This window comes from Lysobacter antibioticus (genome assembly GCF_001442535.1).
Lineage (GTDB): Bacteria > Pseudomonadota > Gammaproteobacteria > Xanthomonadales > Xanthomonadaceae > Lysobacter > Lysobacter antibioticus.
This window is the reverse complement of the sequence record NZ_CP013141.1, coordinates 4519954-4577105: the sequence shown is the minus strand read 5'-3', so window position 1 is coordinate 4577105 and position 57152 is coordinate 4519954. Positions and strand designations below refer to the sequence as shown.

The 57152-nt window shown below is 67.4% G+C and carries 47 protein-coding genes, 1 other RNA gene and 1 pseudogene; 26 read left to right on the top strand and 23 right to left on the bottom strand.

Going from position 1 to position 57152, the window contains the following annotated elements:
• The first annotated feature begins 224 nt into the window (after positions 1-224).
• Together GLA29479_RS25435 and GLA29479_RS18640 are read left to right on the top strand one after the other, a co-directional pair.
• Entirely contained in the window at positions 225-794 is a 570-nt protein-coding gene (locus GLA29479_RS25435; RefSeq protein WP_169795583.1) for a hypothetical protein, read from the top strand.
• 235 nt (positions 795-1029) lie between these two features.
• Positions 1030-2862 carry an ABC transporter ATP-binding protein gene (locus GLA29479_RS18640; protein WP_144436790.1) on the top strand — a complete coding sequence of 611 codons (1833 nt, stop codon included), beginning with the start codon at positions 1030-1032 and terminating at the stop codon, positions 2860-2862.
• A gap of 226 nt (positions 2863-3088) precedes the next feature.
• Here the strand turns inward: GLA29479_RS18640 and GLA29479_RS18635 are convergent, their stop codons facing one another.
• The 8 genes from GLA29479_RS18635 to GLA29479_RS18605 all read right to left on the bottom strand — a co-directional run bounded on the left by GLA29479_RS18635 (position 3089) and on the right by GLA29479_RS18605 (position 12445).
• Positions 3089-4591 carry a DNA polymerase Y family protein gene (locus GLA29479_RS18635; protein ID WP_057919082.1) on the bottom strand — a complete coding sequence of 501 codons (1503 nt, stop codon included), beginning with the start codon at positions 4589-4591 and terminating at the stop codon, positions 3089-3091.
• A 137-nt stretch (positions 4592-4728) separates the two neighbouring features.
• Complete coding sequence (gene rpiA / locus GLA29479_RS18630; protein WP_057972478.1) at positions 4729-5391, bottom strand: ribose-5-phosphate isomerase RpiA; 663 nt, start codon at positions 5389-5391, stop codon at positions 4729-4731.
• 140 nt (positions 5392-5531) lie between these two features.
• Positions 5532-6002 (bottom strand): EVE domain-containing protein, encoded by a 471-nt coding sequence (locus tag GLA29479_RS18625; protein WP_031373968.1) that lies wholly within the window; start codon positions 6000-6002, stop codon positions 5532-5534.
• Positions 6003-6016: 14 nt separating this feature from the next.
• Positions 6017-6610: a 5-formyltetrahydrofolate cyclo-ligase gene (locus tag GLA29479_RS18620; protein ID WP_057972477.1), complete on the bottom strand. Its 594-nt coding sequence runs from the start codon at positions 6608-6610 to the stop codon at positions 6017-6019.
• Between the two features lie 98 nt (positions 6611-6708).
• A non-coding RNA gene (gene ssrS, locus GLA29479_RS23880) (6S RNA) lies at positions 6709-6895 on the bottom strand.
• Positions 6896-7104: 209 nt separating this feature from the next.
• Positions 7105-7410, bottom strand: coding sequence for a cell division protein ZapA (locus GLA29479_RS18615; RefSeq protein WP_031373970.1), 306 nt, complete (start codon positions 7408-7410; stop codon positions 7105-7107).
• A gap of 10 nt (positions 7411-7420) precedes the next feature.
• The gene (locus GLA29479_RS18610; protein WP_031373971.1) at positions 7421-7642 is read right to left on the bottom strand and encodes a TIGR02449 family protein; all 222 of its coding nucleotides are present in this window, start codon (positions 7640-7642) and stop codon (positions 7421-7423) included.
• 222 nt (positions 7643-7864) lie between these two features.
• Positions 7865-12445 carry an EAL domain-containing protein gene (locus GLA29479_RS18605; RefSeq protein WP_169795694.1) on the bottom strand — a complete coding sequence of 1527 codons (4581 nt, stop codon included), beginning with the start codon at positions 12443-12445 and terminating at the stop codon, positions 7865-7867.
• Positions 12446-12615: 170 nt separating this feature from the next.
• On the opposite strand from GLA29479_RS18605, the gene GLA29479_RS18600 reads away from it, so the two are divergent.
• Together GLA29479_RS18600 and GLA29479_RS18595 are read left to right on the top strand one after the other, a co-directional pair.
• The gene (locus GLA29479_RS18600) at positions 12616-13164 is read left to right on the top strand and encodes a UPF0149 family protein (protein ID WP_237051685.1); all 549 of its coding nucleotides are present in this window, start codon (positions 12616-12618) and stop codon (positions 13162-13164) included.
• Position 13165: 1 nt separating this feature from the next.
• On the top strand, positions 13166-14488 hold the full coding sequence (locus GLA29479_RS18595) for an aminopeptidase P N-terminal domain-containing protein (RefSeq protein ID WP_057972475.1): 1323 nt from the start codon (positions 13166-13168) through the stop codon (positions 14486-14488).
• A 288-nt stretch (positions 14489-14776) separates the two neighbouring features.
• On the opposite strand, the gene GLA29479_RS18590 is transcribed toward GLA29479_RS18595, so the two are convergent.
• Positions 14777-15673, bottom strand: a complete 897-nt coding sequence (locus tag GLA29479_RS18590; protein ID WP_057972474.1) for a LysR family transcriptional regulator — start codon at positions 15671-15673, stop codon at positions 14777-14779.
• A 98-nt stretch (positions 15674-15771) separates the two neighbouring features.
• Here GLA29479_RS18590 and GLA29479_RS18585 point away from each other — a divergent pair, with 98 nt between their 5' ends.
• Positions 15772-16371, top strand: coding sequence for a short chain dehydrogenase (locus GLA29479_RS18585; protein WP_057972473.1), 600 nt, complete (start codon positions 15772-15774; stop codon positions 16369-16371).
• Positions 16372-17243: 872 nt separating this feature from the next.
• On the opposite strand, the gene GLA29479_RS18580 is transcribed toward GLA29479_RS18585, so the two are convergent.
• The 8 genes from GLA29479_RS18580 to GLA29479_RS18545 all read right to left on the bottom strand — a co-directional run bounded on the left by GLA29479_RS18580 (position 17244) and on the right by GLA29479_RS18545 (position 24803).
• Positions 17244-17564 carry a low molecular weight protein tyrosine phosphatase family protein gene (locus GLA29479_RS18580; protein ID WP_057919074.1) on the bottom strand — a complete coding sequence of 107 codons (321 nt, stop codon included), beginning with the start codon at positions 17562-17564 and terminating at the stop codon, positions 17244-17246.
• 7 nt (positions 17565-17571) lie between these two features.
• Positions 17572-18942 (bottom strand): Xaa-Pro dipeptidase, encoded by a 1371-nt coding sequence (gene pepQ / locus GLA29479_RS18575; RefSeq protein ID WP_057972472.1) that lies wholly within the window; start codon positions 18940-18942, stop codon positions 17572-17574.
• Positions 18943-19101: 159 nt separating this feature from the next.
• Positions 19102-19452 carry a PilZ domain-containing protein gene (locus GLA29479_RS18570; RefSeq protein WP_057919072.1) on the bottom strand — a complete coding sequence of 117 codons (351 nt, stop codon included), beginning with the start codon at positions 19450-19452 and terminating at the stop codon, positions 19102-19104.
• 10 nt (positions 19453-19462) lie between these two features.
• Positions 19463-21754 carry a DUF1631 family protein gene (locus GLA29479_RS18565; RefSeq protein ID WP_057972471.1) on the bottom strand — a complete coding sequence of 764 codons (2292 nt, stop codon included), beginning with the start codon at positions 21752-21754 and terminating at the stop codon, positions 19463-19465.
• Between the two features lie 253 nt (positions 21755-22007).
• A complete protein-coding gene (hemW, locus tag GLA29479_RS18560; protein ID WP_082638801.1) occupies positions 22008-23183 on the bottom strand; it encodes a radical SAM family heme chaperone HemW in 1176 nt (391 codons plus the stop codon).
• Between the two features lie 53 nt (positions 23184-23236).
• Complete coding sequence (locus tag GLA29479_RS18555) at positions 23237-23821, bottom strand: hypothetical protein (RefSeq protein WP_144436608.1); 585 nt, start codon at positions 23819-23821, stop codon at positions 23237-23239.
• Positions 23818-24414, bottom strand: a complete 597-nt coding sequence (rdgB, locus tag GLA29479_RS18550) for an RdgB/HAM1 family non-canonical purine NTP pyrophosphatase (protein ID WP_057972469.1) — start codon at positions 24412-24414, stop codon at positions 23818-23820. The genes GLA29479_RS18555 and rdgB overlap by 4 nt, the downstream gene beginning before the upstream one ends.
• On the bottom strand, positions 24411-24803 hold the full coding sequence (locus GLA29479_RS18545; RefSeq protein ID WP_057919068.1) for a VOC family protein: 393 nt from the start codon (positions 24801-24803) through the stop codon (positions 24411-24413). Before GLA29479_RS18545 ends, rdgB begins: the two co-directional genes overlap by 4 nt.
• 102 nt (positions 24804-24905) lie before the next feature.
• On the opposite strand from GLA29479_RS18545, the gene GLA29479_RS24780 reads away from it, so the two are divergent.
• On the top strand, positions 24906-25184 hold the full coding sequence (locus GLA29479_RS24780) for a hypothetical protein (protein ID WP_144436607.1): 279 nt from the start codon (positions 24906-24908) through the stop codon (positions 25182-25184).
• A gap of 318 nt (positions 25185-25502) precedes the next feature.
• Here the strand turns inward: GLA29479_RS24780 and rph are convergent, their stop codons facing one another.
• A complete protein-coding gene (rph, locus tag GLA29479_RS18540; RefSeq protein ID WP_057919066.1) occupies positions 25503-26267 on the bottom strand; it encodes a ribonuclease PH in 765 nt (254 codons plus the stop codon).
• A 69-nt stretch (positions 26268-26336) separates the two neighbouring features.
• Here rph and GLA29479_RS18535 point away from each other — a divergent pair, with 69 nt between their 5' ends.
• From GLA29479_RS18535 to GLA29479_RS18515, 5 genes are all read left to right on the top strand, one after another.
• Positions 26337-27197 (top strand): YicC/YloC family endoribonuclease, encoded by an 861-nt coding sequence (locus tag GLA29479_RS18535; protein ID WP_057919065.1) that lies wholly within the window; start codon positions 26337-26339, stop codon positions 27195-27197.
• 105 nt (positions 27198-27302) lie between these two features.
• Positions 27303-27923, top strand: a complete 621-nt coding sequence (gmk, locus tag GLA29479_RS18530) for a guanylate kinase (RefSeq protein WP_057919064.1) — start codon at positions 27303-27305, stop codon at positions 27921-27923.
• Positions 27924-28220: 297 nt separating this feature from the next.
• On the top strand, positions 28221-28520 hold the full coding sequence (gene rpoZ, locus GLA29479_RS18525; protein ID WP_031372646.1) for a DNA-directed RNA polymerase subunit omega: 300 nt from the start codon (positions 28221-28223) through the stop codon (positions 28518-28520).
• A 344-nt stretch (positions 28521-28864) separates the two neighbouring features.
• Entirely contained in the window at positions 28865-31045 is a 2181-nt protein-coding gene (locus GLA29479_RS18520; protein WP_057972468.1) for a RelA/SpoT family protein, read from the top strand.
• 153 nt (positions 31046-31198) lie between these two features.
• Positions 31199-31582, top strand: coding sequence for a RidA family protein (locus tag GLA29479_RS18515; protein WP_031372644.1), 384 nt, complete (start codon positions 31199-31201; stop codon positions 31580-31582).
• Positions 31583-31768: 186 nt separating this feature from the next.
• Here the strand turns inward: GLA29479_RS18515 and GLA29479_RS18510 are convergent, their stop codons facing one another.
• Positions 31769-32830 carry an AraC family transcriptional regulator gene (locus tag GLA29479_RS18510; RefSeq protein ID WP_057919062.1) on the bottom strand — a complete coding sequence of 354 codons (1062 nt, stop codon included), beginning with the start codon at positions 32828-32830 and terminating at the stop codon, positions 31769-31771.
• 167 nt (positions 32831-32997) lie between these two features.
• Here GLA29479_RS18510 and GLA29479_RS18505 point away from each other — a divergent pair, with 167 nt between their 5' ends.
• The 8 genes from GLA29479_RS18505 to GLA29479_RS18470 all read left to right on the top strand — a co-directional run bounded on the left by GLA29479_RS18505 (position 32998) and on the right by GLA29479_RS18470 (position 44216).
• A complete protein-coding gene (locus tag GLA29479_RS18505; protein ID WP_057919061.1) occupies positions 32998-34227 on the top strand; it encodes a parallel beta-helix domain-containing protein in 1230 nt (409 codons plus the stop codon).
• Positions 34228-34230: 3 nt separating this feature from the next.
• Entirely contained in the window at positions 34231-35373 is a 1143-nt protein-coding gene (locus GLA29479_RS18500; RefSeq protein ID WP_057972467.1) for an SO2930 family diheme c-type cytochrome, read from the top strand.
• A gap of 83 nt (positions 35374-35456) precedes the next feature.
• Positions 35457-37880, top strand: coding sequence for a TonB-dependent receptor (locus GLA29479_RS18495; protein ID WP_057972466.1), 2424 nt, complete (start codon positions 35457-35459; stop codon positions 37878-37880).
• Between the two features lie 180 nt (positions 37881-38060).
• Positions 38061-40178, top strand: coding sequence for an ATP-dependent DNA helicase RecG (gene recG / locus GLA29479_RS18490; RefSeq protein ID WP_057972465.1), 2118 nt, complete (start codon positions 38061-38063; stop codon positions 40176-40178).
• 96 nt (positions 40179-40274) lie between these two features.
• Positions 40275-40901 carry a DUF4166 domain-containing protein gene (locus tag GLA29479_RS18485; protein WP_144436605.1) on the top strand — a complete coding sequence of 209 codons (627 nt, stop codon included), beginning with the start codon at positions 40275-40277 and terminating at the stop codon, positions 40899-40901.
• A complete protein-coding gene (locus GLA29479_RS18480; protein WP_057972463.1) occupies positions 40898-41848 on the top strand; it encodes a nucleoside hydrolase in 951 nt (316 codons plus the stop codon). Before GLA29479_RS18485 ends, GLA29479_RS18480 begins: the two co-directional genes overlap by 4 nt.
• 392 nt (positions 41849-42240) lie before the next feature.
• Complete coding sequence (locus tag GLA29479_RS18475) at positions 42241-42483, top strand: type B 50S ribosomal protein L31 (RefSeq protein WP_031372636.1); 243 nt, start codon at positions 42241-42243, stop codon at positions 42481-42483.
• Between the two features lie 425 nt (positions 42484-42908).
• The gene (locus GLA29479_RS18470; RefSeq protein WP_031372635.1) at positions 42909-44216 is read left to right on the top strand and encodes a citrate synthase; all 1308 of its coding nucleotides are present in this window, start codon (positions 42909-42911) and stop codon (positions 44214-44216) included.
• Positions 44217-44321: 105 nt separating this feature from the next.
• Here GLA29479_RS18470 and GLA29479_RS18465 read toward each other — a convergent pair whose 3' ends face one another.
• From GLA29479_RS18465 to GLA29479_RS18450, 4 genes are all read right to left on the bottom strand, one after another.
• A complete protein-coding gene (locus GLA29479_RS18465; protein ID WP_144436604.1) occupies positions 44322-44696 on the bottom strand; it encodes a hypothetical protein in 375 nt (124 codons plus the stop codon).
• A gap of 342 nt (positions 44697-45038) precedes the next feature.
• Positions 45039-45995 carry a hypothetical protein gene (locus GLA29479_RS18460; RefSeq protein WP_144436603.1) on the bottom strand — a complete coding sequence of 319 codons (957 nt, stop codon included), beginning with the start codon at positions 45993-45995 and terminating at the stop codon, positions 45039-45041.
• 183 nt (positions 45996-46178) lie between these two features.
• On the bottom strand, positions 46179-46832 hold the full coding sequence (locus tag GLA29479_RS18455; protein WP_057919053.1) for a hypothetical protein: 654 nt from the start codon (positions 46830-46832) through the stop codon (positions 46179-46181).
• Positions 46833-47135: 303 nt separating this feature from the next.
• Positions 47136-49718 carry a penicillin-binding protein 1A gene (locus GLA29479_RS18450; RefSeq protein WP_057972460.1) on the bottom strand — a complete coding sequence of 861 codons (2583 nt, stop codon included), beginning with the start codon at positions 49716-49718 and terminating at the stop codon, positions 47136-47138.
• A 403-nt stretch (positions 49719-50121) separates the two neighbouring features.
• On the opposite strand from GLA29479_RS18450, the gene GLA29479_RS18445 reads away from it, so the two are divergent.
• The 7 genes and pseudogenes from GLA29479_RS18445 to GLA29479_RS18415 all read left to right on the top strand — a co-directional run.
• Positions 50122-51180, top strand: coding sequence for a pilus assembly protein PilM (locus GLA29479_RS18445; RefSeq protein WP_057919051.1), 1059 nt, complete (start codon positions 50122-50124; stop codon positions 51178-51180).
• Entirely contained in the window at positions 51180-51977 is a 798-nt protein-coding gene (locus tag GLA29479_RS18440; protein ID WP_057972459.1) for a PilN domain-containing protein, read from the top strand. The genes GLA29479_RS18445 and GLA29479_RS18440 overlap by 1 nt, the downstream gene beginning before the upstream one ends.
• 14 nt (positions 51978-51991) lie before the next feature.
• Positions 51992-52675 carry a type IV pilus inner membrane component PilO gene (locus GLA29479_RS18435; RefSeq protein WP_425478952.1) on the top strand — a complete coding sequence of 228 codons (684 nt, stop codon included), beginning with the start codon at positions 51992-51994 and terminating at the stop codon, positions 52673-52675.
• A 58-nt stretch (positions 52676-52733) separates the two neighbouring features.
• Positions 52734-53228, top strand: coding sequence for a pilus assembly protein PilP (locus tag GLA29479_RS18430; RefSeq protein WP_425478951.1), 495 nt, complete (start codon positions 52734-52736; stop codon positions 53226-53228).
• 15 nt (positions 53229-53243) lie between these two features.
• Positions 53244-55331, top strand: a complete 2088-nt coding sequence (locus GLA29479_RS18425) for a type IV pilus secretin PilQ (RefSeq protein ID WP_425478950.1) — start codon at positions 53244-53246, stop codon at positions 55329-55331.
• A gap of 378 nt (positions 55332-55709) precedes the next feature.
• Entirely contained in the window at positions 55710-56738 is a 1029-nt protein-coding gene (locus tag GLA29479_RS18420) for an AAA family ATPase (RefSeq protein ID WP_082638800.1), read from the top strand.
• 67 nt (positions 56739-56805) lie between these two features.
• Positions 56806-57150, top strand: a pseudogene (locus GLA29479_RS18415) (DUF58 domain-containing protein); the annotation flags it as partial.
• Between the last annotated feature and the right edge of the window lie 2 nt (positions 57151-57152).

Genomic DNA, 57152 nt, shown 5'->3' with positions numbered 1-57152 from the left:
GGGTGCGCCGAAACCACAATGCCGACTGCATCCATCGAAGCGGCGAGCCCTCGCCAGGGTAGGAGCGGCGCGAGCCGCGACCACGCTGTCGCGGTCTTGCCGCGCATCGATCAGCAAGATCAGATCCAGATCAAACGCCTAAAGCTTCCGCCACTAAAGCGGCGGGTTACTTTCTTTTGTCATAAGCAACAAAAGAAAGGTAACCAAAGAAAAAATGCTTCTCTTTGAATCACCAGCCCGCACGAGCGGTGCTTCCGCAGGGCTTTTTCATACGGGACATCCCTGTCCCGATGAAAAACGGCGCGCATCCCTGCGCGCCGCCCTCCGGGTCTCCAGGTGTTCTCGCGAGGTCGCTACTGCGCCAAGCTCATTACGGCAACGGCAACGGCAACGGCAACGGCAACGGCAACGGCAACGGCAACGGCAACGGCAACGGCAACGGCAACGGCAACGGCAACGGCTACGCTCGGTTTGCCGACATGGGCGGCTTTGGGTTCGGCTTCGGAGAAGCGATGTCCGGGAAACCAGGGCAGCACCATTGGCGTGGGCACGTCCGCGGCGCCTGGGCTCCTGTCTATGCAACTTCTTATGACCGCCGAAGACTTGATGGTCAGCAACTGCGGCCAGGCTTACACCGACTTTGGGCGGATGTCCGGGGCCATATAAGCACGTTAGACTTCTTTCGGGTCACCCATCAGCGATTCGCGCGTCGGTCCACACGTGCCCGGCGACGCCCCGGGATCGCAAGGAGAAGCACGATGAAGTTCACAATTACCGGCAAGGTCCGCCGCTAAGTCGGCGCTTGCGGTACCGGGCGATGCCCGGGCCGCCTCCGGCTGAACGACCGTCGTTCCGGGCCTTTATGGCCCTGGATCGCTCGCGCTCGTCCGCCGCCTAACTCCCGTCATCCGATCCGGCGCCATCCGCGCCGCTCGTCCTCGCATCGCTGTTTCCGCGCCTGTTTCGGCTCGGGGAACGCGACACGCACGGGAGTCTTTCCAAGTTCAAACAAGGCTCAACGCCATGATTATTTTTCGTTGGTTCGAATCGTTGATCGACCCGTTCCGGCCGGCGCCGGAGACCATGCCGCCGAGCACCGTCACGGGGTTCTACCGGCATTTCATAAGACAGGCCTGGCCGGTGTTCGCGGTCCTGACCGTCGTTGGTTTCCTGGTCGCGATCGTCGAGGTCGCGATGTTCGACTACCTCGGCCGTGTCATCGACCTGGTCAACACCACATCGAGTAAGGAACTGTTCGCGCAGCATGGCGGCGAGTTGGCGTGGATGGCCGTGGTGATGCTGTTGGCGCGGCCGCTGTTCCTCGGCTTGCACGATTTGCTGCTCAATCAGACGGTGCATCCGAGCATGACCAACCTGGTGCGGTGGCAGACCCACCGCTACATGCTCAAGCAAAGTCTTAGTTTCTTCCAGAACGATTTCGCCGGCCGCGTCGCGAACCGGATCATGCAGACCGGTCCGTCCCTGCGCGAGTCCACGACCCAGGCCTTCGATGCGATCTGGTACGTGATCGTGTATTCGGCGTCGGCGATCTATCTGTTCGCGCAGGCGGACGTTTGGCTGGTGTTGCCGTTGGCGGTGTGGATCGTGGCCTACATCGGTCTGCTGCGTTACTTCGTGCCTCGGGTGAAGCTGCGTTCGTGGCGGGCGTCGGACGCGCGTTCCAAATTGATGGGGCGCATCGTCGACGGCTACTCCAACATCGCCACGCTCAAGCTGTTCGCGCACTCGCGGCGCGAAGAGGAGTACGTTGCCGAAGCGATGATCGAGCAGACCCAACGCTCGCGCGACATGACTCGTATGACCACGTTGATGGGCGTGAGCATCACTACGCTCAACGGTCTGTTGATCGTCGGCACCACGGGTCTGGCTCTGTGGCTTTGGCACCAGGGTTCGATCACGGTCGGCGCTATCGCCTTGGCGACCGGGTTGGTGATCCGTATCCACAATATGTCGGGCTGGATCATGTGGACGATCAACGGCATCTTCGAGGACATCGGCACGGTGCAGGACGGCATCGAGACGATCTCGCGCCCGCTGACGGTGGTCGATCGCCACGATGCCAGAGCTCTGCAAGTCAGCGACGGCAGCGTGCGGTTCGAGAACGTGCACTTCCACTACGGACAGAACAGCGGTTTGATCGCCGACCTGGACCTGATGGTAAAACCCGGCGAGAAGATCGGCCTGGTGGGGCCGTCGGGTGCGGGCAAGTCGACGCTGATGAATATCCTGTTGCGTCTGTACGACCTCGAAGGCGGTCGTATCCTGATCGACGGCCAGGACATCGCCGGCGTGACCCAGGAAAGCCTGCGTTCGCAGATCGGCGTGGTCACCCAGGACACCTCCCTGCTGCATCGTTCGATACGCGACAACCTGCTATACGGCCGTCCCGATGCGAGCGAAGCGGAGATGGCCGAGGCGGCGCGTCAGGCACGTGCCGACGAGTTCATCCCGCGCCTGGTCGATGGCGAGGGGCGGGTCGGTTACGAGGCCCTGGTCGGCGAACGCGGCGTCAAGCTGTCGGGCGGCCAACGGCAACGGATCGCGATCGCGCGCGTGTTGCTCAAGAACGCGCCGATCCTGATCCTCGATGAGGCGACTTCGGCGTTGGATTCCGAGGCCGAAGCGGCGATCCAGGACAGCCTGGAGACCTTGATGACGGGCAAGACGGTGATCGCGATCGCCCACCGCCTGTCGACGATCGCGCGCATGGATCGACTGGTGGTGATGGATAAGGGCCGCATCATCGAGACGGGTACGCATGAGGAACTGATCGCCCGCGATGGTTTGTATGCGCGCCTGTGGAAGCGGCAGACCGGTGGGTTCGTCGCGGTAGAGGCATAAGTTCGGAACGGGGGCTTCGACGCCCTCACCCCAACCCCTCTCCCGCCAGCGGGAGAGGGGCTTGAGTTTCGCCGTCGTACAGCGAGCGGTGAACGATGGCGATGCTCGGGCTGGTTCCTGGCATATCGCGAAGAGCGGTGGCATCGAAGCGGCGTGGCTCCCACTGCAGGAGCGACGTGAGTCGCGGCACTCGAACCGAAATTCGCAGCGCACAGCCGTCGAGGCGTCAGAACAGCGAGCCGGTGGTGCCGCGGCCGTCGTCGTCGCTTTTGTCGCGTTGTTTGCGGCCCCAGCCGCCGACGCCGGAAGAACGATGCATCGGCGACGGCCCCGGCGGCGGCAATGGCTTGCCGGGGTGCTCGCGCGCTTCGCGATGGGCGTGCTCGGCCATGACGTTGAACTCGCGCAGGCGCCGCAACCACAGTTCGTTCATGCTCGGGTCCGGCACCAGTGCCGTGGCGCCGAGGTCGGCTTCGGCGGATTCTTCCGGGATGTGGCTGAAGGGGATGCGCATCGGCGCGGCGCCTTGCGCGAGTGCGTCCTGCATCGCGCCGAAATACAGGCGGTTATTGCCGTAGCGTTGATTGACTTGGTCGAGCACGCGGGTCAGTGCCTGTTTGCGCCCGCGTTCGACGAACAGCGAGCCGCTGTCGGCGGCGTTGGGCTGCAGGTCGATCAAGGACACCGCGACCGATAGCGGCGGGAAGCGTTTGACGTTCCAACGTCCGCTGGCGGCGCCGCGCATCAGCGGTTGCAGCGCGTCGGCCATGAGTTGCAGCAGTGTGGGGGTGTCGTCGAGCGCGGCGAACGACATATTGCGGCTGAAGCGTTCTTCCTTGCCGGCGAAGCGCACGTGCAGGCTCATCCCGCGCGCCTGGCAACGCTCGCCGCGCATCCGCATCGCCGCCTTGGCGAGCAGTTTGAACAGCACCGAGCGCATGCTGTCGGCGCTGCGCATCTGCGGGTCGAGCACGTGCGAATGACCGACCGAACCGACTGCCTTGCGCTGCCGCGAAGTCGGTTCGATGCCGCGCAACTGCGCCCAGAAGCGCTCGCCTTCGACCCCGCCCCAGACCGCGCGTAAATGTTCGCGCGGCGCCGCGGTCAGTTGTTCGACGCTGTCGATGCCGGCGTTGCGCAGGCGCTGCAGCATCGACGGGCCGACGCCGCACAGGTCCTGCAATTCCAGGCCATGCAGTGCCTGCGGCAGATCGCCGAGTTCTAGCACGGTGAGGCCATCGACCTTCTGCATGTCGGAGGCGGTCTTGGCCAGGAAGGTATTGGGGGCGATGCCGATCGAGCAACGGATCGCCGGAGCGAGCCCGCGATCGATCAAGGTCTGCTTGATCCGGTGGGCGATGGCGATGGCGTTGTCGCGCTGGCGTTCGCGGCCGATCAGGCGGCAAGCGACTTCGTCGATCGACAGCGGTTCGCCGTCGATCGGAATGCAATCCTGGATCGCCGCGATCAAACGGTGATGCAGATCGACGTAGCGCGCCGGACGCGCTTCGACGATGGCGATATCCGGGCAGCGCGCCAGTGCTTCGTGCACCGGCGTGCCGGTCTTGATGCCGTGGACCTTGGCCTCGCGGCTGGCGGCGATGCAGCAGGTGGTCGCCGCCAGCACCGGCACTACGCCGACCGGGCGTCCGCGCAATTCCTCGCGGTCGAATTGCTCGACCGAGGCGAAGTAGGAATTGAAGTCGACGAACAGGCAGCGCAGGGTCATGGCGGCGGGCCGGCATGGAGTTCGGTATCGCGCCGCGCAACCGGCCGCCCTGGATGCCTCGGGCGGGCGGTGCGGACGACCTGCCGATTTTGGCGGCAGGCCGTCTCGTCTGTTGAGAGACGTTCTAAATCAGTGATTTACAGAACGATCGGCGGCTCGCCGCCGACGATGACGATGTCGGCCGGGCGGCGTGCGAACAGACCAACGCTGACCACGCCGGGGATCTGGTTGATCGCCGATTCCATCGCCACCGGGTCGATGATCGCCAGGCCGTGGATGTCGAGGATGAGGTTGCCGTTGTCGGTGACCACGCCGGCGCCGTTGGCGTCCTGGCGCCACACCGGCTGGCCGCGGGTCATCGCCAGGATCTCGCGCGCGACCAGGCTGCGCGCCATCGGCACGACCTCGACCGGCAGCGGGAACTTGCCGAGCACATCGACGCGCTTGGCCGGATCGACGATGCAGACGAACTTCGCGCTGGCCTCGGCGATGATCTTCTCGCGCGTGAGCGCCGCGCCGCCGCCCTTGATCAGGCGCTTGTGCGGATCGCATTCGTCGGCGCCGTCGACGTACAGCGACAGCGGGCCGGTGGCGTTGAGGTCGAGCACTTCGATGCCGAGCGCCTGCAGGCGTGCGGTGCTCTGTTCGGAGCTCGACACCGCGCCCTTGATGCGCTCCTTGTGCCGGCCCAGGGCCTCGATGAAATAGGCGACGGTGGAACCGGTGCCTACGCCGACGATCATGCCGTCTTCGATGTAGTCGATGGCTTTTTCGCCGGCCAGGCGCTTTGCTTCGGACATGTGGGGCTCGGGAATCGAACAGCGGGAATGGAGAATCGGGAATCGGGAATCGGGAATCGGTAAAGCAAGCAGTGCGGGGAACCCGGGAGGAGCGAGGAACGCTTCTGCGATTCCCCATTCTCCATTCCCGATTCCCGGCCTCATTCCATCGACAACAACACCTTCCACTGCGCCGCCGTCACCGGCAGCACCGAGAGGCGATTGCCGCGGCGGGTCAGGGCGAAGTCCTCGCCGAGGTCGTCGGCGCGGGCCTTGATCTCGTCAAGCGGGATCACCCGCTCGAACTTGCGCTCGAAGGCGACGTCTACCAACAGCCAGCGCGGGTCTTCGCGCGAGCTCTTGCCGTCGTAGTAGTCGGACTTGGCGTCGAACTGGGTCGGGTCCGGATAGGCTTCGCTGGCGATCGTGGCGAGGCCGGCGATGCCGGGCACGGCGGTGTTGGAGTGATAGAACAACACGCCATCGCCGACCTTCATGCCGTCGCGCATGAAATTGCGGGCCTGATAGTTGCGCACGCCGTTCCAGGGTTCGGTACGGACGCGTTGCAGATCGTCGATGGAAAACGTGTCCGGTTCGGACTTCATCAGCCAGTAGCGGCGGCGTGCGGTCATGCGGTGCTCAACGGTCAGACGAACAGGGGGGAACGGCAGTCCAGAGTCTGGACTTCCGTACAGACCGCATCGAGCGCTACGTCCCAATCGGCGTTGTCGAGCGCATCGACGCGTTGCAGTTCGAACGCGGCGCCGGCCAGCCACGGCGGGGCCGGGCTGCGTTGGCGGAACGCGAAGCTGCGATCGTACCAGCCGCCTCCCATGCCGAGCCGGTGGCCGCGCGGGTCGAAGCCGACCAGCGGCAGTACCACCAGGCTCATTTGTTCAGGCTCGAGCAGCGAGCTGGGGCTGACGTCCGGCTCGGGGATGCCGAAGCGGTTGCCGACCAGGGCGTCGCCCGGGCGCCAGGGGGCGAAGCGCAGGCGCTGGTCTTCGTGCAGCACCGGCAGGCAGTACACGCAGCCGGGCGGCAGGCGCAGTTGCCAGACGTGCAGGGCGATCTCGCCATCCATGGCCCAATAACCGGCGACATAGCCGGTGGCGGGCGCGAACGGCAGCGCCAGCAGACGTGCGGCCAGGGATTCGGCGGCGGCGATGCGCGCGGGGGCGGCGAGATTGCGGCGTTGCGCGCGCAGTTCGCGGCGCAGCGTCGTACGGTCAACCGTCATTCGGCGCGGGGTCCTGGGGGAAAACGGAAGCGCGGGCGCTCCGGACAAGGCAACGGGCGCGAATCACTTTCGTGACGTCGCGCCCGTTCCGGGATGAGTAGTCCTCCGCCGATGTCGATGCGTGCGAAACGACCTTGAACCCGGGGTTCAAGTGGGAACGCTTGGAGATCTTCGGGCTTCCCGCTGCGAGGCGGACTTGCACTCCGGATTCCCGTTGCGCCCCCGTGGTCGTAATTAAGGGACAAGGCGAATGTTTGCGCACGCCGTCGAGCACAGCAGAGGACGTGCGCGGAGTATAGCGCGCGTATCGACCGCAGCGGCCCCGCTCGTCGGCGACGCTGCGTTGCGGTTCATACGCTTGATCGATCCGCCAATGCGGATGAACGGGGCCCGATGAAACAAGCGTGATGCGGCAAAACCCGATGCGAGGACGCTCGAAGTCACAAAAACCGCTTGCGGCAAGGCCTTTTCGGGGAAGAGCGAGCTGCCCGGGGTCAGCGGATCGCGGCGTCGAACAGGCTGTCGAGCTTGCGATGCAGTTCGTCGAGAGTGCGCGAGATTTCGCGGTCGCGGTGGTCGCCGTCGCCGCGCAGTTGCTGCAGTTCGTGGGCGAAGTTGAGCGCGGCGAGCACGGCGACGCGGTCGAGCGCGGCCATGCGGTTGCTGCCGCGGATCTCGCGCATCTTGCTGTCGAGCATACGCGCGGCGGCAAGCAGGTCGTCGCGTTCGGACGGTTCGCAGCCGACGGTGTATTCGCGGTCGAGCAGGCGGATGCTGACGGCTTCGCTGGTCGTGCTCATCGGGTCGGATTCACGTGTGCTGCTCCAGCGACTTCAGTCGCGCGATCATGGCCTCGACGCGGGTGCGGGCCTGCTCGTTCTTGGCCAACAGCGCCGAGCGCTCGCCGACCAGTTGTTCCTGCTGTTGACGCAGGCTGCGGTTCTCTTCGCTGAGACGACGCACGCGATCGCCGAGTTCGTCGACGCGGGTCAGCAGCGACTGCAATTCGGTGATGAGTTCGGTGCGATCCATCCCGGCACGATGGCAGGCCGGGGCGGGGGCGGTCAAGGCGCTGTCGGGAATCGGCAATCGGGAGTCGGGAATCGGTCAGCCGTCGGGTCGATGGCGGCTTTGGGGCGGCGTGAGGGCGCGCCGGGGGCGGCGGCATCGCGGGGCGCGATGCGACGCGGTCGCGGCCTGCGCCGCGACTCCCCCAATGGCCAGGAAGCCCGCCCGATTCCCGATTCCCGGCCGTCAGCGCGCCGCGCGCACGCTCAGCGGGGGCTGCCATTGCTGGATGAAGGCCAGGCAGTCGTCGGCTTCGAGCGGCCGGGCCAACCAATAGCCCTGGATCTCGTCGCAACCGTGGGCCAGCAGGAATTCCATCTGCTCTTCCAGCTCCACGCCCTCGGCGACCACGTTCAGGCCCAGCGAGTGGGCCATGGTGATCACCGTGCTGGTGATCGCCTCGTCGTCGGGGTCGCGGGTCAGGTCGCCGATGAATTCCTTGTCGATCTTCAGGGTGTTGATCGGCAGGCGCTTGAGGTAAGCGAGCGAGGAATAGCCGGTGCCGAAGTCGTCGACCGCCAGGGCCACGCCGAGTTCGCGCAAGGCCTGCATGGTGTTGGAGGTGTGCGCGGCGTTGGCCATGATCACGCTTTCGGTCAGTTCCAGCTCCAGGCGCCACGGCGGGATGCCGCTTTCGCTGAGGGCGCGCGCGACCATCTTCGGCAGATCGCCGCGCAACAGTTGGATCGCCGAAACGTTGACCGAGATCGACAACTGGTCGAGCCCCTGCTGGCGCCACTGGCGCAGGCGGCTGCAGGCCTCGCGCATCGCCCATTCGCCGATTTCCAGGATCAGGCCGCTTTCCTCGGCCAACGGGATGAACTGCGAAGGCGGGATGTTGCCGTACTCGGCGCTGTTCCAGCGCAGCAGCGCCTCGACCCCGGTGATGCGCGCTTCCGGCAGCGACAGGCGCGGCTGGAACACCAGACGCAGCTCGTTGCGGTCCAGCACCTTGCGCAGCGCCGCCGAGATCGTCGCGCGTTGGCGGATCTCGATGTCCATCGCCTCGGTGTAGCGCATGAAGGTGCGCCGGCCGGCCGCCTTGGCCTGGTACATCGCGGTGTCGGCGTGCTTGAGCAGGTCGGTCGGGACCTGGGCGTGATCGGGGTAGAGGCTGATGCCGATCGACGGCGAGATGGCGACGTCGTGGCGTTCGTCGAAATCCAGCGGCGCCTCGAAGGCCTTGATCAGGCGCCGGGCGACGTCCTCGGCCTGTTCCGGCGTCTCCAGGTTTTCGAGCACCACGGTGAATTCGTCGCCGCCCAGGCGGGCGACGGTGTGCTCGGCGCCGACGGTTTCCTGCAGGCGCACCGCGGCGGCGCGCAGGATGCGGTCGCCGGCGGCATGGCCGAGCGAGTCGTTGATGTCCTTGAAGCGGTCCAGGTCGAGGAACAACAGGGCGATGCGGTGGCCGTGGCGGCGCGCCCGCACGATCGCCCGCGACAGCCGCTCCGACAACAGGGTGCGGTTGGGCAGGCTGGTCAGGGTGTCGTAGTTGGCCAGGTAGCGCAGTTCCTGCTCGGCGCGCTTCTGGTCGGTGATGTCGGTCAGCACGGCGACGTAGTGGCCGCGCTGGCCGCTGCTGTCGAGCACGATGCTGGCCTGCAGCCAGCACAGGAATTCGTTGCCGTCCTTGCGCTGTTGCCAGATCTCGCCGGACCAGCGGCCGCTGCGCTGCAGCTCATCGCGCATGTCGCTGTAGAACTCGGGGTCGTGCTGGCGGCTGTCGAGCAGACCGGTGGTCTGGCCGATGACTTCGTTCTCGGGATAGCCGGTCATGCGCGAGAACGCGGGGTTGATCGAGACGAACACGAAGTCGCGGTCGAACACCGCGACCGCCTCGGCCATCGAGCGCAGCACCTCGCTGGAAATGCGCCGTTCGCGTTCGGCGCTGCGCACCGCGGTGACGTCGCGGCCGGTGCCGGCGACCCGCACCGGCTGGCCTTCGGCGTCGCGTTCGACGACCCGGCCGCGGGCGCGCACCCAGCCCCACTCGCCCTTCGGCGTGCGCATGCGGTGTTCGGACAGGAACAGCGCGGCGTCGCCCTTGAGGTGCTTGCGCAGCAGCTCGGTGACGCGGCTCAGGTCGTCGGGATGGATTTCGTGGTCGTCGGCGATGTCGGCCTGCACGCCGATCTCCGGCGACTGCGGGTTGTGGTCGTCCACGCGCATGCGGTGCAGCTCGCGCCGCTTCAGGTCGTAGTCCCAGAACTGTTCGCCGGACGCCCACAGCGCGAGCTTGAGACGTTCTTCGCGTTCGCGGATCTGGGCGAAGTAACCGCGTTCGCGCTGGCGGGCGACGTGCCAGCGCCAGCCGAAGCTCAGGGCCAGGCCGAGCGCGGCCAACGCCGCCAGGGCGATCGCCAGCGGATGCCGCCACAAAGGCGGCTCAACGTTGACCGGGATGCGCAGTTCCTGGGTGTTCCAGACCCCGTCGCGGTTGGTCGATTGGGCGCGGAACACGTAGCGGCCGGGCGGCAGGCGGGTGTAGGTGATGTCCTGTCGCGGGCCGTTGTCGATCCAGTCGCGGTCGAAACCGTCCATGCGGTAGCGATAGCGGATGCCGCTGTTCGGGCCGAAGTCGAGCGCGCCGATGCGCAGCCGCAGGATGCCGGCATCGTTGGGAATCTCCAGCCGGGTCGACTGCCACAGCGTGCTCGAACCGGCGCTGGTGTCGGAACCGATCCAAGCCCCGAGCAGGCGTACCGGCGGGGTGTAGCGCGAGTCGGCGATACGCGCCGGGTCGAACACATTGAGGCCGCGCACGCCGCCGAAGGCGATGCGGCCGTCGGCGAGGATGTCGACCGCGCCGGCGTTGAATTCCAGATCCTGCAGCCCGTCGGCCAGACCGTAGCGGCGGACCAGCGAGGCGCCGCTGTCGAAACGCAGGATGCCGGCGTCGGTGCCGAGCCAGAGGCGGCCGGCGGGACGTTCGGCGATCGAGAACACCACCGGCACCGGATGGTCGCCAAGCACTTCGGCCAGCGGATGGTCGAAGCGGATGCGGCCGTCGCTGTGTTCGACCACCCGGCTCAGGCCGGCCTGGGTGCCGACCCAGATCGAGCCGTCGGCCGACTGGTGCACGGCGCGGACGAAATTGCCCGGCAGGCTGTCGGCCTCGTCGGTGGCATGGCGGTAGTGGCGCAGGTAGCCGGTGGCCGGGTCGAGCAGGTCCAGGCCGTCGCCGGTGCCGAACCAGATCCGGCCCTTGGTGTCTTCGAGCACGGCGTTGACGCGCGGATGGCTCAGGCCCTTGGAATCGCCCTCGCGATAGGCGTAGCGGACCAGGGCACCGGTTTCGGGCAGGTAGTGCAGGGCGCCGATGTCGTCGCTGCCGAGCCAGAGGCTGCCGTCGCGGGCGAACGCCAGCGAGCGCAGGGCGACGTCGCGGTAGCCGCGCAGGTCGATGCTCTCGACCCGGCGGGTGGCCGGGTCCAGGCGCAGCAGGCCCTGGCCGGTCGCCAGCCAGAGCCGGGTCGGCGGCAGCGAGGCCGGTGGATTCGGGTTGTCGGCCTCGGGGCAGGGCTCGCGGGCGATCGCGGCGATGCGGCGCGCACCGGCGTTGGCCGGCAGCAGTGCGGTCATGTCCTGGAAGCGGTCGGCGCCCAGGTCGTAGCGGCGCAGGTGGCCGTTGTCGGTGCCGATCCAGATCGCGCCGAGGTCGTCCTGGGCCAGGCTGCGAATGCTGGCGTCGGAAGCGCCGGCGCCGGTGCGGTCCTCGTCGAGGTCGAGGACGTAGCTGAAGCGGGTGCCGCGCGGGTCGGCGACGGCGACGCCGCGGTACTGGCCGCCGGCCCAGAGCAGGCCGCCGTGATCGATCATCAACGCTTCGATGGTGTCCTCGGGCAGGGTGGCCTCGACACCGGGCTCGGCGTGCACGCGCTGGGAATGGCCGGTTTCGGGGTCGTGGCGGTACAGGCCGTTGCCGAAGCCGGAGATCCAGATCCGCTGATCCGGCGCTTCGATCAGGGCGCGCGCATCGCGCAGCGTCGCCAGGGCCTCGTCCTCGACCTTGACCAGGATGCCGGTGTGGCCGTCGAGCCGGTACAGGCCGTCGACGCCGCCGGCCCAGAGCCGGCCGCGCCGGTCGATCAACACGCTGCGCAGCACCTGGGCGGCGCCGATGCGTTCGATCTTGCCGCTCGGCAGGATCCGGTACAAGCCGGCCGCGCTGGCGAACCAGGCGGTGCCGTCGCGGGCCAGGGCGAGTTCCTGCCAAGGCGATTGCCGGCTCAGTTCGCCGGGCAGGGCCAGCAGCAGCTCGCGTGCGCCGCTGCGCGGGTCCATGCGCTCGAGGCCGGCCAGGGTGCCGATCAGCAGCGAATCGCGCCACGGCAGCAGCGAGACGATCTGGCGTCCGGCCTGCGAATCGGGCGGTTCATAGCGGTGGATCGCGCCGCTGGCCAGGTCGAGCCGGGCCAGGTATTCGGAATGAGTGCCGATCCAGATCGCGCGCTGGCCGTCGAGGGCGAGGGCGGTGACGTAGCTGTCGGGCAGGCTGGCCGGATCGCGCGGGTCGTGCCGATAGGGCACGTAGCGCTGGCCGTCGTAGCGGTGCAGGCCGCCCTGGGTGCCGACCCAGATGAAGCCGTGCGCGTCCTGGGTGAAGGCGGTGACCGAGTTCTGGCTGAGGCCGAGCTCGCTGCCCAGGCGCGAGAAGTAGAAATCGCGCGTGGCCGCATCGGCACGCTGGGTCAGCGCCGCCATGCACAGGAGCAAGGCGATCAGACCGGCAGTCAGCAGGGCGACAGGGGAAGAGGAACGCACGGACACCGTGGCGTGAAGCGCAACAGCCCGCAGTTTAGGCAGGCGCCCGTTGCGGCAACAAGCACTACGGACTCGAATCGCCAGACAGGACAGGATCCTGCGGGTTTCTTCACGCCGCCTGCATTCGCCCGGCATTGCTAAACTGCGGCAACCCTCACGACTTGATGCCTGTGGCCGCGACCGAACTGCCCCTGTTGTCCGATGTCGATGCCGAGAGCCGCGCGCTCTCGCTCGGCGCTTCCGCTTCCGAACTGCACGGCGCGTTGTGCGGCTGGCTCGCCGGCGGCGGCGCCTCGGTGCGCGACTGGCCGGCGCGCGTGCTGGCCGACCAGACCGTCGCGACGCCGGCCGAGAACGGCGCGCTCGATCGCCTGCGCAGCGCCAGCGCCTCGCAACTCGGCGATCGCAGCTTCGGCTTCGATCTGCTGCTGCCCGATACCGAAGCGCCCTTGTCCGAGCGCAGCGGCGCCTTGTTCGATTGGTGCCGGGGTTTCCTCGGCGGTTTCGGCCTCGCCGCCGGCGAGGCCTCCTCGCTGTCGGAGGAAAGCCGCGAAGCGCTCGGCGACTTGGCCCGTCTGGCCGCTGCCTCGCCGCAGGACGACGGCGACGAGGACGACGAAGAAGCCTTGACCGAGATCGAGGAGTTCGTGCGCATCGTCGCGCTGTTGTTGCATGGCGACGTGGCGATGGCGGCGCAGCATCGGCATCGGTTGAACTGATATGAACGCCGCGTTGTCGATGCCGGCCAAGGCCTATGTCCGCCGGCGCAAGCAGTTGATGACGATGGCCGGCGACGACGCGATCGTGATCGTGCCGTCGGCCAACGAGCATATCCGCAGCCGCGATACCCACTACCCGTTCCGCCAGGACTCCGACCTCAGTTACCTGACCGGTTTCCCGGAACCCGAGTCGGTGCTGGTGCTGGTGCCGGGCCGGCGCCATGGCGAGACCTTGCTATTCTGCCGCGAGCGCGATCGCGAGCGCGAAGCCTGGGACGGCCCGCGCTACGGCCCGGAAGGCGCGGTCGAAGCCTTCGGTCTCGACGACGCCTATCCGATCACCGACCTCGACGACATCCTGCCGGGTCTGCTCGAAGGGCGCTCGCGTGTGTACTACCACTTCGGCCGCGATGCCGAGTTCGACCTCAAGCTGATCGGCTGGCTCAACCGCGTGCGCGCGATGGTGCGCCAGGGCGCACAGCCGCCGCACGAATTTCTCGAACTGGGCCATCTGCTCGACGAGTTGCGTCTGTTCAAGGACCGCGACGAAGTGCGCTTCATGCAGCGCGCCGCCGACATCAGCGTGCTGGCCCACGAAGCGGCGATGCGCGCGGCGCGGCCCGGCGTGCGCGAGTACGAGCTGCAGGCCGAAATCGAGTGCGTGTTCCGCCGCCACGACGCCGAGCCCGCCTATGGCAGCATCGTCGGCGCCGGCAGCAACGCCTGCGTGCTGCACTATCGCGCCAACAGCGCGGCCTCGTCCGACGGCGACCTGGTCTTGATCGACGCCGGCGCCGAGTACCGCGGTTACGCCGCCGACATCACCCGCACGTTTCCGGTCAACGGCCGCTTCACTGCGCCGCAACGCGCGCTGCACGACCTGGTCGGAGCCGCCCAGGCCGCGGCCCTGGCGCTGGCCCGCCCCGGCGTGGCCTACGAGGCCGGCCACCTGGCCGCGGTCGAAACCCTGACCGAGGGCCTGCTGCAACTCGGCCTGCTCAAGGGCAAGCTGGAAAAGAACCTGGCCGAAGGCCACTACAAGCGCTTCTATCGGCACAAGACCGGGCACTGGCTGGGCATGGACGTGCACGACGTCGGCGAGTACCGCCTCGACGGCGAGTCGCGTCTGCTCGAACCGGGCATGGTGTTCACCATCGAGCCCGGGCTGTACGTGTCGCCCGACGACAGCAGCGTCGATCCGAAATGGCGCGGCATCGGCATCCGTACCGAAGACGACGTGCTGATCAACAAGGACGGCCATCAGGTGCTGACCGACCGGCTTGCGCGCAGCGCCGACGAGATCGAGGCCTTGATGGCGCGGTGAGCGCCGTCGCCACGAATCTATCCGTGCAGGAGCGACGTGAGTCGCGACAAGGGACGCGCAGAGATGACGTGGCCACCGTCGTTCGTCGAAGCGGCTTGCTCGCCAGGGTAGGAGCGGCGCGAGCCGCGACCGCCATGTCTCAATGTCGCGTCGTCTTCGGGTGTGCCCCTGTAGGAGCGACGTGAGTCGCGACCGCGACCTCGCATTATCGCGCAGATTCTGGCCGCAGCCTGGCCATGGTCGGAACCGCAGCCGAACGCGCCGGACGTGTGGTCGGCGCGCTGAGCGTTATGCAGCAGGGCCCATGCGCTCCAGCACCAGCTCGACGAAACGGCTGAGCTTCGGCAAGGGCTGGCGGTCGCGCGGGTACAACAGATGCACCGGGCGCGGCGGCGGCAGTTGCTCGGCGAACAGCGGCAGCAGCCGGCCGGCGGCGAGGTCGTCGGACAGCAGCACCTCGGGCTGCAGCAAGATGCCGCAGCCGGCCACCGCCGCGCGCCGCAAGGCCTCGCCGTTGTTGGAGGCGAAGCGCCCGCGCAGGCGCAGCGGTTCGGCGGCGATGTGCTCGAAACGCCAGCCAGCGTCGTGATTCCACAGCAGATGATTGAGGCAGCTGTGGTCGACCAGCTCGCGCGGGTCGCTCGGTGTGCCGTGTTCGCGCAAATACTCCGGCGAAGCGCAGACGATCATCCGGTACGGCCGCAAGGGGCGCGCCACCAGATGGTCCGAATCCGGCAAGGGGCCGATCCGGATCGCGACGTCGAAGGCCTCGGCGATCAGGTCGGACATGCGGTCGCTGAGCACCAGTTCGACCGCGACCTCGGGATGGCGCTGCAGGAATTCGGTGACCACCGTGGCGACCGCATTGCCGCCGAGCGTGACCGGCGCGGTGATGCGCAAGCGCCCGCTTGGCTGGCCGTCGTGACGCAGACGTTCGGCGACCGACTCGGCGTGGCGGACCTGGTCGAGGATGCGCCGGCAGTCCTCGAGAAAGCTCTCGCCGACCTCGGTCAGACGCTGCTTGCGCGTATCGCGCTGCAGCAGGCGTGCGCCGAGATGCGCTTCCAACTGGTGAATATGTTTGCCGACCATCACCGCCGACAGGTTCTGAGCCTGGGCCGCGGCGGCGAAACTGCCGGTGTCGGCGACCGCGACGAACACGGCCATGCTGCGCAGCTTGTCCAAGGGCTAACCCGCGGTTAGGGGAGCCCGAAATCCTAGCGCATTCACCGTCGATGCCGCGGCGAGCAGACTGGCCGCCTGTCTTTCATCACGGAGTTCCCATGAAAATCCTCATCGTCGGCGCCAGCGGCACCCTCGGCCGTGCCGTGGCCGAACGCCTTGCCCCGCGGCACGAGATTCTCGCCGCCGGCCGCAGCAGCGCCGACTACCCGGTCGACATCACCGACGATGCCAGCGTCGAGGCCTTGTTCCGCCGCACCGGCAAGCTCGACGCCATCGTCTCCACCGCCGGCGTGCTGCACTTCGGCCCGCTCGAGACGATGCGCCCGGCCGACTTCGCGTTGGGCCTCAACGACAAACTGCTGGGACAGGTGCGCCTGGCCCTGCTGGGCCAGCATCACCTCAACGACGGCGGCTCGATCACCCTGACCACCGGCATCGTCGCCGAAGAACCGATCCGCTCCGGAGCCAACGCCAGCGCGGTCAACAACGCGATCGAGGGTTTCGTGCGTGGCGCCGCATTGGAGTTGCAGCGCGACCTGCGCATCAATGCGGTCAGCCCGAACGTATTGACGGAGTCGTGGGAGGCCTACGGCGCGTTCTTCCCCGGCTTCGAACCGGTCAATGCGACGCGCGCGGCGTTGGCGTATCAGCGCAGTGTCGAAGGGATTCAGAGTGGGCGGGTGTTCAAAGTGTGGTGATTTGATTGGGCGTTCGTGCAAGTTGCAAGTTTGACGAGGCATCTTGCAGTTGCAGTTGCAGTTCGCCGTTGCTGTTGCCGTAAAGATTCTGCTGTTGCTGTTGCTGTGCGTAGCTTGGCACTCGCGAAGGCAATCGAAGACCCGAAGGGCGGCCTGCATGGATGCAGGCCGTTTTTCATCGGGACAGGGATGTCCCGTATGAAAAATCCCCGTGTCGGCATCGATCGTGCGGGCCCTTGATTCAAAGAAAAGCATTTTTCTTTGGTTACCTTTCTTTTGTTGCTTTAGACAAAAGAAAGTAACCCGCCGCTTTAGTGGCGGAAGCTTTTGGCGTTTGATCTTGATCTTGCTTGATGGGAGCGCGGCAAGACCGACGCAGCGCGGTCGCGGCTTGCGCCGCTCCTACCCTGACGGGCTGCTGCCAGCATCGACGCGAGATTGTTGCGACGCGGTCGCGGCTCACGCCGCTCCTACAGGGGAGGGGTTCGCAGCACTGCGTTGCTCAAGCAAGTGCAAAGCTTCCGCCCCCTAAAGGGTGCGGGTAACTTTCTTTTGGCCAAAGCCCCAAAAGTCCGCCTGGATTCCCTTCGGTCAAAAGTCACCAAAGAAAAGTGCTTTTCCTTGACGAAGCTCCCCTGCGAGCACGCAGCCCGCGCCGGGATTTTCCGATAAGACGTCCCTGTCTTATCGGAAAACGCCGCACGTCCTGTGCGGCGCCCTCCGGGTCTCCAGGTGTTCTCGCAAAGTCGAAACTGCGCCAAGCTTTTACGGCAACGGCAACGGCAACGGCAACGGCAACGGCAACGGCAACGGCAACGGCAACGGCAACGGCAACGGCAACCGCAACCGCAACGGCAACGGCCGCGAACCCCTCACAAATGCCGCGGCACCCGCGCCTGCAATAAGGCGACCAGCTCCGGCGCCATGTACTCGTAGTCGTCCGGGATATCCAGACAAACCACGCGCTTGCCGCGCAGTTGCGCGCGGAACTTGCGCTGCAGCTTGCTGCGCTGCGCCTTTTCCATCACGAAGATCAGCTCGGCCCATTCGACCACTTCGGCGCCGAGCGGTTGCTCGGCGTCGTGGTTGAGGCCGGCCGAGGCGACGTCGAGGTCGTCGCGTGCGGCGAATACTTGTTCGGCGGTCGGGCTGCGCAGTTTGTTCTGGCTGCAGACGAACAGGATGCGCCGCACGCGGGGCTCAGGCCGCTTCCGCGAAACCGTCGCGGGTCAGGTTGATCGGCGCGGCGTCGGTGCAGACCACGTCGTCTTCGATGCGGATGCCGCCGAAGGGGCGGAACTGTTCGATGCGGTTCCAGTCGACGCTGCCGGCGTGTTCGCCCTGCTTGAGGCCGTCGAGCAGCAGGTCGACGAAGTACAGGCCGGGTTCGATCGTCACCGCCATGCCGGCTTCGAGCACGCGGGTCAGGCGCAGATACGGATGGCCGGCCGGCTTGTCGATGCGGCCGCCGCGGTCGGACGCGGCGAAGCCGGCGACCTCGTGCACCTGCAGGCCGATGCCGTGGCCGATGCCGTGCGGGAAGAACACGCCGCTGACGCCGGTCGCCACCGCCGCTTCCGGCGAGACCTTGAGCACGCCCGCGTCCTTCAGGATGCCGGCCAGGGCAAGGTGAGCGTCGAGGTGGATGCGCTTGTAGTCGGTGCCGGCGCGGACCTGGTCGCACATCTTCCGCTGCGCGGCGTCGACGGCGTCGATCAGGGCCTGGAATTCGCCGCGGCCGTCGCTGGCGTAGGTGCGGGTGATGTCGCAGGCGTAGCCGTGGTGGCTGGCGCCGGCGTCGATCAGGAAGCTGCGCGACTGCGCCGGCGCTTCGCGGTCGAGTTCCATGTAGTGCAGCACCGCGCCGTTCTGGTTGAGGGCGACGATGTTGCCGTAGGGCAGTTCGTTGGCGTCCTGGCGCGCGGCGCCGCAGTAGGCCAGGTGGATGTCGAACTCGCTCTTGCCGGCGCGGAACGCGGCCTCGGCGGCGCGGTGGGCGCGTACGCCCTTGCGCGTGGCTTCGCGCATCATCGCCACTTCGTACGGGGTTTTGTAGGCGCGGTGGTATTCGAGATAGTCGACGACCGCCGGCGGGTTGTTCGGCACGAAGGCGCGGTCGCCGCCGACGCCGAGCGCGCTCTGCGCTTCGCCGAGGATCGCGCAGCGCGCCGGGTCCTTGGGCAGGTGGGCCAGCGCTTCCTCGGGCTGGCGGATCACGATGACCTCGAAGTGATCGACCCACCAGCCGCTCGGCGCCTGCGGCACGACGTGCCAGTAGTCGAACGGTTGCAGGTAGATCAGCTTGGGCTTATGGCCCGGCGTCGCCACCAGCCAACTGCCGGGGTTGCGGGTCAGCGGCACCCAGGCCTTGAACTGCGGATTCACCGCATAGGGGTAATCGCGATCGTCGAAGACCTGGTAGTGCAAGGTGCCGCTCGGCACCACCAGGTGATCGAACCCGCCGCGTTCCAGCGCCTGCTCGCAGCGGCGCTGCAGTTCGGCGAAGTGCTGCCGGTACAGGGCGTGGGTGTCGAGGACGGACGGATCGGCGGTGCGGGCGGAAGCGTTCATTGCGGGCCTAGCCTGGAGGAAACCCGTCCATTTTGCCGCAATTCGCCGGGGCAGGATTTGCGCCGGCGGGGGGCAGGGCCTTCGTTTCGGCCCTCTCACCTTGCATGTTCTGCGCTCGCCGCAGGCGGGACAGGGAGAACAGTCTGGCGCGGGAACCGCTTACTCGTAGCTGCCGCCGGGCAGGTCCAGCCACTGGCGCAGGTGCTGCATGCCGTCTTCGGGCATGGCGATGAAGCGGAAGCCGGTCCAGGTTTGGCCCGGTACGCTGGCGCGGTCCTGCCACAACAGGTGCGCGCCGACTTCGATCGGCGAGGCGTGCTGGGGGGCGTCGCGCAGGTTGAAGCGCAGTTGGTACAGCGCATCGTCGACCAGCGGCGTGTTGGCGATCAGCATCATCCCGGTCTCGGACAGGTTGCCCAGATGGCCGATCACGGTTTCGGTCATGGTGTCGACGACCTGCACCGTTTCGGCGATGCGGCGGCGACGGGTGCGGCGGAATTCTTCGTTCATGCGTCCGATCTCATGCGCCGGCCGGATCGGCCGGGCGTTTGCCGCCGAAGCCGCGCAGCACGTCGAGCGTGGCGTGCCAGGCGCGATCGACCAGGCGGCTGCGTTCCTCGACGACCACCCGCGCCTGGCCGCGCGCCATCATCCGGGCGAGGCTGTCGAGCGACTGTTCGCCGACGCGCTGGCCGCGCTGATTGACGAACAAGGCGTTGTCGGTGACCGGGCTGAACCACGACAGGCGCCGGCGTACCGCGTCGCCCTGTTGGTTCTGCACGAATTCGAACCAGGTGCCGAACGGCAGGGTGCGGATCTGTTCCCAGCAGCGCTGCTCGTCGTCGTTGCGCGCGGGCAGGGTCGAACGGGCCGGCCCGGCGTCTTCGCCGAGGCGGCTGCGCGAGCGCAGTTTCATCGCCAGCTCGGTGCGCGAGGCGGCGTCGTCCTCGAGCGCCGGGCCGACCGTGAGCTGGCGCGAAATCGCGCGGGCGTCGTCGCCGTGATAACCGACCTGGGTCAGCGCGTGTTCGATGTCCGCGTCGAGGCCGCACGGCATCGGCGCGTCGGCGCCGGTGCGGTTGCCCGAGACGATCTGGCGGGTGGTTTCCAGCTGCCGCTGCCAGGCTTCGGAGTCTTCGCCGTGGCGCAACAAGGTCAGGGTGAGCACGTCGGCCCAGGCCTGGTTGAGCAGGGCCTGGACGAAACGCGGCAGGCGCTGTTCGGCGGTGTGCTGTTCGATCGCTTCGCTGGCCAGGCGCTTGGCCATTTCGAGCTTTTCCTTGCCGCGCGCGGCTTCGACGTGGCGCCGTTCGGAGACTTCGGCCTTGCGCGCGAGGTTCTGCAACTGTTCCTGCAAACGCAGGTTGGCGGTATCGAACACGTCCGCGCCGGAATCGTAGTGCTCGACCACGTGGTCGACGGCCTGGCGCAAGGGCTCGTGCAATTGCGGGTCGACGTCTTCGCTCGGGGTCCAGCGCGCGCCGGCTTCGGCGACCGTGTTGAGCAGTTGCAGTGCCGGGTGCTCGGTCTGCTCGAGCAGGCTGCGGTCCTGCAGCGCGGCATGCAGCAAGGGCGCCTGCAGGCGGTTGAGCAGGGTCGAAATCGTCACGTCGCCGCGCAGGCGTTGCTCGATCTCGTCGTACAGCATGTCGAGCAGGTCGAAGACGTCGCCGTCGTCGCGCGACAGCGCGGCGACCGTGCCCGGCGGGGGTTCGCTGCGTTCCAGCAGCGACTGGCGCAGCTCGGCGATCTTGCGCAACGGCTGCGGGCCGCGCGGCAGTTCGTCCTTGAGCCGGTTCAGCACCGACAACACCTCGGCGGTGTCCATCGCCGCGGCCGGCACGGCGACCCCGCCGCGCGGACGCAGCTTGTCGACCAGTTCGCGGCGCTCGCCGAGCCATTGCTGCAGGGTCGCGAAATCGGTTGCGTCCGGTGCCCGCGCCACCGCTTGCTGGCCCGGCCAGGCGGTGTGCGGACGCTCGTCGTCGGGCCGCGCCGAGGGCGACGGCCCCGCATGCGTACCGCGGTTCTTGTCGGGCGCCGGTTCGCGGCGCATGGCGTCGGCGGCCACGGCTTCGCCCTGGGGCATGGCGTTGGGACGCGCGCGCAGCGGCACGAACGACAGGCCCGGCAGCACGTTCTCGCGCGCGAGCAGGGCGTTCATGGCCTCGACCATCTGCGCGTAGCCCAGCATCACCTGCTGGTCGAACACGCGGAACAGGTCCAGGCGCGACTCCTGGCCGATCTGCAGGGGCAGGCAGACGTCGGCGAAGATCCGGATCAGGCGGTGCGGGCCGACCGGCAGGCGTTCGGCATCGAAGGCCGGTGCACCGGCGAGCACGCCGAAGCGTTGGCCGAGCAGCAGCAGGCCGAGGCCGGCGCGCGATTCGTGGCGGCTGGCGATGCTGCGCAGCACCGTGTTCTCGTCGATCTCGCTGTCGTCGACCAGCCGCAACTCGCTGAAATTGGGCACGGCCGCCGCTTGCGAACGCGGCGCGACCGGCTGGCGCACGCGGGTCAGCGCGGTTTCCAGCGCGACCAGATAGCGCGGGATCAGGTCGGCGCGGCGCAGCCGGACCAGGCGCAGGGTTTCCAGATAACCCGATTGCAGGCTCGGATTGCGGGCCTGGTCGGCCTGGCGGAACAGCTGCTGCTCGAACTCGGCCAGCATCCGTTCCAGTTGCGGCGCGGTTTCGTCGGAGATCAGGGCGTACAACTGCTCCAGCAATCGGCGCACGCGACGGGGCAGCGCGGCCGTGGCCAGGGTGGCCCGCGGCAGCGAGGCGTCCAGAGGATCAAACGTGGCGGACATGTGGATTCGGTACTGACGACCTCAAGATATAACCACGCCTCCCCGGCGCTCGCCAACTCGAAACGGTCCGACGACGACCGCGCGTGGCGTGCAGCCGACAGGAGGCGGCCAATGGCACTAACGCGAACGACCCGCACGGGCGGCCAAAGGCGAGTGTCCGCCGGAACCGGTGGTGGGCTTGTGAGGCTCGGTATCCGCCGCGGTCCCCGGCTTACAACCGGCGCAAGCCGCTCAATCAGCCATCAAGCGGCCCTCAGTCGGGCAGGAACAGCGCCACCACATCGTTGGTGAAGCGGCGCCCCAGCTCGGTCGGGCGCACCCGGTCGCCGCTTTGCTCCAGCCAGCCGGCGTCGAAGGCGGCCTGCAGTTGCGTGGCGATGCCGGCGCGGGCCAGCCCGGTGCGGGCCTCGTAGTCGGCCAGCGAGAAGCCCTCGACCAGGCGCAGCACGTTGAGCATGTACTCGAACGGCCGCCGCTCCGGCGCGATGCGGTCGTCGCCGCCGATGCCGGCTTCGCTGCCGGCCTTGGCCAGGTACTCGGTCGGGTGCTTGTGCTTCCAGCGCCGCAGGATCGCCTGTTCGGCGCCGAGGGTGATCTTGCCGTGGGCGCCGGCGCCGATGCCCAGGTAGTCGCCGTAGCGCCAGTAATTGAGGTTGTGCGCACAGCGGCGCTGCGGCCGCGCATAGGCGCTGACCTCATAGTGCTCGTAGCCGCGCGCGGCGATCAGCGCCTGGCAATGCTCCTGGATGTCCCAGGCGCTGTCCTCGTCGGGGATGCCCTGCGGCGGCCGCGCGGCGAACACGGTATTGGGTTCCAGGGTCAGCTGGTAATGCGAGAGGTGGGCCGGGTCGAGGGCGAAGGCCCGCTCCAGGTCGCGCTCGGCCATCGCCAGGGTCTGGCCGGGCAGGGCGTACATCAGGTCGAGGTTGAGGTTGTCGAAACCGGCGTCCTGCGCCAGTTTGACCGCGGCTTCGGCCTCGCGGCTGTCGTGGATGCGGCCCAGGCGCTGCAGGCAGCCGTCGTCGAAGCTCTGGATGCCGAAGCTGAGCCGGTTCACGCCAGCGCCGCGGTAGAGCTCGAAACGGCCGTGCTCGGCGGTGCCGGGGTTGGTTTCCAGAGTGATTTCGCAGCCCGGCGCGAAGCGCAGGCGCGCGCTGGCGCCCTGCAGGAAGCGGTCGATGAACTCGGGCGGGAACAGGCTCGGGGTGCCGCCGCCGAAGAACACGCTGTGCACCGGCCGGCCCCAGACCAAGGGCAGGTCGTGCTCCAGGTCGGCCAGCAAGGCGTCGACGTAGGCGTCGTAGGGCAGGGCGCTGCCCTTGCCGCCCTTGTATTCGTGCGAGTTGAAATCGCAGTACGGGCATTTGCGCACGCACCAGGGCAGGTGGACGTACAGCGACAACGGCGGAGTGGTCAGGGTATCGCTCAAACAGCGCTCGACCGGACCCGAAGGCCCGGAAACAGTCGGAAGGGGCCGACAGCTTACCGGTCGCGCGTCGCGCCGTAGCGGGTGACGGCGAGCAGGGCGCGCAGATTGGCGTCGATGGCCACGTCCGGGCGGGCCTGGACGACCAGGCGCATGATCGTGGCCAGGGGCTCGGCGCTGCCGTCGCCGGAGGTTTCGCCGTCGAAAATGGTGGCCGTGTTCCAACGCCGGTGCGGGGCCGGGGACAGGCGCAGTTCCAGGGTCGAGGTCAGGCGCAGGCGCCCGTCCTTGGCCCGGTGCAGGGACATGCCCACTACCTCGCCCGGGGCGAAGCGGCGGGTGCGATGGGCGGTGGTGATGTTGGCGTAGCCGATGGTGTGGCCGGGGCTGGCTTGCAGGCTGACCCGTTGGATCGCGGCCAAGGCGACCAGCCCGACCAGGGTCGCCAGCAGCCACAGCGCCAGTTCGATCTCCGAGCTGAAGCTGTTGGTCTGGTGGGTGCCGGCGCCGAGGCCGTCCTGGCGGATCCAGATCGCGATCGGCATCGCCAGCAGGTACAGCACGGCCACCGACAGCACGGTATGGCCGCCGGTGCGGAAGGCGCGTCGGGGCGGAACGGCGGCGCGCAGCATCCGGTTCACCTGGCGACCTCCGGCAGGCGCTCGCGCAGCGCCGCCAGGGCGCGGGCGCGGTGGCTGACGCGGTTCTTGAGGGCGTCGTCGATCTCGCCGGCGGACACGTTGTATTCGGTGTCGTAGAACACCGGCTGGTAGCCGAAACCGCGCTCGCCCTGGCGCTGGTGCAGGATGCGACCGTGCCAGATGCCCTCGGCGATGACCGGGCGCGGGTCGCCGGCGTGGCGCAGCAGCACGATCACCGCATAGAAGTGCGCGCCGCGCTGGGCGTCGGGCACGTCCTTGAGGGCGGCGAGCAGTTTGTCGATATTGGCCTGGGCGTCGCCGTGCTGGCCGGCGTAGCGGGCCGAGTACAGGCCGGGGGCGCCGCCGAGCGCATCGACGCAGATGCCGGAATCGTCGGCCAGGGCGGGCAGCCCGGTGACCGCGGCCGCATGACGGGCCTTGAGCAGCGCATTCTCGACGAACGTGCTGCCGGTTTCCTCGATGTCCTCGACCCCCAGATCCGTTTGCGCCACCAGTTCGATGCCGGTGTCGCCGAGCAGGTCGCGCAGCTCCGCCAGTTTCCCGGCGTTGCTGCTGGCCAGCACTAATCTCATGCTTTCAGTTCCAGCAAATCCCAGCGATTACCGTACAGGTCTTCGAACACGGCGACCGTGCCGTAGGTCTCGACGCGCGGAGTTTCCATGAAGCGCACGCCGCGCCCGAGCATCGCCGCGTGGTCGCGCCGGAAGTCGTCGGTGTGCAGGAAAAAGCCGACCCGGCCGCCGGTCTGGTTGCCGATGCGCGAGGCTTGTTCCTCGCCGACCGCCCGTGCCAGCAGCAGGGCGGTCTGGGCGCCGTCGGCGGGCGCGACCCGGACCCAGCGTTTGCCGCCGCCCTGGTCGATGTCTTCGAGCAGGACGAATCCCAGTGCCTGGGTGTAGTAAGCGATGGCTTCGTCGTAATCGGCGACGACGAGGGCGATGCTGCCGATGCTGCGATTCATGGCGGACCTTGCTGAGGGGCCGTCGCTATCGCCTTCGGGAGGAGGGCGGGCGAAGCCGGCCGAATGGAGGGGATGGCGGCGGCTCGGAAGAAAACACAATCCATGGCCGTCACGATGGTTTGGGGCTGGGGCGTGTCGCCATCGAGCCCGCTGCAGATTGGCACGCCGCCGCCGATATCCGAAGTCGGGCTTCGTGCATTCGTGAAGCGTTTCGTGGTTCTGATTGCGCGCTCGTGCTGGGGCGATCCGCCCGGCGATGCGATGGGCGTCGAGCCTGCGCGTTGCCTGCATTTCGACGCTGCGCGCGTGTCTTCAACGTTGCGCGTATCGCGCGCATCGCGTGTCGATTCGTCGTGTGTCGATCAAGCGCATTGCGCCTGATGCGCGGCGGGCAGCGCACATTCCCTGCGCGTGAGGTGCACGGTTGCGGCGTGCATCACGGCCAATCGCCATTGCCGGCGAGCGGCGCCCGTCTCGACCCCTGCCTCCGAAAACCAGGGAAAAATCCGCTGGGTTTCGATTTTTGTGGAACGACGCAGGCAGCGCAGGATGGCGCAGCGGGCGATGCGGGAGCGACTGCCCATGCGGCCCCGCCGCGCCGGAAAGATGGGTGTGCCGCAGCGAGACGGACACGCAAGCGGAGCGAAACGATGGCAGCGGCTTCGAGTCCGCATCGGGACTCGAAGCCGTTCGCGGCGATCAGACCGCCAGCGCCTCGCGCTGCTTGAGGATCAGCTCGGCGATGCCGGCTTCGGCCAGGCCCAGCAGGCCGTCGAGCTCTTCGCGGCGGAAGGCGTGGCCTTCGGCGGTGCCCTGCAGCTCGATGAAGCCGCCGCCGTCGTTCATGACCACGTTCATGTCGGTGTCGCAATCGCTGTCTTCGGCGTAATCCAGATCCAGCACCGGCACGCCGCGGTAGACGCCGACCGAGACCGCGGCGACCGCGCCGAAGATCGGATCGCGGGCGATTTCGCGGCGCGACTGCAGCCAGCGCACCGCGTCGACCAGGGCCACGTAGGCGCCGGTGATCGCCGCGGTGCGGGTGCCGCCGTCGGCTTGCAGGACGTCGCAATCCAGGGTGATGGTGCGCTCGCCGAGCGCCTTGCGGTCGATGCAGGCGCGCAGGGCGCGGCCGATCAGACGCTGGATTTCCAGAGTGCGGCCGCCTTGCTTGCCGCGCGCGGCCTCGCGATCGCTGCGGGTGTGGGTCGCGCGCGGCAGCATGCCGTATTCGGCCGTGACCCAGCCTTCGCCCTTGCCGCGCAGGAACGAGGGCACCTTGTTTTCGACGCTGGCGGTGCACAGCACCCGGGTCTCGCCGAAGCTGACCAGCACCGAGCCCTCGGCGTGGCGGGTGAAGCTGCGCTCGATGCGGACTTCGCGCATTTGGCCCGCGGTACGGCCGCTGGGACGGACGAGGGGGCCGGTCGGGGCCTCGTTGGGGGCGGCGTTGGGACCGGTCATGGGCGCGAAGTTACCGTTTTGATGGCCGGCGAGTTTACCATTCGCTCCCTGTAGGCTTGGGATTCGCGAATGATTCGCAGCATGACTGCCTTCGCCAGCGGCGAACGCGTGACACCCTGGGGCACGCTCGGCTGCGAGTTGCGCTCGGTCAACCATCGTTTCCTCGAACTCGGGGTGCGCCTGGCCGACGAGCTGCGCGTGCTCGAACCGGCCCTGCGCGAGCGCATTTCCGCGCGCATCAGCCGCGGCAAGCTCGACCTGACCCTGCGCCTGCGCGCGCCCGAAGGCGGCGATGCGCTGCAGCTCAACCCGACCCGCCTGCGCGAACTCAGCGACCTGGCGATCGATCTGTCGGCGCGGTTCCCGGCGCTGCGCACCGAATTCACCGATCTGCTGCAGTTCCCCGGCGTGCTGCAGGCGCCGAGCACCGACCCGGCCGAGTTGCAGGCCGCGGCGCTGGCCCTGCTGGACAGCGTGCTCGACGAATTCGTCGCCGCGCGCGAACGCGAAGGCGGCAAGCTCGCGACGGTCATCAGCGAGCGCGTCGACGGCATCGCCGCGATCGCCGCCGAAGTGCGCACGCTGATGCCGGCGATCCGCACCGGCCAGCGCGCCAAGCTCGAGGCGCGGCTAGCCGATCTGGCCCAGCCGGCCGACAACGGCCGCGTCGAGCAGGAACTGGTGTTGTGGCTGCAGAAGCTCGACGTCGACGAAGAACTCGATCGCCTCGACTCGCACGTGGTCGAAGCGCGACGCGTGCTCAAGCTGCGCGAAGCGGTCGGCCGCCGCCTCGATTTCCTGCTGCAGGAATTCAATCGCGAAGCCAACACCCTGGGCTCCAAGTCGGTCGACGCGCGCAGCTCGGCGGCCGCGGTCGAACTCAAGGTGCTGATCGACCAGGTCCGCGAGCAGATCCAGAACATCGAGTAACGAGTGGAGAGGAACGAGTAACGAGTGCCTCTACTCGTTTCCGTTTCCTCGCCGCACGTTCCTGTATCCCCGTTTTTATCGTTTCAAGCCGGACCTTACCGACACATGCGCGGAACCCTTTACATCGTCGCGGCCCCGTCCGGGGCCGGAAAATCCAGCATCGTCAACGCCGTGCTGGCGCGCGATCCCAACATCCGCCTGTCGATCTCGTTCACCTCGCGCCAGCCGCGTCCGGGCGAGCGCCATGCCGAGCACTACCACTTCGTCAGCGCGCAGGAGTTCGAGGCGATGGTCGAGGCCGGCGATTTCTTCGAGTACGCCCGCGTCCACGGCGATTGGAAAGGCTCGGCGCGGCAGTCGGTCGAGCCCTTCCTGGCCGCCGGCAAGGACGTGTTGCTGGAGATCGACTGGCAGGGTGCGCGCCAGGTCCGGTCCAAGGTGCCGGATGCGGTCAGCGTGTTCATCCTGCCGCCGTCGCGGCAGGCGCTGGAGTCGCGCATGCGCACCCGCGGCCAGGACAGCGAGGCGACGATCCGCCAGCGCCTGGACGCCGCGCGCGAGGAAATGTCGCATTACGGCGAGTTCGACTACGTCATCGTCAACGAAGTGTTCGACACCGCGGTCGAGGAAATGTGCGCGATCTTCCTGGCCAGCCGCCTGCGCCGCGAACCGCAGGTCGCCCGCCATTCCCGTCTGATCACCGCGCTGCTGGCCGACGAGGGCTGAGGCTCGGGAATCGGGAGTCGGGAGTCGGCGCTCGGAATCGAACCCCGGCGGGACTCACGTCCCTCCAAGCCCGTCGCCTGCGCCTTTCCCCCCTTTGGAAAAGGGGGCAGGGGGGATTTGCTCCTGGCCGTTCCCCTCGCCCAGTGCATAGCCACTGTCACGAACCCCGGTCCCGCCACGTATCTGTCTGATTCGTAAGAGCTTGCCGCCTTGAACCTTGCCCCGGCCCGGCAAGCGGTCTAAACTCCCCGGTCCCCAACCGCTTGTAAAGACGGCCCACCGGCCGCCAGGAGCCCCATGGCCCGCATTACCGTCGAAGATTGCCTGGAAGTGGTCGATAACCGCTTCGAACTCGTCATGTTGGCCGCCAAGCGTGCGCGTCAGCTGGCCAACGGCGTCGAGCCGCAGCTGGACAACAGCGAAGCCAACGACAAGCCGACCGTGCTGGCACTGCGCGAAATTGCCGCGCGCCAGATCAACCCCGAATACATCGATGCGGTCGAGAAGGCCGAGCGCGAGCGCAAAGAGCGCGAAGCCCTGGAATGGGCCGCCGCCGAAGTGGTCGCCGACGACGATCTGTCGAAGAGCGACGACTGAGTGCATCCAGCCCCGCGCTCCGGCGCGGGGAGTCGATCGCGGCTCCGCCTTGGCGGGGCCGTTTTCGTTTACGGCTCCGCCAAGGCGGGGCCGTCTTCGTTTGCGCGTCGGCCGCCGCCCGCGGCTCGCCGCCATGCGCCAGGCGGCGCGTCGGCCGCGAGCGCGATCACGCGCCAGCCGCGGTATTCGTCGCCTTCCGACTGCGGCCGTCGGCGCATTCCTGAACGAATGTCTCGTCCTTGCGCCGCAATCGGGACCGGCCGCTTGCCTGCGCTGCCTGCGTGCCGCACCCAATATCAATGGATGCGTTGCACCTTGAGCCATCGCCCGCGTAAATTTCCGTTATGACCCCTGCCGAGCCCGCGCTGAACACCTATCCCGCCGTTCTGGACGACACGGAGCTGCCGGACTATGTGCGCGAGCTCGAACTGGCCGCGCACTACCTGCCCGAAGCGCAGCGCCTGCAACTGCGTCGCGCCTGGTCGGTCGGCGCCGCCGCGCACGTGGGCCAGACCCGCAAGTCGGGCGAGCCCTACATCACCCATCCGGTCGCGGTCGCCAAGGTGCTGGCCGAACAGGGCCTGGACGTCGAGACCCTGGTCGCGGCGATCCTGCACGACACCATCGAAGACACGCCGCTGACCCGCGAATGCCTGGCGACCGAATTCGGCCCGACCGTGGCCGAACTGGTCGACGGCGTCACCAAGCTCGACAAGCTGCAGTTCCGCGACCGCCAGGAAGCGGCGGCCGAGAGCTTCCGCAAGATGCTGCTGGCGATGGCGCGCGATCTGCGCGTGATCCTGATCAAGCTCGCCGACCGTCTGCACAACATGCGCACGCTCGGCGCGCAGAGCGCCGAGGCGCGCGAGCGCATCGCCCGCGAGACCTTGGAGATCTACGCCCCGATCGCCCAGCGCCTGGGCATGAACCTGATCAAGGCCGAGCTGCAGGACCTGGGCTTTCGCGCCCTGCATCCGTGGCGCCACGCGGTCATCGAAAAACGCATCCGCACCCAGCCGGTGGTGCGGCGCGAGTCGCTGGTGCAGATCGAAGCGCACCTGGCCCAGCGCCTGGCGAAGGAGAAGCTTCAACACCGCTTGATCAGCCGGGTGAAGTCGCCGTGGAGCATCTACATGAAGATGCATCACGAGCATAAGAGCTTCAACCAGGTCATGGACGTGTTCGGCTTCCGCGTGGTCGTGCGCAGCGTGCCGGACTGTTACCACGCCCTGGGCGTGGCGCATTCGGCCTATAAACCGCTCGATGCGCGCTTCCGCGATTTCATCGCCATCCCCAAGGCCAACGGTTACCAGTCGCTGCACACGGTGTTGTTCGGCCCCTACGGCTCGCCGGTGGAAGTGCAGATCCGCACCGAGGACATGGACCTGATCGCCGAACGCGGCATCGCCGCGCACTGGTCCTACAAACACGGCGGCGAAGGCCCGAACAGCGCGCAGTCGCGCGCCCACAGCTGGATCGCCAGTCTGGTCGAGTCGCAGCGTTCGACCGGTTCGTCGCTGGAATTCCTTGAAAACGTCAAGGTCGACCTGTTCCCGGATGAGGTCTACCTGTTCACGCCGAAGGGCGACATCATGTCGCTGCCGCGCAATTCGACCGCGCTGGATTTCGCCTACGCGGTGCACACCGACGTCGGCAATCGCGCGGTCGCCGCACGCGTCGACGGCAAGTTGGTGCCGCTACGCACCAAGCTGGCCAGCGGCCAGCGCGTGGAGATCATCACCGCCAAGTCGTCGACGCCGAAGCCGCAGTGGCTCGAGTTCGTCGTCTCCGGCAAAGCGCGCACCTCGATCCGCCAGCAGCTCAAGCAGCTCGAACACGAGGACGCGGTGCAACTCGGACACCGCATGCTCGACCGCGCGCTGGAAGTGCTGGAGACCTCGCTGGACCGCACCCCGGCGCTGCGCCTGGAAAGCTACCTCGCCGAGTATCGCTATCCGCGCCTGGAGGCGTTGTTGGCCGATATCGCGCTCGGCAACCGCATGCCGAACCAGGTCGCCCTGGCGCTGGCGCGCGAGGTGCCCGGCAAGTCGCGCGGGCGCGCCATCGACCGCCCGCGCCTGCCCGAGGACAAGATCCTGATCACCGGTGCCGAGCGCGGGGTGATCAGTTTCGCCAACTGTTGCCTGCCGTTGCCGGGCGACGAAATCATGGGCTACCACACCGCCGGCAAGGGCATCGTGGTCCATCGGCTGGATTGCCCGAACGTCGCCGACTACCGCAAGTCGCCCGACCGCTGGGTCGCGATCGGTTGGGATCGCCAGGTCTCCGGCGACTTCGCCGCCGCCTTGCGCATCGAAGTCGACAACCGCCCCGGCTCGCTGGCCCAGGTCGCCGCGGCGATCGCCGAGGCCGAGTCCAACATCGACCGCGTCGAATATCTGGAGCGCGACGCCAACATCGCGATCATGCGTTTCGCCATCGAAGTCAGCGATCGCCGCCACCTGGCCGACGTGATGCGCCGCGTGCGCAGACTGGCGGTGGTGCTGGGCGTGCAGCGGATGTAGGTGCGGCGGCTTGCCGCCGCCGGGGAATCGAGAATCGGGAATAGGAAATCGCAGAACCTGGTCGGAGCGCCTCGCTTTTACGATTCCCGACTCCCTATTCCCGATTCCCGGCCTTACTATCCCGACTCCCCATTCCCGACTCCCGGCCCCTAAATGTCTCGCGAAATCATCCACACCGATCAAGCTCCGGCCGCCATCGGCCCGTATTCGCAGGCCGTGCGCGTCGGCGATACGGTCTACCTTTCGGGCCAGATCCCGCTCGACCCGGCCAGCGGCCTGGTCATCGAGGGCGACATCGAAGCCCAGGCGCATCGCGCGTTCCGCAATCTGCAGGCGGTCTGCGAAGCCGCCGGCGGCTCGCTCGCCGACATCGCCCGCCTGGGCCTGTTCCTCACCGACCTCGGCGCCTTCGGCAAGGTCAACGCGGTGATGGGCGAGTACTTCAACCCGCCCTATCCGGCGCGCTCGACCGTCGAAGTGTCGGCGCTGCCGCGCGGCGTCGCGTTCGAAGTCGATGCGGTGATGGTGTTGCGCTAAACCGCGACACCTCGGTTTCCAGCAACGGCCGCCTCGTCACGAGGCGGCCGTTTGCGTTTGTGTCGGCATCGCCAGAGTAGGAGCCGCGCAAGCTGCGACCGCGAACCCGCAACAACGACGGGACACGACCGGGCGACGCAGGCTCGCAAAGCATCGATTCCCGATTCCCGATTCCCGAACCAGGCCCTACCTGCGCTCGCGCGCGATCTCGGCCAACAGGCGTTCGCGCAGGGCGCGCGGGGTTTCGCCGGTCAGGCGCTTGAAGGCGCGGCGGAAATCGCGCGGGTCCTTGTAGCCGATGGCGGCGCCGACGCTGGCGATGGTCAGGTTGCGTTCGCGCAGCAGCGCATAGGCGTGGTCGATGCGCAGGCGGTCGTGGATCTCGTGGAAGCTGGTGCCTTCGCCGGTCAGCTGCCGGCGCAGGGTGCGCTCGCTGACGTGCAACTGCGCGGCGATGCCGGCGAGCTTGGGGTCCTGCGGCAGTTGCGCGCGCAGCAGGCGCTCTACCGCGGCGGTGACCTCGCCGGGCACCGCGCCTTCCGGCATCTGCGCTTCGCACAGGGCCAGTACCTGACGCGAGGCGATCGGGTTATGGGTCGGCAGCGGCGCCGCCAACCATTGCGCGTCGAGCACCAATCGGTCCTGCGGTTGCTCGAACGCGACCGGGCAGTCGAACACGTCGCGATAGTGCGTGGCGTAGTCGGGCGCGGGGTAACTGAATTCGATGCGCAATGGCCGCAGGCCTTCGCCGACCAGGCCGCGGGCGAGGGCGAGGCAACTGCTGAAGAATTCCTCGCAGACGAAGCGGTGGATCGAGGGATAGGTCAGGGTCATCTGCCCGGCCAGGGCGACCGTGCCGGATTCCGAGGCGCTTTCGACGAAACGCATCAGGCTGCCGACCACCGGGGTGAAGCGCAGGCCGATCTGCAGGGCCTCGCCGAAGGTCGCCGCGGTCGTCATCGCCAGGCCGAGCAGGCCGAAGTTGCCGACGTGCTGGCTGCGGCCGATGTCCAGGCCGATGGTCTCGGGCAGCACGCGCAGGGCCCGGTCGATCACGATCGCGGTCGGCCGGTTGGGCAGGCGCACGCCCGGGTCGCTGACCTGAGCGCGGCTCAGGCCGGTGCCGGCGAACCAGTCGTCGCTCGGCGCGCCGATCCGGTCCGCGGTCTCGAGCAAGCCCCACAGCAGGTTCGGCGACATCAAGGCGATGTCGGATTTGGCGCTGTCCTGGTCGGATGGCTGACGCATCGCCCCTCACGATCGTGGCCGCACGGTTGACCGCTAATGCCCCCTTAGTGTGCCGCATTCGCCCTCACGCGCGCTCACATCGGCGACGGAGACTCGTCGCATAGCCACGAGGGACGCCCAACGCGAGCATTCGCGCCGCGCCCCGGTCGCCAATCACGGGGAGATCCATGAGCAAGCAGATTCCGGCGTTCGCCCTTGCCGCCGCCGCGGCCCTGACCGCCGGCTGCGGTCCCGAGCAGCCCCAGCACACAGCGACCGCGCAGGTCGCCGCCGGCGACGCCGCCTTCGCCGAGCGCTTCCGCACCCGCCTGCTCGACGCCAAGCCGGGCGAGGTGATCGAGGTGCCGGCCGGGCGCTACACCTTCGACCGCAGCCTGACCCTGCGCGTGGACGGCGTGACCATCCGCGGCGCCGGGCCCGACAAGTCGGTGCTGAGCTTCAAGGGCCAGAAGGCCGGCGCCGAAGGCCTGCTGGTCAACGCCAGCCAGTTCACCATCGAGAATCTGGCGATCGAGGACAGCAAGGGCGACGGCCTCAAGATCAACGAGGCGCAGGACATCACCATCCGCAACGTGCGGGTCGAGTGGACCGGCGGGCCGAGCACCAAGAACGGCGCCTACGGCCTGTACCCGGTCAAGACCCGCAACGTGCTGATCGAGAACTCGGTGGCCATCGGCGCCTCCGACGCCGGCATCTACGTCGGCCAATCGCGCGACGTGATCGTGCGCAACAGCCGCGCCGAGTTCAACGTCGCCGGCATCGAGATCGAAAACACGGTCAACGCCGACGTCTACGACAACGTCGCCACCAACAACACCGGCGGCATCCTGGTGTTCAACATGCCGGCGCTGTCGCAGCAGGGCGGGGCGATCCGCGTGTTCAAGAACAAAGTGTTCAAGAACAACACCGCCAACTTCGGCGCCAAGGGCACGCCGGTGGCCAGCGTGCCGGCCGGCAGCGGCATGGTGGTGAACTCCAACGACGACGTCGAAATCTTCGACAACGACATCAGCGACAACGCCACCACCAACATCATCGTCTCCAGCGTGTACTCGACCGGCTACAAGGACGACAAGGCGGCGAAAGACTTCGACCCCTATCCGGAGCGGATTTCGATCTACGGCAATCGCCTCTCCGGCGGCGGCGACTCGCCCGACGGTTTCGACCTCAAGGCCCTGAAGACGGCGATCTATGGCCTCAATGGCCGCTTCCCCGATGTGCTGTGGGACGGGTATGCGAACAAGGCGCTCAAGGATGGCCCGCAGATCTGCATCCGCGACGTCTCCGGCGTGATCAACGCCGATGGCCCCGGCGGTTACAAGAATCCGAGCCAGGATCTGACGTCCCACGCCTGCAGCCTGCCGAAATTGCCGGCGATCGACCTCAAGCGCGGTTGATCGATGCGCAAGACGATGCTGCGTTGCGTTGTTGGCGTACTGCTGTCGATGCTGCTGGCCGGATGCGCGCGCGAAGCCGCTGCGCCGGCCGTGCATTTCTTCGCCGAAGGCCAGCCGCCGACCCTGGCCGAATGGAACCTGCTGCGCGTCGCCGACGGCCGCCTGAAACTCAATGCCGGGGTCGTGCCCTACGACTTGAACACGCCGCTGTTTTCCGACTACGCGCACAAGCTGCGCACGGTGTGGATGCCGCAGGGCCAGGCCGCGCAGTACCGCGCCGACGACGCCTTCGATTTCCCGGTGGGCACCGTCTTCAGCAAGACCTTCTATTACCCGCGCGGCGCGGCCGGCGGCGATGCGGTGCTGCGCAGCGCCGACGAAGGTCCGGACCTGCGCGGCGGCGGCTTGGAGCTGGCCAAGGTCCGCTTGATCGAGACGCGCTTGTTGCTGCGGCGCAAGGAGGGGTGGGTCGCGCTGCCCTATGTGTGGAACGCCGAGCAGACCGAGGCGCGCCTCATGCGCGGCGGCGCCTTGATTTCGCTGAGCCTGGTCGCCGCCGACGGCCAGCGCGAAGCGGCGGAGTACCAGGTGCCGGATCAGAACCAGTGCGCCGGCTGCCACGGCATCGACATGAAGAGCAAGGCGCTGCAGCCGATCGGGCCGAAGGCGCGGCATCTCAACCGCGACTTCGCCTACGACGATGGGCTGAACAATCAGATCGCGCGCTGGACCCGGACCGGCTATCTGCGCGGCGCGCCCGCTGCGGCCGTCGCGCCGCGCGATGCGAACTGGCGCGACCCGAAGGCGAACCTGGACGCGCGAGCACGTGCTTATCTGGACATCAACTGCGGCCATTGCCACAGCCCGAAAGGGCCGGGCAATACCTCGGGTTTGTGGCTCGATGCGGCGACCCGCGAGCCGATGCGGCTGGGCCGCTGCAAGCTGCCGATCGCCGCCGGCAAGGGCACCGGCGATTTCCGTCACGACATCGTGCCGGGCAGGCCGGATGAATCGATCCTGCTCTATCGCATGCGCAGCGACGACCCTTCAGTGATGATGCCGGAACTGGGTCGCAGCGTCGTGCACACCGAAGGGGTAAGACTGATCCGCGACTGGATCGCCGCGCAACAGGGGCAGTGCGGCTGATATCTGCGGGTCGGGGAAGGCAGGGAGGGGAACGCGCCGTCGTGCGCGTTCGTGTCTACGACGAACGAGAGGGGAGCTGTCCGATGCCGTTGCGCAAACACCGTTTGGTCACCGCGACCACCGCCGCACTCGCCGCGCTTTGCGGCGGCGCCTTCGTCCTGGCCGCGCCGGTCGCCTATGCCCAGGAGACGGCGCCGAAGGAACTGGAGAAGATCACCGTCACCGCGCAGAGTCGCGAACAGGAACTGCAGGACGTCCCGATCGCCCTGCAGGTGGTGACCGACGAGCTCATCGACGATATCGCCGCGCAGGACATGGGCGATCTCGACAGCTTCGTGCCGGGCCTGGTGGTCGACAGCCAGCAGCCGACCCAGCCGGGCTTCCAGTTGCGCGGCATCAGCACCGACGACTTCGGCATCGGCACCGACCCGGCGGTCGGCGTCTACGTCGACGGTGTGTACGCCGGGCGTGGCGGCGGCGTGTTGTTGCCGTTCACCGACGTCGAGCGTATCGAAGTGCTGAAGGGCCCGCAGGGCACCCTGTTCGGCCGCAACACCGCCGCCGGCGCGGTCTCGATCATCACCCGCAAACCCGATTTCAGCGCCACCGAGGTCAAGGCGCGGTTACGCCTGGGCAGCGACGGCAAGCAATACGTCGACGGCATGTTGAACCTGCCGACCGGCGAGCACTCGGCGTTCCGTTTCAATGCCCTGGTCAATCACGCCGACGGCTGGATCCAGGATGCGGTGACCGGCGAGGACCTCGGCCCGGAAAACAACTGGGCCACGCGCGCCGCGTTCAAGGCCCGCTTCGGCGAACGCACCAGCGCATTGCTGAGTTGGGACCACGAAAGCCTGGACCAGAACGGACAAGTCACCACCGGCATCGTCGCCTTGCCGCCAGCGCTGGGTCTGCCGGCCTTGCCGGTCGACGAGTCGGCTTATCTGGACCCGCGCAAGATCCCGACTGCGGTCGATATCGAAGGCAACGAAGAGTCGCGGCGTTTCGACGGCGTGACCCTGATCGTCGACCACGGCTTCGACTGGGGCGGTTTCACCTCGACCACCTCGTGGCGCGACTACGACTCGGTCAATCGGGTCGAGGAAGACGGCACCAATCGCAAGTACCTGTACGTCGACTCGACCAATACCGAGAGCAACCGCAGCTTTTACCAGGAGTTCAAGTTCAGCGGCAGCACCGACACGCTCGACTGGATCGCCGGCGCCAGTTATTTCGACGAGAAGGCGCGGCAAACCAGCGAGGTCAACGCACTGACCGATTCGGTCGACACCATCGTGCGCAACCTCGGCCTGGCGCCGACGCCGGACGGACGTCTGTTCGGTTTCTTCGACGACCTGCTGCAGGCCAACGGCATTCCGCTGACCCTGCTCGGCCACCGCTGGAACGAGACTTTCCACAACACCCTCGACACCAAGGCCTATGCGGTGTTCGGCGACGTGATCTGGCACGCGACCGACAAGCTCAACCTGACCGTCGGCCTGCGCTACACCCGCGACGAGAAGAAGTTCTCGTGGTTGAACACGCCGCGTACCGCGCCGACCCTCGACGCGACCTTGAACCAGTTGCAGGCCTTCGGCTTCTTCGACATGGTCGGCCTGCCGCGCGATGCTTTCGTGTTCGACGTCGCCTTCATCGACCCGCCGGCGATGCTCAACAAGGGCGTGCTCAACCGCACCTCCAACAGTTGGAGCGATTTCAGCCCGCGTTTCGTCGTCGACTACCACTTCAGCGACGACACCATGGTGTTCGCTTCGCTGGCCAAGGGTTACAAGGCCGGCGGCTTCAACTCGCTGCAGATCGGCAGCAGTTTCGAGAACGAGGACGTGTGGAACTTCGAGACCGGCATCAAGCAGGTCTTCCCCGAGCAGCGCGTGCAGCTCAACGCGTCGGCTTATTACTACGTTTACGACAACCGCCAGGCGGTGCGGCTGGACAGCAGTACCGACATACCGCGCTTCGTCGTCGACACCTCGGACCTGGAAGCCTACGGCCTCGACCTCGACCTGCGTTGGCAGGCCACCGATAACTTCGGCCTCGACTTCAATGCCGGTTTCATCGATTCGACCTACAAGAACTACGTGACCTCCGACGGCATCGACGCCAGCGGCGATCCCACCGGCCTGCCGTACTGGTCGATGGCCGGCGGCGCGCATTACGTGTGGAACCTCGGCGAGCACGGCGACCTGCGCTTCTCCCTGCGCCACGCCTATCGCGGCAAGGTCCGTTGCAGCGAAGAATCGCAGGCGCAGAACCGTTGCGGCGTCAGCCCCGCCTTGAACCTCGGCGAGGCGCAGAACCGCACCGACCTGCGCGTGGGCTGGACTTCGCCGCAGGGGCGCTGGGGCCTGGCGGCCTACGGCAATAATCTGTTCGACCACCAGTACATCAATGCGCTCGGCACCTACGGCAAGAACGTGCTCGGCACGGTCGGCGCGCGGGTCAGCGAACCGCGCAGTTACGGCGTGGAGTTCAGTGCGAGGTTCTGATGCCAGGCCCATCGTTTCGTCGGTCCGTCGCTCCCGCTTCGGCCGGAGGGCGGAAGCATCCAGCATCGACGGCGGCACCGGTTTCGTTCGCCGCCGCGATGCGTAGGGGTTCACGCTTAAGACCCGGCACAGGGACGTGCCGGGGTTTAGCTTTGCGGCCGTTCCCGGCATGCTTATGCGATGCCGAGCCGTCAGGACGGGCCCTCCGTCGATCTCCACACACAGCCGTTGCCGCGGATGCCCGGGGTGGGGCCGCGCGTGGCCGAGAAGCTCGCCGCACGCGGCCTGACCACGCTGCAGGATTTCTGGCTGCAACTGCCGCGCCAATACGAAGACCGCACCCAGATCACCCCGATCCGCTTGCTCCAGCCCGGCGTCGCCGCCCAGGTCGAAGGCCGGGTCGAGGCGGTCGAGCGCGGCTTCCGTTACCGGCCGATGTTGCGCGTGGCGATCGGCGACGATTCGCGCTCGGTGCTGGTGCTGCGCTTCTTCCATTTCCGCGCCGCCCAGGTCGCGCAGTTCCGCATCGGCGCGCGCGTGCGCCTGTACGGCACGCCCAAGCCGGGCCAGCACGGGTTGGAGATCGTCCATCCGAGCTATCGCGTGCTCGACGACGAGGGCGAGGTCGCGCTGGGCGAACAGCTCGACCCGGTTTATCCGGCGATCGAAGGCATCGGGCCGGCGACCCTGCGCCGCCTGATCGGCTACGCCCTCGACCGTCTGCCCGACGATGCCTCGCTGGAGCTGCTGCCGCGCGAGCTGCGCGAGCGCCTGCAATTGCCGACCTTGCGCGAAGCCTTGTTGACCGTGCACCGGCCGGCGGTCGACGCCGACGTGGCCGCCTTGATCGCCGGCCGCCACCCGGCGCAGCGCCGGCTCGCACTCGAAGAACTGCTCGCCCATCACCTCAGCCTGCGCCGCCAGCGCATCAGCCAGCAGGCGCACAAGTCGCGCTCGCTCAAACAGATGCCGCTGGCCGAGAAACTGCGCAAGGCGCTGCCGTTCAAACTCACCGGCGCGCAGCGGCGGGTGTTCGACGAGATCCGCGCCGACCTGGCCAAGCCCTCGCCGATGCTGCGCCTGGTCCAGGGCGACGTCGGCAGCGGTAAGACCGTGGTCGCCGCGCTCGCGGCGATGCTGGCCGTGCAGCACGGCCGCCAGGCCGCGCTGATGGCGCCGACCGAGTTGTTGGCCGAGCAGCACCTCAATAATCTGCGCCGCTGGCTCGAACCTCTGGGCGTGCGCGTGGCCTGGCTGGCCGGCAAGGTCACCGGCCGCGCGCGCAAGGCGGTGCTCGAACAGGTCGCCAACGGTGAGGCGCAGGTCGTGGTCGGCACCCATGCGCTGATGCAGGAAGGCGTGGCGTTCCGCGACCTGGCCCTGGCGATCGTCGACGAGCAGCATCGCTTCGGCGTCCACCAGCGCCTGGCCTTGAGGGACAAAGGCGCCGGCGGCGCGGTCGGCGACGATGCGATCGTGCCGCACCAGTTGGTGATGACCGCGACCCCGATCCCGCGCACCCTGGCGATGACCGCCTACGCCGATCTCGACGTCTCGGCGATCGACGAACTGCCGCCCGGGCGCACGCCGGTGCAGACGGTCGCGCTCAGCGAAGAGCGCCGGCCGGAACTGGTGCAGCGCATCCGCAGCGCCTGCGCCGAAGGCCGGCAGGCGTACTGGGTCTGCACCCTGATCGACGATTCCGACGAGGTAATCGCCCAGGCCGCGCAGACCACGTTCGAGGACTTGTCGCAGCAGCTCGCGCCGTTGCGCGTCGGCCTCGTGCACGGGCGCATGAAGGCCAAGGAAAAGCAGGAAACGATGCGTGCGTTCAAGGACGGCGAGCTCGATCTGCTGGTCGCGACCACGGTGATCGAAGTCGGCGTCGACGTGCCCAACGCTTCGTTGATGATCATCGAAAACGCCGAGCGTCTCGGCCTGGCGCAGTTGCATCAGTTGCGCGGGCGCGTCGGCCGCGGCAGCGCGGCGTCGAGTTGCGTGCTGCTGTATCGCTCGCCGCTGTCGGGCCTCGCGCGCCAGCGCCTGGACACCATGCGCAAGACCCACGACGGTTTCGTGATCGCCGAGAAGGATCTGGAGTTGCGCGGCCCCGGCGAACTGCTTGGCACCCGCCAGACCGGTCTGGCCGGCTTCCGCGTCGCCGACCTCGCCCGCGACGCCGACCTGTTGCCGCTGGTGCAGGAGCTGGGCGAGCGTCTGCTGAAGACCTCGCCGGAGCTGGCCGAACGCATCGTCTCGCGCTGGGTCGGCGGGGCGGCGAGATACGCCTCGGCCTGATCGACACGGGGCTGTCGCGGCGGCGCCCGAGCGTCATGACCAAGAGCGCAAACCGGGCACAATCGAGCACTCCCCGCGGCGGCAAACAATGGCATAGTGTCCCGCCAGCTGGAGCGCCCCACCCGGATGCCGGGAGCCCTTCAAAACGCGGCCACGCAATGGTTCGGCCCGGCTTTCGACCGGCTGCACCCCTTGCTGCAGGCGCTGCACCGCAGCGGCGGGGCCCTGGGCGGGCAAGTCGCCCTCTCCACCGGAACCGGTCCGGCCGGGTACATCGGGCGCCGTCTCGCCCGACGCCTCGGCATTCCGATCGATCGCGCACGCCGCGGTTTCCGGGTCGACATCGTCCATGACGCCGAAACCATGCAGTGGCGCCGCCGTTTCGACGACGGCAGCGAACTGATCTCGGTGTTCCGTCCGGTCGGCCGCTATCCCGATGGGCATTGGCTGGAAAGCACCGGCCCGGCGCGGATGAAGCTCGCTGTCGAGCTCGACGACGGCGGCTGGCGCTGGCGTCTGCGCGGCGTGGAAGTGCGCGGCGTGCCGCTGCCGCTGTTCCTGTTTCCGCGCACCGATGCCTATAAGCGCATCGAAGACGGCGGGCGTTATCGCTTCGCCGTCGCTTTTTCCCTGTTTCCCTTCGGCGAGCTGTTGCGCTACGAAGGCGCGCTGCACGCTGTCCCGGCCGATGCGGCCGTTACCGACGAACGAGTGGCTTCATGACTGATCGCATTCCCCTGCTTATCGATACCGACCCCGGTGTGGACGACGCGCTGGCGCTGCTGATGGCGTTCAACGATCCGCGCCACGAGCTGGTCGGACTGACCATCGCCGCCGGCAACGTCGGCCTCAAGCACACCGTCGCCAATGCGCTCAAACTGTGCGAAGTGGCCGGCGTCGACGTGCCGGTGTTCGCCGGCGCCGATGCGCCCTTGCTGCATCCCTCGCCGGACGCGGGCTATGTGCACGGCCAGGACGGTTTCGGCGACGTCGGCTACGAAGCCGCCAAGCGCGAGGTCGAAGCCGAGCATGCCGCGCTCGCGATCATCCGCCTGTCGCACGAACACGCCGGCAAGCTGTTGCTGGTGGCGTTGGGGCCGCTGACCAACGTCGCGCTGGCGCTCAAGCTTGATCCGACCCTGCCGCAGCGCATCGCGCGCCTGGTGGTGATGGGCGGCGCGGTGACCTGCCAGGGCAACATCACTCCGGCGGCGGAGTTCAACATCTACTTCGATCCGGAAGCCGCGCACATCGTGTTCGAAGCCTTCGAGCACATCGACTTGGCCGACTGGGAAGCGGTGATCGCTCACGGCCTGCATCACGAGCGCGTGCTTACCTGGTTCCAGACCGATTCGGCGCCCGGCAAGTTCTACGAGCGCATTTCCGAAAAAACGCGGATGTGGTCGATCGACCGTCGCGGCGATCACTGGCATGCCGCCGACGCCCTGGCGATGGCGTTCGCGCTCGAACCCGACGGCGCCCAGGACGTGCAATCGCGGCCGGTCTCGATCGAACTGGAAGGCACCCACAGCCGCGGCGCGACCGTGGTCGACTGGCGTCGCCAGGAGGGCCGCCCGGACAAGGTCGCGATCTTGATGAAATATGATCACCAGCGGTTCGAACGTCTGATCCAGGCAGCACTAGCCGCACACCCTCGCAGAGGAGGATAGGCGTACGGCGAAAGCAGCAGGAGCGCGCAAGGTGATCTCCTCGCCGCCACCAGCGCTGCGAACTCCTGATCCAGGCAGCACTGGCCGCACACCCTCGCAGAGGAGAGTAGGCGTACGGCGAAACGGGCAGGAGCGCGCAAGGTGATCTCCGCCGCTCCGAGCCCCAGGGCTAGCCGCCTCTGTTCCGGGCCTGGAAGTAGGGGCCTTCAGTGGGCGGCGCTCGCGATTGCGGCCAGATGCCGGCCGATAGGGCGGGAGGCTGGGTGCGCACAGCTCACCGCCTCATTCAGCCTCACCGCAGCCGATTGGTTTTTCGGGCCAAATGGACTTGCACGCCCCCCGATCCGGCCGCTATACTGCCCGACTTTCCCGCATACCTAAGGTTGAGTGCCATGAAGGCAGGCATCCATCCCGAATACCGTAACGTCGTGTTCCAGGACGTCACCACCGACTTCCAGATCCTGACCCGTTCGACCCTGTCGAGCAAGGAAACGATCAAGCTCGACGGCACCGAGTATCCGCTGATCAAGGTCGACATCTCGTCGGCGTCGCACCCGTTCTATACGGGCAAGCACAAGATCATGGACACCAGCGGTCGCGTCGACAAGTTCCGCAAGCGTTACGCGCAGAAGTAATCGCGTCGCAATCGCTGTGCGCACAACGGCTGCCCGAAAGGGCGGCCGTTTGCGTTTGCGTCGCCACCGGCGCTCGTCCGCGAGGGCGTAGCGGCCCGCACCCGCCCCGGCGCGCTTGCCGCAACCGGCGACCGCCTCTCGACAGGCGCTTGCCGCAACCGCCGGCCGCCTCGCGACAGGTTTTCCGCCAAGCCGCGACAAGCCCGCCCGCGTCCGCCGGCGCGAGGCCTTCCGCGGCTTGCCTCGGGGCCGAAAACCGGCCCCGGCGATGAAACGCTGCGTGGCCGCCATGCGCCCCTCCCGACCAAAGTCCGAGCTTGGGCTCAAGAAGCGTTGTGCGATAATTCAGCATCGCAGTTCAAATGCGACCCCCGTCCCCCTCCTGTCGCGGCCTTCCCTGCGGCAGGCAGATTGAGGAGTGTTTCGTGTCCGATGATTCCAAAAAAGCTGGCCTCGATCAGGTCACCCTGACCGCCGGCGACAAGAGCGTGATCTTGCCGGTGCAGCACCCGGTGTTGGGCGCTTCCTGCGTCGACATCGCCAAGCTGCCGAAAGAAACCGGGATGTTCACCTACGACCCCGGCTTCACCGCGACCGCCAGCTGCAAGTCGGCGATCACCTACATCGACGGCGATGAGGGCGTGCTGCTGTACCGCGGCTACCCGATCGAACAGCTTGCCGAGAAGTCGAACTTCCTCGAAGTCGCCTATCTGCTGATGAACGGCGAACTGCCGACCGCCGGCGAGTTCAGCAAGTTCGAGCACGAAGTCACGCATCACACGATGATGCATGAGGCCTTCCGCACCTTCCTGTACGGCTTCCGCCACGACGCCCACCCGATGGCGATGCTGGTCGGCATGCTCGGCTCGATGGCGAGCTTCTATCACAACGAACTCGACCTGGAAGATCCGGAACAGCGCCGCCTGGCCGCGATCCGCCTGATCGCCAAGGTGCCGACGATCGCCGCCGCCTGCCATCGTTATTCGATCGGCTGGCCGATCCGCTATCCGAAGAACAGCCTCGACTACACCACGCGCTTCCTGCACATGCTGTTCGAAGTGCCGAGCGAGCCGCTGGAGCTCAATCCGGTCGCCGCCAAGGCGATGGACCTGCTGTTCATCCTGCACGCCGACCACGAGCAGAACGCGTCGACCTCGACCGTGCGTCTGGTCGGTTCGACCGGTGCCAACCCCTACGTCAGCGTCGCTTCCGGCGTCGCCGCGTTGTGGGGACCGGCGCACGGCGGCGCCAACGAGGCCGTGCTCAAGATGCTCAACGAGATCGGCCGCCCCGAGAACGTCAAGGGCGCGATCGACAAGGCCAAGGACAAGGAGTCGGGCTTCCGCTTGATGGGCTTCGGCCACCGCGTCTACAAGAACTACGATCCGCGCGCCGCGCTGGTCCGCAAGATGACCCACGACGTGCTCGGCGAGCTCGGCGTCAACGATCCCTTGCTCGAAGTGGCGATGAAGCTCGAAGAGGCGGCGCTCAAGGACGAGTACTTCGTCCAGCGCAAGCTTTACCCGAACGTCGATTTCTACTCGGGCATCATCTACAAGGCGCTCGGCATTCCGGTCGAGATGTTCACGGTCATGTTCGCTATCGCGCGCACCGCCGGTTGGGTCTCGCATTGGCTGGAACAGCAGAACGACCCCGAGAACAAGATCGGCCGTCCGCGCCAGATCTACACCGGTCACGCGACGCGCGACTACGTCGGCGCCGACCAGCGCTGATCCGCGTCCGCATCCCGGATGCGAAAACGCCCCGCTTCGGCGGGGCGTTTTCGTTTGCGCTTCCGCAACGGCATCGCCGGGGCGATGGCGCTGCGGCGCGGCGCCTTACTCGACCACGCAGTCGGTCAGATTCAGGTAATCGGTGCCGGAAGTGAAGCCGACCGTGCAGGTCGCGGTGAAGGCGGTGCCTGGCGGAAGTGCGGCCAGTTTGCCGTCCTCGCTGCTCAGGCGTGCGTACTCGACCTCGCCGTCGCCGTCGGTCGCCGAGGTGAGCGCGGTATCGGCCATCGAGGTGCTCTGTTCCAGCACCACCGCGGTGAAGCGCACCGCCTGGTCGTACTCCGGCATCGACAGGGCGCTGTGGCCGGCGTCCTCGTAGCTTTGGTAGAGCTTGGACAGGCTGGTCGCCGGCTTGTCGGCGGCAACGGCGGCCGACGAAAGCGTCGCCAGGCACAGCAATACGGTTCCATGAAATCGCATGATGCTTCCTTGAGTGGGTGCGTAAAGGTTCGTCATTGTGCCGTCGCTCCGTGGCGGCGTCTCGTTCGTCATCGGGCAGGTTTCATCGATGCCCGCGACCCGGCCGGGCGCGGGGCTGCCGCGGAGCCCGGATGATCTTGCGCGAGGTGCGCCTGCTCGAGGTCGGGAAAGCGTTCCAGCGCAGTGGGTCAGTCGCTCGGCCAATGTTGGGTCGTGCTGCTCGAAACAGTCGGCCATATCGCGTTGCGCGCCCGGGTCGCCGGCTTGCGCGGCTCGCCAATGTGAGATCGGTGGAGATCCAATCGTAGTTGCGCCAGCGGCGGCGTGGGGCGACGGCCGTCGCTAGGGCGCTGTTGCGCTCGTTTGCAGGTCGCGGATGAAATGCGCGTACGCGCTGCGGTCGTCGATGGCGGCGGGTGCGATGCGTTCGCGTTGCGCTTGCGCCTGGCGCATGGCCTGGTCGGCACCGAGACTGCCGTCGAGCACGCCGTCGCGCAGTTGCCGCATGCGCTGCAGGCTCAGGCCGGAAGCGCGGGCGTACTTGTCGTTCTGGGCCAGAAAGAAGCCGATCAGCGCGGGCGGAAGGCGCGCGTCGTCGGCGATGTCGCGGCGGCCGTATTCGTAGATCTTCGCCTGCTTCCACGGGTCGAAACCGCGGCTGCCGAAGCTGTCGTACTGGCTCAGGAAAATCTGCGTGGTCGGGACCACGATGCGGGTTTCGCGTGGCGCCGCGGGAATGCGCCATACCGCGACGGTGTGGTTCGCCGTCGGCCAGAACAGGCCGACGTTGCGCACGCCGCCACGGCGGGCGAGGAAGGCGTACAGCGCGGACAGCTCGTCGCATTCGGCGGTGGCGGTGATGCCGGTCGGGGACGTGCCGCGGCGGGCGCGCCATTGGCTCCAGATCGCGTCCGAGTTGGGTTCGCGGTCGGTGATCGCCCAATGCAGGTTCCAGTAGCCGCCGTCGCGGTTGGCCTCGAACAGCAGGCGCAGATAGGCGTAGTCGGCGTAGGGCAGTTGCGCGGCGCTCAAGCTCTGGGCGGAGCGCAGGGCGTCGTAGTCGGCGCGCACGGCGGGGCTGGATTGCGACGCCTCAGCTTGTTTACGCAGGCGGGCGACCAAATCGGCGACGGTGTTCGGTTCGGCCGAGATGTTCGTGTTTGCCGCGGCGCGGCGCGCTGGCGGCGTCGCGGCTGCGGAGAGCGACAGGGCCGAGAGGATCAATGCGCCGAAGAACAGGCGAATGCCTGGCCCGGTGTTTTGCATCGCTGCGCCGCCGCGTCGGGGGTGTTTTCGCATGGGTTCGGTCCTTCGAACGGTGTTGTCGGGCTGATGCGGTTTCGTACTTGTCCGATGCGCACGCTCGGCTCATGGCGCTGAGCTCATCTCGCAGGGAGGACGGCTTGCAACGGTGCTCGGGCGCGCGGTGTGGGCGCAGGGAGCCGGAGGGTTCGCCCGCATCGGCATCCGCGCCACGGCCCGCTATCCTCGCTCGAAGTCGGAAATTTCCTCGTCGGCCAGCAACTGCCGCAACTGCGCCGCCGAGGCGCGTTTCATCGGCTTCTCGTCGACGTTCGACAGCGGCGCCTGGCGCAGCACGTCGAGCGGCAACACGGTCAGGTCGAAGGTCAGGTCCTCGGCGCCGAACACCCACACCGGGAAGTCTTCGCTGCGTTCGCGGTCCAGGCGCAGGCGGCGTTCGCGGGCTTCGGCCGGGATCAGATGGTGATCCAGGAACATCGACACGGCCTCGGGATCGTCGCTGTACAGGTGCAGGGCGACCGGGCTGCGCGCGTCGGCGGTGCCGTCCAGCACCGGACCGACCAGGCGCGGCTCGAACTCGGCGAAGAACTCCAGGGCGCGCATCGCGGCTTCGCGGCGTTGGCGCAGGCCGTTGAGATTGTCGCGCTGGAACAGGCGCTGATACTCGCGCAGGGCGTCCTCGATCTCGCGGTTACGCGGCAGCGAGGCGTCGTCGAAGATGCCCAGGCGCTCGGCGGCCTTGAGCTTGGCCTGGTGGTAGTCGCGGATGCCGCTCTCGGCGATCAGGCGGGCGGCTTCGTGGGCGAGGCGATGGCGACGCTCGCGAATGCGGGTCTGCGCATGCTGATGTGCGTGCTGTCGGGCCTGGTGCATCTCGACCTCCGGGCTGGCACGTCACGGCGAGGGCGCTCGCCGCGGCCTGGGTGGGGCTGGCGTGACCAAACCTAGCACGTTCGTCCGTCAGGGCAATGTCCATGCGGCCCGCCGGCGCCGCAGCCGCGAGCGAAACGCCCGATTTTGCAAGGCGCGATCGGCAAGGCGCGATCTGGCAAGGCGCACCGGGCAAGGCGCACCGGGCAAGGCGCGGCCGCGCCGGCGCAATGGCGCGGCACCGCAGAAAAAAGGCCGCACGCGCTGCGTGCGGCCCTGGCCGGGGCCTTGCCTGGGGGCAGGCGATCAGAAGATGTCGTAGGACTCTTCCGACGGCGCCGATTCTTCGTTGCCGTAATCGGTATAGGTCTGCATGCGTTCGAGGTCTTCGGCCTTGACCCACTCAATCACGCCGCCGGCGCCGTCGGGAATCAGCGCGCCGTTGCCGGCGACGGACACCTTGACCATGCCCTGCGGCGGCTCGTTGACGGCGAGCGGCTGGTCCTTCAGCGCGACGCGCATGTAGTCGATCCAGATCGGCAGGGCGGCCTTGCCGCCGTATTCGCGGTAACCCAGCGACTTGTAGTTGTCGCGGCCGACCCAGACCGTGGTGACGTAAGGCCCGCCGAAGCCGGAGAACCAGGCGTCGCGATGGTCGTTGGTCGAGCCGGTCTTGCCGCCGACGTCCTCGCGGCCGAGCACCTTGGCCGCGGTGCCGGTGCCGCGCTTGACCACGTCGCGCAGCATCGAAACGATCTGGTAGGCGATGCGGTCGTCGATCGCGCGCGGCGCCAGGTTCATGCTTGCCTTCTCGGCCGCAGTCAGTTCCTTCTTCGGCGCGGCCGGCTTGTCATCGGCCTTCTTCGCCTTCGGATCGGGCTTCTTCGGGTCGGGCTTGGCCGTGTCGGCGCTGCCGCCGGCCGGGCCCAGGTCGAAACCGTCGACGACGGTGCTGACCGGCACGGCGACCGAGGTGCCGCCGCGGCCGCCGCATTCGGGGCAGGCGGTGGCCGGCTTTTCCTTGAACACCACGGCGCCGGCGCGATCCTTGACCTCGTCGATGAACCACGGAGTGATGCGGAAACCGCCGTTGGCGAACACCGAATAGCCTCGTGCGACCGACAGCGGCGTCAGCGAGGCGGTGCCGAGCGACATCGACAGGTTCGGCGGCAGCTGCTCCGGGTCGAAGCCGAAGTGGCTGATGTACTTGCGGGCGAAATCGACGCCCATGGCGTCGAGCAGGCGCACCGAGACCAGGTTGCGCGACTGCACCATCGCTTCGCGCACGCGCATCGGGCCGGCGAAGTTACCGCCGTCGTTCTGCGGACGCCACAGATGGCCGCGGCGGTCCTTGAACACCACCGGGGCGTCGAGAACGATCGAGGCCGGGTTGTAGCCGCGCTCGAACGCGGCCGCGTATACGAACGGCTTGAAGCTCGAGCCGGGCTGGCGGCGCGCCTGGGTGGCGCGGTTGAACTTGGCGCCGGCAAAACTGTAACCACCGGACAGCGCGCGCAAGGCGCCGTTGCTCGGTTCCAGCGACACCAGCGCGGCCTGTGCCTGCGGCAGTTGGTCGAGGCGGTAGCTCACCACCGGCGGTTTGGCCGGCACGGCCGGCACGACCGCTGCCGCAGTGCCGGCCGGAGCCGCCGGAGCGACCACCGGCTCGGTCACGGTCTCGGTGCGCTGGATGCGCACCACGTCGCCGCGCTTGACCAGGCTGCCGGGGCTGCGGCCGCCGAAGCCCTGCTTTTCGGTAAGGGTCAGCTCGGTGCCGTCGCCGAGCACGACATTGGCCTGGCCGCCGCTGTTGCCGAGCACGACCGCGGGCAACAGGTTGGCCTGGGCCGGGATGCCGCGCAGGCGCTGGCGCGCGGTCGCGGCGTCCTCGCCGGCGGCGAGGTCGAAGTGCTGCTCGACCCCGTGCCAGCCGTGGCGGCGGTCGTAGACCGAGAGCCCGTCGCGCACCGCCTTGTCGGCCGCGACCTGCAGGGTGGGGTCGATGGTGGTGGTGACGTGATAGCCCTTGGTCAGCGCCTCGGCGCCGTAACGGGCGATCATTTCCTGGCGCACCATCTCGGCCACGTAGGGCGCGTAGACCTCGACCGGGCGCTCGTGCGGGCTGGCGTGCATCGGCACCGCCTTGGCCTGCGCGGCTTCGTCGGCGCTGATGAAACGCTGCTCGGCCATGCGGTCGAGGATGTAGTCGCGGCGCAGCTTGGCGCGGTCGGGATTGCTGAGCGGGTTGCCGCTGGACGGGAATTTCGGAATGCCCGCGAGCGAGGCCATCTCGTCGAGCGAGAGCTCGCTCATCTTCTTGCCGTAGTAGAACTCGGCGGCGGCGCCGACGCCGTAGGCGCGGTTGCCGAAGAAGCTCTTGTTCAAGTACAGCTCGAAGATCTCGTCCTTGCTGAGCTCGCGCTCCATGCGCATCGCCAGCAGCATCTCGCCGAGCTTGCGCTTGTAGCTGTATTCCGAGCTCAGGAAGAACTGGCGCGCGACCTGCTGGGTGATGGTCGAGCCGCCGGGGACGCGCTTGTCGTCGGTGGTCGCCAGCAGCCAGATCGCCCGGCCGATGCCCTTGTAGTCGATGCCGTGGTGCTTGTAGAAACGGGCGTCCTCGATCGCGATGAACGCCTGCTTGAGCCGGTCGGGCACGTCCTCGATGGCGATCGGGTAGCGCCGGGTCTCGCCGAACAGCGCCATCAGGCGGCCGTCGCGGGCATAGACGTACATCGGTTCCTGCAGCTCGACCGTGCGCAGGGTCTCGACGTCGGGAAGCTTGGGGACGATCAGGTAGTACAGGGTGCCGAGCGCGATGGCGCCCAGCAGGACTGCGCCGATGAACGCATAGAGCGCCCAACGCAGCCAACGGCGAATACGGGACATCGAATCGGATTCCGGAGTCGGTGGTCGTGACGGGCAAGTATAGATGAGCCGGATGGCGGCCCCGGTTCCGGCGCCAGCCGACCGGCGGTCGGCGACGGAACCCGCCCGGGCGAGTAGGGTGAGGGCGCGACCACGCGCCGCAGGGCGGCCGCGATGGGGGCGATTGGGGGCAATCGGCACGGAACGGGATGACGGGTAGTCGGGCTGGGGAGGGCCCGTGGTGTTGCGCCGTCTTGCACGCAGTCGACAGACTGACGGTGGGGGTCACGTGACGTTGCGGGTCAAAAAAGCACGACTGGGTTGGCAATCGCGAAAGAAGTGGTTGCCAGCCTGTGAAAAGTCCGTTATCTAAGCCGGGGCCACACGAAGTGCGCGTAAGCGCTTGTGGCATGGGGAGATAACTGTGGGACTCATCACGAAAAGCCAGCCGGCGTTGGTCGGCGTGGACATCAGTTCGACGGCGGTGAAGCTGTTGCAACTCTCACGAGTCGGCAATCGCTACCGCGTTGAGCACTATGCTGTGGAACCGCTGCCGCCGAATGCGGTGGTGGAGAAGAACATCGTCGAGGTCGAGGCGGTGGGCGAGGCGATCAAACGTGCGGTCGCGAGGTCGGGGACCCGCGTCAAGCATGCCGCTGCGGCCGTCGCCGGTTCCTCGGTGATCACCCGCGTGATCGGCATGCCGAACGACCTGGAAGGGGACGAGTTGGAGTCGCAGATCGAGCTGGAGGCGGCCAATTACGTGCCGTACCCGATCGATGAGGTGAACCACGACTTTGAGGTGCTCGGCCCGATGCCCGGCAGCCCGGACATGGTCCAGGTATTGCTCGCGGCGTCACGTTCGGAGAATGTCGAGGTTCGCGCTTCGGCGCTGGAGCTCGGCGGGCTGACGCCCCGCGTCATGGACGTGGAAGCGTTCGCGATCGAGAACGCCTTCGCGTTGCTCGCCGACACCCTGAGCAGCCCGCGCGACGGTTTGGTCGCCCTGGTCGACTCCGGTGCGACCATGACCACCCTCAACGTACTGCGCAACGGCCGCAGCCTGTACCACCGCGAGCAGGTCTTCGGCGGCAAGCAGCTGACCGACGAGGTCATGCGCCGCTACGGTCTGAGCTACGAGGAAGCCGGTCTGGCCAAGCGCCAGGGCGGGCTGCCCGAGAGCTACCAGGCCGAGGTGCTGGAGCCGTTCAAGGAAGCGATGGTCCAGCAGGTCAGCCGCCTGTTGCAGTTCTTCTACGCCGGCAGCGAATTCAACCGTGTCGACCAGATCGTACTGGCCGGCGGCGGCGCTTCGATTCCGCGCATCGCCGAGATGGTCGAGGAGCAGCTCGGCGTCCCGACCACGGTGGCCAATCCGCTCGCGCACATGACCCTCGGACCGCGCGTCCAGGCGCATGCGCTCGCACAGGATGCCCCCGCGCTGATGATCGCCTGCGGCCTGGCCCTGAGGAGCTTCGACTGATGGCACGCATCAACCTGCTCCCGTGGCGCGCCGAACGGCGCAAGGCTCGACAGAAGGAATTCGGCGCCATCCTCGGCCTGTCGGCCCTGGTCGCCGTCGCGCTTTCGGTGCTGATCGTTTTCTACTACAGCAGCGAAATCAGCGGTCAACGCAAGCGTAATGCCTTCCTCGATGCGCAGATCGTCGAGGTCGACAAGAAGATCACCGAGATCGAAGAGCTCGAGAAGAAGAAGGCCAAGCTGCTCGCCCGCAAGGAAGTGATCGAGAAGCTGCAGTCCAACCGTTCGCAGATGGTCCATCTGTTCGACTCGCTGGTGCGCACCATCCCCGATGGCGCCGTGCTGACGGCGATCAAGCAGGATGCGGAAATACTGACGCTCGAGGGCCGGGCCCAGTCCAATGCGCGCGTCAGTACCTATATGCGCACGCTGGAAACCTCCGGCTGGATGACCAAGCCCGACCTGACCATCATCGAAGCCAAGGGCAACGAGAAGGGTCTGCCGTACGAGTTCAAGCTCCGGGTCACGCTGGCGAATCCGAACGCGCCCAAGGACGAGGACGGCGACGGCGTGCCGGATGCGCCGGTCGCCACGGCCGAGGCAACGGCCGCCGCCACGACGCCTGCCGGAGCTGCACCTGCCGCCGCAGCGGGCGCCACGCCGCCCGCCGCTGCACCTCCTGCGGGTGTCGCGCAACCGGCCGCGACGCCGGCCAAGCCGGCTGCTGAAGCCGCCAAGCCTGCTGCCGCGCCGGCCAAGCCCGCGTCGGCGCCCACCAAGACAGGAGCCGCGTCGTGAGCAGAAAGGCTTCTATGAAGAACCTCGACATCAACAACATCGGCGGCTGGCCGCGCCAGGCCCAGATCATTTTCTGCAGCCTCGTCGGCGTGGTGATCATCGGCCTGGCCTGGTGGCTGTTCGTCAGCGACAAGCGCACCGAGCTGGAAGGCTTGGAGCGCAAAGAGAGCGATCTTCGCACCACCTTCGAGACCAAGCAGGGCCGGGCCGCCAATCTGGAGCCGCTCAAGCAGCAGTTGGTGCAGATGGAGCAGCAGCTCCAGCAGATGCTGCGCCAGTTGCCGAGCAAGACCGAGATGCCCGACCTGATCGTCGACATCTCGCAGACGGCCCTGGCCACCGGCATCTCCAACGAGCTGTTCCAGCCTGGCGCGGAAGTTCCCAAGGAGTTCTACGCCGAGAAGCCGATCGCCTTGCGCATGGTGGGCACCTACCACCAGTTCGGTGCCTTTGTCAGCGGCGTGGCGTCGCTGCCGCGCGTGGTCATCATGACCATGCACGACATCTCGCTGAAGCCCAAGGGCAAGAACAACAAGGACGCAGTCGGCGGCATTACGCCGAACAGCCCGCTCGAACTGGCCGGTACGGTCAAGACCTATCGTTACCTCGACGAGGAAGAGATGGCTGCGCAAGCTCCGGCCGAAGGCGATGCCGCCGACGACAAGGGCAAGAGCAAAGCGAAAAAGGAGGAGAACTGAGATGGGCACCGCCTTCGTTCTCAATCGTTCTTTCGTCAACGGCCTGTGCGCTATCGCCATGGTGCTGCTGGTCAGCGGTTGCTTCCGCAGCATCTCGAGCACGCCGGGCGACGCACCCAACCTCGAGAAGTGGGTGGCCGAGGTCAAGGCCAAGCCCGCGCCGCCGCTGGACCCGCTGCCGGTCATGCAGCAGTTCGAGACCTTCGAATACGCCGCGCAGGACCTGCGCGACCCGTTCAGCACCGCCTTCACCGACGAGGACGACGGCTCCGGCCTGCGTCCGGACAAGGTGCGGCGCAAGCAGTTGCTCGAACAGTTTCCGCTCGACGCTCTGGACATGGTCGGCACGCTCGGCCGCGGTAGCGGTACGGTGGCGCTGGTGATGGCGCCCGACAAAGTGACTTATCGTGTTCGACCCGGTGCGTACATGGGGCAGAACGACGGTCGTGTGACCGCCGTGACTGAGGAGCGCATCGACTTGGTGGAACTGGTGCCGGACGGCGCAGGCGGTTGGCTGGAACGTCCAGCTTCCGTGGCGCTCGAAGATCAATGATTAGGGGATAGCATGATGATCGTACTCAACGCCAAATCCATGCCGTCGGCTCGACGCCCCATGGCTTCCGGTCCGCGCATGGCCGGACTCGTCGTCGGCCTGCTGGCTGGCATCAGCGCCGTCCACGCGGCGCCGCCTGCGGCTGCGACGACGGCACCCGCTGTCCAGGCACCCACGGTGCAAGTCGCGCCGACGCCGAGCAATGACCCGAGCAAGCAATTGCCGGGCACGATCTCGGTGGCCAACATCGACTTCAAGCGCGGCGACGGCGGCTCCGGCAAGCTGATCGTGCGTTTTAACGGCGATGGTGCGCTGCCGGACCTGCGTAATCAGGGCTCCGAAGTCCTGGTTAACGTCGGCAACGCGCAACTCCCGGCTTCGTTGCAGCGTCCGCTCAACGTCAGCGACTTCGCCACCCCGGTGCAGCGCGTCGAAGCGCGCGCCAGCGGCACCGGGACCCAGTTGGTGCTCAACACCAGCGGCGCCTACGACACCATGGCCTACCAGACCGGTCGCGAATACATCGTCGAGGTCGTGCCGCGCACGGCGGCGGCGGGCAATCGCGCGGTCGGTGCGGCCGGCGCCAAGTCGGCGGCGAGCGCAGCGGGCAGCACCGCTGGCTCCACCCAGCCCGGCGTGGTTCGTTCCTACTCCGGCCGTCCGGTGACCTTCAACTTCCAGGACGTGCCGGTGCGCACCGTGCTGCAGTTGGTCGCCGAAGAGTCCAACCTCAACATCGTCGCGGCCGACACCGTGCAGGGCAACGTGACCCTGCGCCTGGTCAACGTGCCGTGGGACCAGGCGCTCGACATCGTCCTGCAGGCGAAGGGCCTGGACAAGCGCCGCAGCGGCAACGTGGTGTGGGTGGCCCCGCAGGCCGAGGTCGCCAAGTACGAGCAGGACCGCGAAGACGCGCGTATCGCCCTCGATAACCGCGTCGACCTGACCACCGAATACATCCAGATCAACTACCACAACGCTGCGCAGATCTATAAGGCGTTGACGGAAGCCAAGGGCATCGGCGGCAGTGGCGGCAGCGGCGGCGGCGAAAGCGGCGGCGGCAACAACGAAAACGGCTTCCTCTCGCCGCGCGGCCGCCTGGTCGCCGACGAGCGCACCAACACCTTGATGATCAGCGACATTCCGAAGAAAGTCGTGCAGATGAAGGAACTGATCCGGGTCATCGACCGTCCGGTCGACCAGGTCCTGATCGAAGCCCGCATCGTCATCGCCACCGAAAGCTTCGCCCGCGACCTCGGCGCGCGTTTCGGCGTCTCCGGCCAGAAGGGCGACGTGATCACCAGCGGTACGCTGGAGAGCATCAACAACTATCGCAACACCACCGCCAAGAATGAACTGATCCGCGACCAGGCGAACAAGCTGACTGAAGACGCCGATCTGTTCCGCATCTCGGATCCGGCCAAGGCCACCTCGTTGTTGGACCAGGCGCGTTCGCTGCTGCAGACGATGACCAATCCGGCCTTCCTGTTCCCGGCCAGCCTCAACAGCAATGTCGGCATCGCCAATCCGGCCGGCGCGCTCGCCTTCACGATCCTCGGCAAGTGGGTCAACCTGGACATGGAATTCACCGCGATGCAGACCGAAGGTCGCGGCGAAGTGGTCTCCAACCCGCGCGTGGTCACCAGCAACCAGCGCGAAGCGGTGATCAGCCAGGGCCAGGAAGTGGGTTACGTGACGATCTCGCCGCAGCAGGGCGGCAACAGCATCCCGATCCCGAACGTCCAGTTCAAGGACGTGCTGATGGAGATGAAGGTCAACCCGACCATCACCAACGATGGCCGCGTCTTCCTCAACATGAACGTGAAGAAGGACGAGATCGAGGGCTTCATCGACACCTCGATCGGTCAGGTGCCGCAGATCAACAAGCGCAACATCAACACCGCGGTGCTGGTCGAGGACGGTCAGACCGTCGTGATCGGCGGCGTCTACGAGTTCCGCGATCGCACCGACCTGTCCAAGGTGCCGTTCCTGGCCGACATCCCCTTCCTCGGCAATCTGTTCAAGAAGAAGAGCCGCAGCAAGGAAAAGGCCGAGCTGCTGATCTTCGTCACCCCCAAGGTGATGAAGGTGACCCAGCGCTGATCCACGGCGTAGAGCGTCCGTCCGGGGCACCGGCGGACAGATCAGCCGCATCGTAAAGAGGGCCTTCGGGCCCTCTTTGCTTTTGGGCCGATGGCTTGTAACGGCCGGTGGTTCGAACGGCTCCGCGATTCGAACAGGCTGAACGACGCCAAGATCGCGACCCGTCTGCGATCGACCTCGAACCCGCGCACGCTGGCCGCAGCGACCGACTTAACGGGCGCGAATCAAGGACTTGCGCCGCGCATCGCGCGGATTTCAAGCCGACGGGCCTCTTCGCGATGGCCGCGGTTCGATGCCTTGCTTGCACTTTTTGAACCCCGATGGCGAACTTCGGTCAAAATCGGCCTGATCTCGCCTTCGATCGTCATTGGATACCGGATGGACAGCAGCCTCGATCGCACCCGTGACACCGCTCCCGCCCAGGCCGGCGTCGAGACCGCGCGCCTGCACGACGCCTTCCGCGCCCTGCGCGATGCGCTCGCGCTGGAGATCGTCGGCCAGGCCGAACTGATCGAACGGCTGTTGATCGCCTTGCTCGCCGACGGCCACCTGCTGGTCGAGGGCGCGCCGGGCCTGGCCAAGACGAGCGCGGTACGCGCCCTGGCCTCGCGTCTGGAAGCCGATTTCGCCCGCGTCCAGTTCACTCCCGACCTGCTGCCGGCCGATCTGACCGGCACCGAAGTCTGGCGCCCCCAGGAGGGCAGGTTCGAGTTCCAGGCCGGGCCGATCTTCCACCCGATCCTGCTCGCCGACGAAATCAACCGCGCGCCGGCCAAGGTCCAGTCGGCGCTGCTCGAGGCGATGGGCGAACGCCAGGTCACGGTCGGCCGTGCGACCTATGCCTTGCCGCCCCTGTTCCTGGTCATGGCGACGCAGAACCCGATCGAGCAGGAAGGCACCTTCCCCTTGCCGGAGGCGCAGCTCGACCGCTTCCTGATGCATGTGCGCATCGGCTATCCGGAAGCCGCCGCGGAAACCGAGATCCTGCGCCTGGCTCGCGAACGCGCCCGCCAGACCTTGCAGACCGTGACCACGCCGGTCGAGAAAATGCCGCAGGCCGACGTGTTCGCCGCGCGCGCGGCGGTGCTCGACCTGCACGTGGCGCCGGCGGTCGAGCGTTACCTGATCGAAATCGTGCTGGCCTCGCGCGATGCCGCGCGTTACGACGCCGCGCTGGCGCGACGCATCGCCTGGGGCGCCAGCCCGCGCGGCTCGATCGCGCTCGAACGTTGCGCCCGCGCGCACGCCTGGCTTGCCGGTCGCGATTTCGTCACTCCCGACGACGTGCGTGCGATCGCTCCGGAAGTGCTGCGTCACCGCATCCTGCCGAGCTACGAAGCCACCGCCGAAGGCTGGGACGGCGACCGTCTGCTCGGGGAATTGCTCAAGAAGGTGCCGTTGCCTTGAGTGCCGCGATTCGCGAATCGGGATTCGGGATTCGTAACGGCGGCATGCGCGCAAGCGGCATCGGCCGATGAGCGAAGGCATCGTTCCGGGTCTGGCGGAACTGGTCGCGTTGCGCGCGGCGGTCAGCGGGCGCCGCAGCGCGCGCCTGGGCCGTCACGGCGTCAGCGGGCAGGCCTTGTCGCCGTTGCGCGGGCGCGGCATGGAATATGCGGAGTCGCGCGAGTACTCGCACGGCGACGATGCGCGTCATATCGATTGGCGCCTGACCGCGCGCACCGGCCGCGCCCATACCAAATTGTTCCAGGCCGAGCGCGAGCGGCTGACCCTGATCGTCGCCGACACCGCGCCTTCGCTGTACTTCGGTACCCGCGTGCGCTTCAAGTCGGTGCAGGCCGCGCGCGCCGGCGCGGTCGC

What these genes read in the sequence shown, in the direction of transcription:
- GLA29479_RS18635 (WP_057919082.1), bottom strand. Translation starts at nt 4,591, where the DNA reads ATGACCCTGCGCTGCCTGTTCGTCGACTTCAATTCCTACTTCGCCTCG.
- rpiA (WP_057972478.1), bottom strand. Translation starts at nt 5,391, where the DNA reads ATGTCCGAAGCAAAGCGCCTGGCCGGCGAAAAAGCCATCGACTACATC.
- GLA29479_RS18625 (WP_031373968.1), bottom strand. Translation starts at nt 6,002, where the DNA reads ATGACCGCACGCCGCCGCTACTGGCTGATGAAGTCCGAACCGGACACG.
- GLA29479_RS18620 (WP_057972477.1), bottom strand. Translation starts at nt 6,610, where the DNA reads ATGACGGTTGACCGTACGACGCTGCGCCGCGAACTGCGCGCGCAACGC.
- GLA29479_RS18615 (WP_031373970.1), bottom strand. Translation starts at nt 7,410, where the DNA reads ATGAGCACGACCAGCGAAGCCGTCAGCATCCGCCTGCTCGACCGCGAA.
- GLA29479_RS18610 (WP_031373971.1), bottom strand. Translation starts at nt 7,642, where the DNA reads ATGGATCGCACCGAACTCATCACCGAATTGCAGTCGCTGCTGACCCGC.
- GLA29479_RS18595 (WP_057972475.1), top strand. Translation starts at nt 13,166, where the DNA reads ATGAACGCCGCGTTGTCGATGCCGGCCAAGGCCTATGTCCGCCGGCGC.
- GLA29479_RS18585 (WP_057972473.1), top strand. Translation starts at nt 15,772, where the DNA reads ATGAAAATCCTCATCGTCGGCGCCAGCGGCACCCTCGGCCGTGCCGTG.
- pepQ (WP_057972472.1), bottom strand. Translation starts at nt 18,942, where the DNA reads ATGAACGCTTCCGCCCGCACCGCCGATCCGTCCGTCCTCGACACCCAC.
- GLA29479_RS18570 (WP_057919072.1), bottom strand. Translation starts at nt 19,452, where the DNA reads ATGAACGAAGAATTCCGCCGCACCCGTCGCCGCCGCATCGCCGAAACG.
- GLA29479_RS18565 (WP_057972471.1), bottom strand. Translation starts at nt 21,754, where the DNA reads ATGTCCGCCACGTTTGATCCTCTGGACGCCTCGCTGCCGCGGGCCACC.
- rdgB (WP_057972469.1), bottom strand. Translation starts at nt 24,414, where the DNA reads ATGAGATTAGTGCTGGCCAGCAGCAACGCCGGGAAACTGGCGGAGCTG.
- GLA29479_RS18545 (WP_057919068.1), bottom strand. Translation starts at nt 24,803, where the DNA reads ATGAATCGCAGCATCGGCAGCATCGCCCTCGTCGTCGCCGATTACGAC.
- GLA29479_RS24780 (WP_144436607.1), top strand. Translation starts at nt 24,906, where the DNA reads ATGGCCGTCACGATGGTTTGGGGCTGGGGCGTGTCGCCATCGAGCCCG.
- rph (WP_057919066.1), bottom strand. Translation starts at nt 26,267, where the DNA reads ATGACCGGTCCCAACGCCGCCCCCAACGAGGCCCCGACCGGCCCCCTC.
- GLA29479_RS18535 (WP_057919065.1), top strand. Translation starts at nt 26,337, where the DNA reads ATGATTCGCAGCATGACTGCCTTCGCCAGCGGCGAACGCGTGACACCC.
- gmk (WP_057919064.1), top strand. Translation starts at nt 27,303, where the DNA reads ATGCGCGGAACCCTTTACATCGTCGCGGCCCCGTCCGGGGCCGGAAAA.
- rpoZ (WP_031372646.1), top strand. Translation starts at nt 28,221, where the DNA reads ATGGCCCGCATTACCGTCGAAGATTGCCTGGAAGTGGTCGATAACCGC.
- GLA29479_RS18520 (WP_057972468.1), top strand. Translation starts at nt 28,865, where the DNA reads ATGACCCCTGCCGAGCCCGCGCTGAACACCTATCCCGCCGTTCTGGAC.
- GLA29479_RS18515 (WP_031372644.1), top strand. Translation starts at nt 31,199, where the DNA reads ATGTCTCGCGAAATCATCCACACCGATCAAGCTCCGGCCGCCATCGGC.
- GLA29479_RS18510 (WP_057919062.1), bottom strand. Translation starts at nt 32,830, where the DNA reads ATGCGTCAGCCATCCGACCAGGACAGCGCCAAATCCGACATCGCCTTG.
- GLA29479_RS18505 (WP_057919061.1), top strand. Translation starts at nt 32,998, where the DNA reads ATGAGCAAGCAGATTCCGGCGTTCGCCCTTGCCGCCGCCGCGGCCCTG.
- GLA29479_RS18500 (WP_057972467.1), top strand. Translation starts at nt 34,231, where the DNA reads ATGCGCAAGACGATGCTGCGTTGCGTTGTTGGCGTACTGCTGTCGATG.
- GLA29479_RS18495 (WP_057972466.1), top strand. Translation starts at nt 35,457, where the DNA reads ATGCCGTTGCGCAAACACCGTTTGGTCACCGCGACCACCGCCGCACTC.
- recG (WP_057972465.1), top strand. Translation starts at nt 38,061, where the DNA reads ATGCCGAGCCGTCAGGACGGGCCCTCCGTCGATCTCCACACACAGCCG.
- GLA29479_RS18480 (WP_057972463.1), top strand. Translation starts at nt 40,898, where the DNA reads ATGACTGATCGCATTCCCCTGCTTATCGATACCGACCCCGGTGTGGAC.
- GLA29479_RS18475 (WP_031372636.1), top strand. Translation starts at nt 42,241, where the DNA reads ATGAAGGCAGGCATCCATCCCGAATACCGTAACGTCGTGTTCCAGGAC.
- GLA29479_RS18465 (WP_144436604.1), bottom strand. Translation starts at nt 44,696, where the DNA reads ATGCGATTTCATGGAACCGTATTGCTGTGCCTGGCGACGCTTTCGTCG.
- GLA29479_RS18460 (WP_144436603.1), bottom strand. Translation starts at nt 45,995, where the DNA reads ATGCGAAAACACCCCCGACGCGGCGGCGCAGCGATGCAAAACACCGGG.
- GLA29479_RS18455 (WP_057919053.1), bottom strand. Translation starts at nt 46,832, where the DNA reads ATGCACCAGGCCCGACAGCACGCACATCAGCATGCGCAGACCCGCATT.
- GLA29479_RS18450 (WP_057972460.1), bottom strand. Translation starts at nt 49,718, where the DNA reads ATGTCCCGTATTCGCCGTTGGCTGCGTTGGGCGCTCTATGCGTTCATC.
- GLA29479_RS18440 (WP_057972459.1), top strand. Translation starts at nt 51,180, where the DNA reads ATGGCACGCATCAACCTGCTCCCGTGGCGCGCCGAACGGCGCAAGGCT.
- GLA29479_RS18435 (WP_425478952.1), top strand. Translation starts at nt 51,992, where the DNA reads ATGAAGAACCTCGACATCAACAACATCGGCGGCTGGCCGCGCCAGGCC.
- GLA29479_RS18430 (WP_425478951.1), top strand. Translation starts at nt 52,734, where the DNA reads ATGGTGCTGCTGGTCAGCGGTTGCTTCCGCAGCATCTCGAGCACGCCG.
- GLA29479_RS18425 (WP_425478950.1), top strand. Translation starts at nt 53,244, where the DNA reads ATGATCGTACTCAACGCCAAATCCATGCCGTCGGCTCGACGCCCCATG.
- GLA29479_RS18420 (WP_082638800.1), top strand. Translation starts at nt 55,710, where the DNA reads ATGGACAGCAGCCTCGATCGCACCCGTGACACCGCTCCCGCCCAGGCC.